This is a genomic window from Actinomycetota bacterium (assembly GCA_023488435.1).
GTDB lineage: Bacteria > Actinomycetota > Coriobacteriia > Anaerosomatales > UBA912 > UBA912.
The window spans coordinates 1-57671 of record JAMDCK010000030.1; the positions used below are offsets into that span (position 1 = coordinate 1).

At 55.1% G+C, this 57671-nt stretch carries 58 protein-coding genes and 2 pseudogenes (1 of these 60 running past the window's edge); all 60 read left to right on the forward strand.

Features of this window, described 5'->3' with window-relative positions; genetic code table 11:
• Positions 1-102 precede the first annotated feature (102 nt).
• Positions 103-510: a 30S ribosomal protein S16 gene (gene rpsP / locus M1617_04440; GenBank protein MCL5887538.1), complete on the forward strand. Its 408-nt coding sequence runs from the start codon at positions 103-105 to the stop codon at positions 508-510.
• Positions 511-520: 10 nt separating this feature from the next.
• Positions 521-775, forward strand: coding sequence for a KH domain-containing protein (locus tag M1617_04445; GenBank protein ID MCL5887539.1), 255 nt, complete (start codon positions 521-523; stop codon positions 773-775).
• Between the two features lie 90 nt (positions 776-865).
• Positions 866-1306: a ribosome maturation factor RimM gene (gene rimM, locus M1617_04450; protein ID MCL5887540.1), complete on the forward strand. Its 441-nt coding sequence runs from the start codon at positions 866-868 to the stop codon at positions 1304-1306.
• Positions 1296-2051, forward strand: a complete 756-nt coding sequence (trmD, locus tag M1617_04455) for a tRNA (guanosine(37)-N1)-methyltransferase TrmD (protein ID MCL5887541.1) — start codon at positions 1296-1298, stop codon at positions 2049-2051. The genes rimM and trmD (M1617_04455) overlap by 11 nt, the downstream gene beginning before the upstream one ends.
• A gap of 121 nt (positions 2052-2172) precedes the next feature.
• A complete protein-coding gene (gene trmD / locus M1617_04460) occupies positions 2173-2769 on the forward strand; it encodes a tRNA (guanosine(37)-N1)-methyltransferase TrmD (protein ID MCL5887542.1) in 597 nt (198 codons plus the stop codon).
• Positions 2766-3380: a signal peptidase I gene (gene lepB, locus M1617_04465; GenBank protein MCL5887543.1), complete on the forward strand. Its 615-nt coding sequence runs from the start codon at positions 2766-2768 to the stop codon at positions 3378-3380. The genes trmD (M1617_04460) and lepB overlap by 4 nt, the downstream gene beginning before the upstream one ends.
• 102 nt (positions 3381-3482) lie before the next feature.
• Positions 3483-3827 carry a 50S ribosomal protein L19 gene (gene rplS, locus M1617_04470; GenBank protein ID MCL5887544.1) on the forward strand — a complete coding sequence of 115 codons (345 nt, stop codon included), beginning with the start codon at positions 3483-3485 and terminating at the stop codon, positions 3825-3827.
• 77 nt (positions 3828-3904) lie between these two features.
• Complete coding sequence (locus M1617_04475) at positions 3905-4546, forward strand: ribonuclease HII (GenBank protein ID MCL5887545.1); 642 nt, start codon at positions 3905-3907, stop codon at positions 4544-4546.
• 76 nt (positions 4547-4622) lie between these two features.
• Positions 4623-4985: a YraN family protein gene (locus M1617_04480; protein MCL5887546.1), complete on the forward strand. Its 363-nt coding sequence runs from the start codon at positions 4623-4625 to the stop codon at positions 4983-4985.
• Positions 4982-6487: a YifB family Mg chelatase-like AAA ATPase gene (locus tag M1617_04485; protein ID MCL5887547.1), complete on the forward strand. Its 1506-nt coding sequence runs from the start codon at positions 4982-4984 to the stop codon at positions 6485-6487. Before M1617_04480 ends, M1617_04485 begins: the two co-directional genes overlap by 4 nt.
• Complete coding sequence (locus M1617_04490) at positions 6484-7335, forward strand: DNA-protecting protein DprA (protein ID MCL5887548.1); 852 nt, start codon at positions 6484-6486, stop codon at positions 7333-7335. Before M1617_04485 ends, M1617_04490 begins: the two co-directional genes overlap by 4 nt.
• A 30-nt stretch (positions 7336-7365) precedes the next feature.
• A complete protein-coding gene (trmFO, locus tag M1617_04495; protein MCL5887549.1) occupies positions 7366-8715 on the forward strand; it encodes a methylenetetrahydrofolate--tRNA-(uracil(54)-C(5))-methyltransferase (FADH(2)-oxidizing) TrmFO in 1350 nt (449 codons plus the stop codon).
• 3 nt (positions 8716-8718) lie between these two features.
• Positions 8719-9624 carry a tyrosine recombinase gene (locus tag M1617_04500; protein MCL5887550.1) on the forward strand — a complete coding sequence of 302 codons (906 nt, stop codon included), beginning with the start codon at positions 8719-8721 and terminating at the stop codon, positions 9622-9624.
• A 26-nt stretch (positions 9625-9650) separates the two neighbouring features.
• Positions 9651-10433 carry an RNA polymerase sigma factor WhiG gene (gene whiG / locus M1617_04505; GenBank protein MCL5887551.1) on the forward strand — a complete coding sequence of 261 codons (783 nt, stop codon included), beginning with the start codon at positions 9651-9653 and terminating at the stop codon, positions 10431-10433.
• A 12-nt stretch (positions 10434-10445) separates the two neighbouring features.
• The gene (locus tag M1617_04510) at positions 10446-11033 is read left to right on the forward strand and encodes a response regulator (protein MCL5887552.1); all 588 of its coding nucleotides are present in this window, start codon (positions 10446-10448) and stop codon (positions 11031-11033) included.
• A 201-nt stretch (positions 11034-11234) separates the two neighbouring features.
• Entirely contained in the window at positions 11235-12029 is a 795-nt protein-coding gene (rpsB, locus tag M1617_04515; GenBank protein ID MCL5887553.1) for a 30S ribosomal protein S2, read from the forward strand.
• Between the two features lie 34 nt (positions 12030-12063).
• Positions 12064-12990, forward strand: coding sequence for a translation elongation factor Ts (gene tsf, locus M1617_04520; protein MCL5887554.1), 927 nt, complete (start codon positions 12064-12066; stop codon positions 12988-12990).
• A 129-nt stretch (positions 12991-13119) separates the two neighbouring features.
• Entirely contained in the window at positions 13120-13845 is a 726-nt protein-coding gene (gene pyrH / locus M1617_04525) for a UMP kinase (GenBank protein ID MCL5887555.1), read from the forward strand.
• A complete protein-coding gene (gene frr, locus M1617_04530) occupies positions 13842-14399 on the forward strand; it encodes a ribosome recycling factor (GenBank protein ID MCL5887556.1) in 558 nt (185 codons plus the stop codon). Before pyrH ends, frr begins: the two co-directional genes overlap by 4 nt.
• A 29-nt stretch (positions 14400-14428) precedes the next feature.
• Positions 14429-15187: an isoprenyl transferase gene (locus tag M1617_04535; GenBank protein ID MCL5887557.1), complete on the forward strand. Its 759-nt coding sequence runs from the start codon at positions 14429-14431 to the stop codon at positions 15185-15187.
• A complete protein-coding gene (locus tag M1617_04540) occupies positions 15184-16029 on the forward strand; it encodes a phosphatidate cytidylyltransferase (protein MCL5887558.1) in 846 nt (281 codons plus the stop codon). The genes M1617_04535 and M1617_04540 overlap by 4 nt, the downstream gene beginning before the upstream one ends.
• 5 nt (positions 16030-16034) lie before the next feature.
• Positions 16035-17192: a 1-deoxy-D-xylulose-5-phosphate reductoisomerase gene (gene dxr, locus M1617_04545; GenBank protein ID MCL5887559.1), complete on the forward strand. Its 1158-nt coding sequence runs from the start codon at positions 16035-16037 to the stop codon at positions 17190-17192.
• A 109-nt stretch (positions 17193-17301) separates the two neighbouring features.
• A complete protein-coding gene (locus M1617_04550; GenBank protein ID MCL5887560.1) occupies positions 17302-18573 on the forward strand; it encodes a site-2 protease family protein in 1272 nt (423 codons plus the stop codon).
• A gap of 17 nt (positions 18574-18590) precedes the next feature.
• Entirely contained in the window at positions 18591-19664 is a 1074-nt protein-coding gene (ispG, locus tag M1617_04555; protein ID MCL5887561.1) for a flavodoxin-dependent (E)-4-hydroxy-3-methylbut-2-enyl-diphosphate synthase, read from the forward strand.
• A 72-nt stretch (positions 19665-19736) separates the two neighbouring features.
• Entirely contained in the window at positions 19737-20126 is a 390-nt protein-coding gene (locus M1617_04560; GenBank protein ID MCL5887562.1) for a Gfo/Idh/MocA family oxidoreductase, read from the forward strand.
• 100 nt (positions 20127-20226) lie between these two features.
• Positions 20227-21027 (forward strand): annotated as a pseudogene (proS, locus tag M1617_04565) (proline--tRNA ligase).
• Positions 21028-21237: 210 nt separating this feature from the next.
• Positions 21238-21627, forward strand: a complete 390-nt coding sequence (locus M1617_04570; protein MCL5887563.1) for a Gfo/Idh/MocA family oxidoreductase — start codon at positions 21238-21240, stop codon at positions 21625-21627.
• 100 nt (positions 21628-21727) lie between these two features.
• Positions 21728-23449, forward strand: coding sequence for a proline--tRNA ligase (locus M1617_04575; protein MCL5887564.1), 1722 nt, complete (start codon positions 21728-21730; stop codon positions 23447-23449).
• 155 nt (positions 23450-23604) lie between these two features.
• Positions 23605-24090 carry a ribosome maturation factor RimP gene (locus M1617_04580; GenBank protein MCL5887565.1) on the forward strand — a complete coding sequence of 162 codons (486 nt, stop codon included), beginning with the start codon at positions 23605-23607 and terminating at the stop codon, positions 24088-24090.
• Complete coding sequence (gene nusA, locus M1617_04585; protein MCL5887566.1) at positions 24087-25226, forward strand: transcription termination factor NusA; 1140 nt, start codon at positions 24087-24089, stop codon at positions 25224-25226. Before M1617_04580 ends, nusA begins: the two co-directional genes overlap by 4 nt.
• Positions 25226-25540, forward strand: coding sequence for a YlxR family protein (locus M1617_04590; GenBank protein MCL5887567.1), 315 nt, complete (start codon positions 25226-25228; stop codon positions 25538-25540). The genes nusA and M1617_04590 overlap by 1 nt, the downstream gene beginning before the upstream one ends.
• Positions 25540-27960: a translation initiation factor IF-2 gene (gene infB, locus M1617_04595; GenBank protein ID MCL5887568.1), complete on the forward strand. Its 2421-nt coding sequence runs from the start codon at positions 25540-25542 to the stop codon at positions 27958-27960. Before M1617_04590 ends, infB begins: the two co-directional genes overlap by 1 nt.
• 13 nt (positions 27961-27973) lie before the next feature.
• On the forward strand, positions 27974-28381 hold the full coding sequence (gene rbfA / locus M1617_04600; GenBank protein MCL5887569.1) for a 30S ribosome-binding factor RbfA: 408 nt from the start codon (positions 27974-27976) through the stop codon (positions 28379-28381).
• 11 nt (positions 28382-28392) lie between these two features.
• Positions 28393-29364 (forward strand): bifunctional oligoribonuclease/PAP phosphatase NrnA, encoded by a 972-nt coding sequence (locus M1617_04605; GenBank protein ID MCL5887570.1) that lies wholly within the window; start codon positions 28393-28395, stop codon positions 29362-29364.
• Complete coding sequence (gene truB, locus M1617_04610; GenBank protein MCL5887571.1) at positions 29364-30302, forward strand: tRNA pseudouridine(55) synthase TruB; 939 nt, start codon at positions 29364-29366, stop codon at positions 30300-30302. The genes M1617_04605 and truB overlap by 1 nt, the downstream gene beginning before the upstream one ends.
• A complete protein-coding gene (gene ribF, locus M1617_04615) occupies positions 30299-31243 on the forward strand; it encodes a riboflavin biosynthesis protein RibF (protein ID MCL5887572.1) in 945 nt (314 codons plus the stop codon). Before truB ends, ribF begins: the two co-directional genes overlap by 4 nt.
• 153 nt (positions 31244-31396) lie before the next feature.
• A complete protein-coding gene (rpsO, locus tag M1617_04620) occupies positions 31397-31666 on the forward strand; it encodes a 30S ribosomal protein S15 (protein MCL5887573.1) in 270 nt (89 codons plus the stop codon).
• A gap of 66 nt (positions 31667-31732) precedes the next feature.
• Complete coding sequence (locus tag M1617_04625; GenBank protein ID MCL5887574.1) at positions 31733-32848, forward strand: hypothetical protein; 1116 nt, start codon at positions 31733-31735, stop codon at positions 32846-32848.
• Positions 32740-34659: pseudogene (locus M1617_04630) on the forward strand (polyribonucleotide nucleotidyltransferase). Before M1617_04625 ends, M1617_04630 begins: the two are co-directional and overlap by 109 nt.
• A 91-nt stretch (positions 34660-34750) precedes the next feature.
• Positions 34751-36001 (forward strand): insulinase family protein, encoded by a 1251-nt coding sequence (locus tag M1617_04635; GenBank protein MCL5887575.1) that lies wholly within the window; start codon positions 34751-34753, stop codon positions 35999-36001.
• An 18-nt stretch (positions 36002-36019) separates the two neighbouring features.
• Positions 36020-36802 (forward strand): 4-hydroxy-tetrahydrodipicolinate reductase, encoded by a 783-nt coding sequence (dapB, locus tag M1617_04640; protein ID MCL5887576.1) that lies wholly within the window; start codon positions 36020-36022, stop codon positions 36800-36802.
• Position 36803: 1 nt separating this feature from the next.
• Positions 36804-38054, forward strand: a complete 1251-nt coding sequence (locus M1617_04645) for an aspartate kinase (protein ID MCL5887577.1) — start codon at positions 36804-36806, stop codon at positions 38052-38054.
• 98 nt (positions 38055-38152) lie between these two features.
• A complete protein-coding gene (gene dapA, locus M1617_04650; protein MCL5887578.1) occupies positions 38153-39043 on the forward strand; it encodes a 4-hydroxy-tetrahydrodipicolinate synthase in 891 nt (296 codons plus the stop codon).
• A gap of 41 nt (positions 39044-39084) precedes the next feature.
• Positions 39085-40755: a ribonuclease J gene (locus M1617_04655; GenBank protein ID MCL5887579.1), complete on the forward strand. Its 1671-nt coding sequence runs from the start codon at positions 39085-39087 to the stop codon at positions 40753-40755.
• A complete protein-coding gene (locus M1617_04660) occupies positions 40755-41555 on the forward strand; it encodes an undecaprenyl-diphosphate phosphatase (protein ID MCL5887580.1) in 801 nt (266 codons plus the stop codon). Before M1617_04655 ends, M1617_04660 begins: the two co-directional genes overlap by 1 nt.
• Before the next feature lie 108 nt (positions 41556-41663).
• A complete protein-coding gene (locus tag M1617_04665; GenBank protein ID MCL5887581.1) occupies positions 41664-43829 on the forward strand; it encodes a DNA translocase FtsK 4TM domain-containing protein in 2166 nt (721 codons plus the stop codon).
• A 9-nt stretch (positions 43830-43838) separates the two neighbouring features.
• Positions 43839-44600, forward strand: a complete 762-nt coding sequence (locus M1617_04670; GenBank protein ID MCL5887582.1) for a DUF4115 domain-containing protein — start codon at positions 43839-43841, stop codon at positions 44598-44600.
• A gap of 64 nt (positions 44601-44664) precedes the next feature.
• Positions 44665-45162, forward strand: coding sequence for a YajQ family cyclic di-GMP-binding protein (locus M1617_04675; GenBank protein ID MCL5887583.1), 498 nt, complete (start codon positions 44665-44667; stop codon positions 45160-45162).
• A gap of 93 nt (positions 45163-45255) precedes the next feature.
• Entirely contained in the window at positions 45256-46512 is a 1257-nt protein-coding gene (gene rimO / locus M1617_04680) for a 30S ribosomal protein S12 methylthiotransferase RimO (protein MCL5887584.1), read from the forward strand.
• Positions 46513-46546: 34 nt separating this feature from the next.
• Complete coding sequence (pgsA, locus tag M1617_04685) at positions 46547-47110, forward strand: CDP-diacylglycerol--glycerol-3-phosphate 3-phosphatidyltransferase (GenBank protein MCL5887585.1); 564 nt, start codon at positions 46547-46549, stop codon at positions 47108-47110.
• Positions 47088-47627 carry a CinA family protein gene (locus tag M1617_04690; protein ID MCL5887586.1) on the forward strand — a complete coding sequence of 180 codons (540 nt, stop codon included), beginning with the start codon at positions 47088-47090 and terminating at the stop codon, positions 47625-47627. Before pgsA ends, M1617_04690 begins: the two co-directional genes overlap by 23 nt.
• 647 nt (positions 47628-48274) lie before the next feature.
• Positions 48275-49309, forward strand: a complete 1035-nt coding sequence (gene recA / locus M1617_04695) for a recombinase RecA (GenBank protein MCL5887587.1) — start codon at positions 48275-48277, stop codon at positions 49307-49309.
• 469 nt (positions 49310-49778) lie between these two features.
• Positions 49779-51311: a ribonuclease Y gene (rny, locus tag M1617_04700; protein MCL5887588.1), complete on the forward strand. Its 1533-nt coding sequence runs from the start codon at positions 49779-49781 to the stop codon at positions 51309-51311.
• A gap of 15 nt (positions 51312-51326) precedes the next feature.
• Positions 51327-52418, forward strand: a complete 1092-nt coding sequence (locus M1617_04705; GenBank protein ID MCL5887589.1) for an ATP-binding protein — start codon at positions 51327-51329, stop codon at positions 52416-52418.
• Positions 52419-52547: 129 nt separating this feature from the next.
• Positions 52548-52820, forward strand: coding sequence for a stage V sporulation protein S (locus M1617_04710; GenBank protein MCL5887590.1), 273 nt, complete (start codon positions 52548-52550; stop codon positions 52818-52820).
• A 30-nt stretch (positions 52821-52850) separates the two neighbouring features.
• Positions 52851-53699 (forward strand): PHP domain-containing protein, encoded by an 849-nt coding sequence (locus M1617_04715; protein ID MCL5887591.1) that lies wholly within the window; start codon positions 52851-52853, stop codon positions 53697-53699.
• A gap of 106 nt (positions 53700-53805) precedes the next feature.
• The gene (gene miaB, locus M1617_04720) at positions 53806-55182 is read left to right on the forward strand and encodes a tRNA (N6-isopentenyl adenosine(37)-C2)-methylthiotransferase MiaB (GenBank protein ID MCL5887592.1); all 1377 of its coding nucleotides are present in this window, start codon (positions 53806-53808) and stop codon (positions 55180-55182) included.
• Positions 55183-55187: 5 nt separating this feature from the next.
• Positions 55188-56132 (forward strand): tRNA (adenosine(37)-N6)-dimethylallyltransferase MiaA, encoded by a 945-nt coding sequence (gene miaA, locus M1617_04725; GenBank protein MCL5887593.1) that lies wholly within the window; start codon positions 55188-55190, stop codon positions 56130-56132.
• 41 nt (positions 56133-56173) lie between these two features.
• A complete protein-coding gene (dapF, locus tag M1617_04730; GenBank protein MCL5887594.1) occupies positions 56174-57022 on the forward strand; it encodes a diaminopimelate epimerase in 849 nt (282 codons plus the stop codon).
• 129 nt (positions 57023-57151) lie between these two features.
• A protein-coding gene (locus M1617_04735; GenBank protein ID MCL5887595.1) for an LL-diaminopimelate aminotransferase crosses the window boundary here: on the forward strand, positions 57152-57671 show its 5' portion. It continues 638 nt past the right edge of the window; the window shows 520 of its 1158 coding nt (coding positions 1-520); the start codon lies at positions 57152-57154; the stop codon falls past the right edge of the window.

The following is a 57671-nucleotide window of genomic DNA, read 5'->3' on the forward strand; positions in this document are numbered from 1 at the left end:
AACAGCAGGGTACTCCTTTACCCCGGAAGTCGTATGTCGTAACATTAGCGTTCGTTTTGTTTGTAGTGTGACCTTCGGGTCACATCGACCGGAGGTGAATAGTTGTCAGTCAGGATCCGTCTAGCCCGTGCTGGCGCCAAGAGAGCGCCGTTCTACCGTGTAGTGATCGCCGATGCGCGCTCCCCCAGGGACGGCCGCTTCATAGAGATCGTCGGCAGATACAATCCACGCACCCAGCCATCCACGATAGCCATCGACATCGAGAAGGTCGACGAGTGGATCGCTAAGGGCGCCCAGATGTCCCCAACAGTAGCGAAGCTTGTCGCCGCATCACGCAACGTGGATGGGCCTGCACCTGAGAAATCCGAGCGTCTCTCGAAGAAAGCCCAGGCAAAGGCTGCCGAACAAGAGGCAGAGGCCGCCAAGGCCGCCGAGGCACCCGCTCCGGAGGAAGCCGCAGAGGATGCAGGCGATACCGTTGCCGAGGCCGACTCAGAGTCTGCACAATGAGCTCGGGGTCATGACAATGACCGATAGCACCAATGTCGAGCGGCTTCTTAAAGTCGTCGTGACTTCCCTGGTGGACGAACCCGACGCTGTCGTCATATCCCGCAGTGACCTTGGAAACAAGGTCAGGTATGCGATCACCGTCGGCCCAGATGACGTGGGCAAGGTCATTGGAAGACAGGGTCGGATTGTCAAAGCGATCAGGACCGTCGCCAGAGCAGCCGCCAGCCTCGATGGAGACCTCATCGAAGTCGACATCGTCGGCTAGCCTGCGCTCATGGAAGAATCTCCTTTCGTACCACTGGCTCGGATCGTTGGAGCTCACGGCCTGAAAGGGGAGGTCAAGGTTGCTGTCTTGGTGCCTGAAGGCACGCTTCTTGATGACCTGTCGGTATGGGTGGTTCCACCCTCGGTAGGCGTCAACGCTGCCCGCATAGAGTCCATCAGAGGCACCTCCCAACGCACGATTCTGAAGCTCTCAGGCGTCGATTCGATCGATGATGCTGCGCGGTTGAGGGGCTGTACCATTATGGCCGCAACCAAAGATGTGCCTAAGATCGCATTGAGTTCGGAGGAGCCGAGCGTCATCGGTATGCAGGTACACGATGACTCACGTGGACATCTGGGAGAGGTGACCGAGGTCATTCACACCGGTGCCAACGACGTCTGGGTCGTCGAGGGCGAGCGATACGGCCAGGTGCTCATACCGGCGATCGATGATGTTATCGTTGCGGTCGACTCGCCAGACGGCTCAATCCGCATCAGGCTGCTCGAGGGACTGATAGACGATGACCGATAAGCCACTACGGATCGACGTTTTGACCGCCTTTCCAGCGGTCCTGACCGCACCCTTGGAGGCCTCGATCCTAGGCATCGCTCTGAAGCGCGGCGTCTACTCGGCGCATGTACACGATCTCAGAGAGTGGGCGAGAGACAAACATCGCTCGATCGACGACTACCCGTACGGCGGTGGACCAGGGATGGTGCTGCGCCCCGAGCCGGTATTCGACGCCGTCCGCGCCATCTCGGCGATGGACAGCAGGTCGCCTCGGATTGTGATCATGAGTCCTCGCGGCACTCGATTCGACCAGAAGACCGCCGAGCGGTATTCTCTGATGGAACGCATCTTGCTCGTGTGCGGTAGGTACGAAGGCTTCGACGAGCGCGTATACTCCTTGGCCGATGAGGTCGTTTCGGTCGGGGACTACGTCCTGACCGGGGGAGAAATCCCTGCGTTGTGTGTCATCGATGCCACTGTGCGACTACTGCCTGGTGCGCTTGGCGACGAGGACTCGGCCGCGCTTGAATCCTTCACGACCGGATTGCTGGAGCATCCGCAGTTCACGCGGCCTTCCGTCTTCGAGGACATGCAGGTCCCAGAGGTTCTGCTCAGCGGCGATCACGCCCGCATCGAGCGATGGAGGCGAGAGCAGGCTGTATTGATGACCGTCCGGCATCGTCCGGACCTGATCGAGACGACTTCGATGTCCGATGCCGACCTTGCCGTGGTCGAGGGCTTCGAGAGAAAGAGAGACGCGAAGTGAGTAATCCCGCAGACGAGGCGCAGCCGAAGACCGATGCCAGACCTGTTGAGTCAGGTCCCATTGTCGAAGACGGACGCACCCGCCGAGTCTCAGAGAGTGGGCGAGAGACAAACATCGCTCGATCGACGACTACCCGTACGGCGGTGGACCAGGGATGGTGCTGCGCCCCGAGCCGGTATTCGACGCCGTCCGCGCCATCTCGGCGATGGACAGCAGGTCGCCTCGGATTGTGATCATGAGTCCTCGCGGCACTCGATTCGACCAGAAGACCGCCGAGCGGTATTCTCTGATGGAACGCATCTTGCTCGTGTGCGGTAGGTACGAAGGCTTCGACGAGCGCGTATACTCCTTGGCCGATGAGGTCGTTTCGGTCGGGGACTACGTCCTGACCGGGGGAGAAATCCCTGCGTTGTGTGTCATCGATGCCACTGTGCGACTACTGCCTGGTGCGCTTGGCGACGAGGACTCGGCCGCGCTTGAATCCTTCACGACCGGATTGCTGGAGCATCCGCAGTTCACGCGGCCTTCCGTCTTCGAGGACATGCAGGTCCCAGAGGTTCTGCTCAGCGGCGATCACGCCCGCATCGAGCGATGGAGGCGAGAGCAGGCTGTATTGATGACCGTCCGGCATCGTCCGGACCTGATCGAGACGACTTCGATGTCCGATGCCGACCTTGCCGTGGTCGAGGGCTTCGAGAGAAAGAGAGACGCGAAGTGAGTAATCCCGCAGACGAGGCGCAGCCGAAGACCGATGCCAGACCTGTTGAGTCAGGTCCCATTGTCGAAGACGGACGCACCCGCCGAGAAGGCCCTGGCCTTGGGCGTTGGATCGTGGAGACCGTTGTCATGGTCGCTCTGGCCTTCGCGCTCGCACAGGGGATCAAGACCTTCGTAGTCCAGCCTTTCGTGATCCCTACCGGGTCCATGGAGCCCACCATCCTTGTCGGTGATCGCGTCCTCGCCGAGAAGATCACTTATCGTTTTTCGCCACCTTCGGCAGGGGATATTGTTGTCTTCGATGATCCGGCCGGTATGTACCCGCAGTTGATCAAAAGGATCGTCGCTGTCGGCGGTCAGACGATCGACATACGGGACGGGGCGGTCTTCATCGATGGAGCGCTCCTGGAAGAGCCCTATACCGCTGCGGCCATGACCGAGCTCGCGGGCCAGTCGCTCCCAATCACCATCCCTGAGGACTATGTCTGGCTAATGGGCGACAATCGTCCCAACAGCTCCGATAGTCGAATATTCGGCCCGCAGCCTGTGGAATCCATCGGAGGACGTGCTGTCGCGATCTACTGGCCCCCAAGTCGAATCGGTGGGCTATAGACGGTTGCGCATCGGCCGGCATATTGGCTATACTTCCCATTTGTGTCCCAGTGTGGATATGATACTTGTACGAATACCAACCTGGATATCGAGGTAAACGAATTGGATATCATCAGAGCCATTGAGCAGCAGCAGATCCGTGACGACCTTCCTGCCTTCGAGGTCGGCGATACGGTCAAGGTCCACTATCGCGTTGTGGAAGGTACCCGCGAGAGGATCCAGGTCTTCCAGGGTGTCGTCATATCGCGACACGGTTCTGGTAACCGTGAGACCTTCGCTGTTCGCAAAGTCTCTTTCGGGATCGGTGTAGAGCGGAAGTTTCCTGTCCACTCTCCGAAGATCCAGAAGATCGAGATCGTCGTCAGGGCCAAGGTTCGCCGCTCCAAGCTGTACTTCCTCCGCGACAAGATCGGTAAAGCTGCTCGCCTCAAAGAGCGCGCATACTAGACCGAAAGCTCGCTTTCCCTGGTGCGGGGCCCAAAAGCCCCGCATCTATGTGAATTGGTGGTTGACGTGATGCTTCGATGATGCCCGATGAGGTCGAGCTTCTCAGGTTGCAGCGACTATCGTCAATGGAGGATTCACTCCGAAGTGCAGGGGCTACCTACATCGCCGGTGTTGATGAGGTAGGCCGAGGGGCCCTCGCTGGCCCGCTCACGGTTTGCGCAGTGATTCTTCCTCCGGGTTGTCTGATCATCGGCCTTGATGATTCCAAGCGACTTTCGCCTACCAAGCGCCGCCGGATAGCCTCCGAGATTGAGCGCTGCGCTGTCGATTACTCAGTGACCCACATTGAGTCTGCTCTCATCGACCGAGACGGACTACCTGCTTCGCTTAAATCCGCAGTGGCGTCGGCGGTTGCCGGCCTGAGGGTTGCGTGTTGCCACGTTCTTCTGGACGGCCCGCCACTACGAGTCCACCCAGCCGAGACCTCAGTGGTTCGCGGTGATTCCCAAGTTGCAGCTATTGCGGCTGCGTCCATAGTGGCTAAAGTCCATCGTGATGCGCTGATGCAAGAGCTGGATACCATTCATCCGGAGTATGGATTCGCTACGAACAAGGGGTACGGAACCGCTCATCATCTGGAAATGATCCGCACGCATGGAGTCACATCCGCGCACCGACGATCTTTCCATCCGTGCGCTGGACTCCAGGAATCCATCTAGTCAGGAATCCGATAGTCTTTGGTTGGGTCAGAGCTATACCCTCGATTAGCCTGTACATTTTCTCGAGGGGGGAACTATGGAACCAAGACGAATCGGTGATCGAGGCGAGGACGCTGCAGTAGCATATCTTGAGCGCTCCGGTATGACGATCATTGAAAGGAACTGGCGATGTGGTCACGGAGAACTGGATATTGTCTGTTTCGATGACGAAGTGCTGGTTCTTGTGGAGGTCAAGACACGGACAACCGCACGTGCTGGAACAGGCGAAGAGGCGGTTTCGACGCAAAAACAGCGAAAACTGGCTCGTCTGGCCAGGGAGTATGTCCACACTAACGGTCTCCACGAAACCCCTATGAGATTCGATGTGATCGCCATCAGGGTCATTGCCAGTGACCGAGCTATGATCAGGCACCACAAAGATGCATTTGCGGTCTCATGAGAACAGGCGGGCAGGCTAGGATTGCAACTGGAACGATTATTGGGACGAGTGCGATTCCAGTGGAGGTGCAGGTGGATGTCAGCCCCGGGCTCCCAGCGTTCCACTTGGTCGGACTTGGTGACACCGCCGTCCAAGAGGCCAGAGAGCGTGTGAGGGCCGCGATCAGGGCTACTGGATTCACTTTTCCCAATGCACGTGTTGTGATTAATCTCGCACCATCACCACTGCGTAAACATGGAACCGGATTCGATCTTCCTATAGCCGCTGGGATCCTGTTGGCAACCGGTCAGGTGAACCCCACGATCATTGATCGATCCTATCTCGTGGGAGAGCTATCTTTGGATGGCAGACTCCGTTCGATCCCTGGAATCTTAGCGCACGTAATAGGAGCCCAGGGGTCCAACAGGGTGCTGATGGCGCCATTGGATGCGGGACGATACTGCTCTGCTTTCAATGCCGAGTTCAGGCCTGTCCCCTCATTGAAGCATCTTGATCCGACGCTACCTGTGAATGGAGATGCGAGGATCGACAGACATTCCATAGTCGAACAGGTTTCTTCATTCGATCTTGTGGACGTTATCGGGCAGGAGCTTGCTGTACGGGCTCTGATGATAGCCGCCGCCGGCGGGCATCACATGATGTTCATCGGTCCGCCAGGGTCAGGTAAAACAATGCTGGCAAGAAGGCTGCCTGGTCTTCTTCAACCTTTGACTGAGAGTGAGGCGCTGGAAACTGCGCTCATCTACTCAATTTCGGGTTTGGATGAGGAGCCATACCTGCGTGGAAACAGGCCCTTTCGTGCGCCCCACCACTCTTGCTCAGTCGCCGGCTTGATAGGTGGGGGCTCCCCGCCCAGACCTGGAGAGATTTCATTAGCGCACAATGGCGTCCTCTTCCTCGATGAGTTGACCCAGTTTCCGCCATCCGCGCTACAGGCGCTGCGTCAACCCATGGAGGACGGGATCGTAACCCTAGTTCGTGCAGAGGGCAGGATTGCCTATCCTGGCAAATTCTCTTTGGTGGCTGCATGCAATCCGTGCCCATGCGGCTTTTCCGGTGACTCTCAGAGAGCCTGCACCTGTACTCCCCAGGCAGTCAATCGATACATGAACCGCATTGGCGGTCCACTTATCGATCGGATGGACATCAATCTACGGGTCGACAGAATCGACCCTGGCCGGCTACTGACCTCTGGTGGAGGCCCCCCAACCTCTGATATAGAACCGGTCGTCAGGCGGGCTCGACAGACAGCAATCGCCAGACAGGGGAAGACAAACTCAATGTTGACGGGGAAGGAGGCGCGTTCGGCATGTCGAATCAAGGGCCGCGCGGAGGAATTACTCGCCGGCTATGCCGCACGACACCATTTCTCTGGTAGGGCCATTACCAAGATCCTACGAGTCTCAAGAACCTGCGCCGACATTGCAGGCTGCCCCGATGTCAAAGTTGAGCACGTACATGAGGCCCTGATGTTTCGAACATATGAAAGCAGTGATCAATGAACAGGTTTGCCGTGGAGTTGGGTAGCGAGTCGTATCCAGAGTCACTACTGCAAAGTGAATCCCCCCCTAAGGTGCTTTACGGGATGGGGGACCGTAGCCTACTTTCCGTCCCTACCATCGGAATAATAGGTGCGAGAAAAGCGACACCATACGGAATCCGTGCGAGTAGGTTGTTCGCCGAATGGATCGCAGCTAGCGGTCTTACCGTGGTTTCCGGGGCGGCCATTGGTTGCGATCAGGCCGCCCAGATGGCTGCTCTGGACGCTGGCGGTAGAACCATTGCCGTTTTGGGCTGCGGGTGTGATGTCGACTATCCATCGGGTTCCTCAGCAATGCTTAAAGTTATCAGAGAGAAGCATCTTGTCGTCTCGGAGCGGGAGTGGGGAGCCAGACCAGCAAGGTGGGCACTACGTGTCCGCAACAGGATAATCGCAGCTCTGTCGCATCATCTCTTGGTTGTGGAAGCCGGTCTGCCGTCGGGCACCTTTTCAACGGTGGATTACAAACTCAATGGAACTGGGATGGTATTCGTAGTTCCCGGATCGATCTTTTCGCCGAGCTCCCGCGGATGTAACCGCCTCATCTCCCAGGGTGCCATTCCGCTATGCGATGTGTCCGATCTAAGTATGCATCTAGGGCTTTCAGGCACCACACAGTTAAAGGATACTGCTCCAAGTATGACTGATCTCTCCCCAGTGCATCGCGCGCTGCTAGCTGAGCCGATGCGGCCAGACGACATCGCCTATGAGCTCGGCCTAGACATTCTCTCAGTAGCTCGGATACTTTCTGAGATGGAATCCGCCGGTACAATATATAGAAATAATGATGGTCGATATGGCCTGCGGTAGTCCCCAAAGATCGAAAGGACATTGGACTGAATGCGCTCATCACTTGAAGGACTTCGCGGAAACTCTGAGGTGGTAGTGATTGGTGCAGGTCTCGCAGGATGTGAGGCGGCACTACAGCTTGCATCCCGTGGAGTCCGGGTCGTGCTTTGGGAAATGCGTCCCTTAGTGAGTTCCCCCGCGCACTCAACCTCTCTGTTCGCTGAGCTTGTCTGCTCCAATTCCTTCAAGAGCCTTGATCCAACCTCAGCGTCGGGGTCTTTGAAGACTGAACTAGGCTTGATGGGATCGTTCTTACTCAGAATTGCTCATGAAGCGTCGATTCCCGCAGGTGGTGCTTTGGCGGTGGACAGAAAAAGATTCGCAGAAATCGTCACCGAGACAATCGAGGGTCATCCTTCAATACATGTTGTTCGTGATGAGTTCCGGGAGATTCCTGGCGGTCGCAGTATCATTGCCACCGGACCACTGACGAGTGAATCCATGGCGAACGCCCTCTTTGAGTTGACGGGCACAAGAGGTCTGTCGTTTTACGATGCTGCTGCGCCGGTCCTTGATTCCTTGACCATCGATACCAATGTTGCCTTTCTTCAGTCCCGATACGACAAGGGAGCTAGTGCAGATTATCTCAACTGTCCGATGGACCAGGAAGAGTACGAACACTTCATCAAGGAACTTGTTGAAGCGAAACGAGTGATTCAAAAGGATTTTGAGAGCAGAGATTTATTCGCAGGGTGTCAGCCCGTTGAAGAGATCGCTCGTAAAGGGTCGGATTCACTTCGATACGGGCCAATGAAACCTGTCGGTCTCACTGATCCGCGCACAGGCACGAGGCCTTGGGCGGTCGTCCAACTTCGCCCCGAGAACTCCGCAAGGACTGCCTTCAACATGGTTGGATTCCAAACCAATCTCACCTTTGCTGAACAAAAGCGTGTCTTTTCACTGATCCCCGGACTGAAAGACGCAGAGTTCCTCAGGTATGGGGTGATGCATCGCAATACATTCATCAATTCTCCCGAGATGCTGGACTCAACTCTCGCACTGCGCTCAATGCCACACCTTAGGATCGCCGGACAGCTCAATGGCACGGAGGGCTACCTTGAATCAATTGCGGGAGGAGTCATCGCCGGGCTTAATTGTTATTGTGATTTAAGAGGACTTCCACCCTTTGTGTTGCCGCCCACGTCTGCGCTGGGCTCCCTCGTGGATTACATTACGAGCCCGCAGACTGTCGATTTCCAACCAATGAATGTCAACTGGGGCCTCGTCCCCGCTCTCGAGGAAAGGGTCCGCTCAAAGCGCTTGCGGTATGAGGCATATGCTGCACGAGCCAAGGACTCAGTCGCAGTCTCCACTAGTCAGCATCCATTGTTCAGGGGATAGACCATGGATTCCATCCAAGAATATTTGGAAGTGTTCGTTTTGGATCTAAGCGAGCACCGCGGGCTCTCGGTCAATACGGTCAAGGCCTACAGCGCTGATGTCGGCCACTTCACAACTTGGGCACTGTCGAACCAAGTCGATCCAATGGCTCCTGATCATAGGCAGATACGACGCTATCTTGCGCTGCTCACAGCGGCACGATATTCCAGAGCGACGATTGCCAGAAGATTCTCCGCCCTGCGATGCTGGTATAAGTTCCTCCAAAAGCGAGGCGTGATCGATTTCGATCCATCGTCCATCACCACGACGCCTAGGATTCATAAGAAACTTCCAACAGTCGTTTCGGAGGGCTTTATCGACGGGATAATCCAGGCTATTCAGGCCACTTCGCCTCTCGGGTTGCGGGATATCGCAATGGTTGAGTTGCTGTATGCGAGTGGGATCAGAGTTTCAGAGCTTGCAGGACTGAGCTTGTCGAATCTGGATTTGAAAGCTGGCACAATTCAGGTGATGGGCAAGGGATCGAAGGAGAGAATCGTGCCAATCCATCCCAACGCCTGTCGCGCGATTGAGGAGTACATGGCCCTAAGCCGCCCTTCACTGTACCGAGAATCAACCTACGGAGAATCGACCGACACCCTATTCTTGACCAAATCCGGAAAACCGATGACATCTGATACGGTTAGAGTCAGACTCAACTTGGCTCTTCGGCGATATGGGAATGTCGCCAAGATATCCCCGCACACTCTAAGGCACACCTTTGCAAGTCATCTGCTTGCTGCGGGAGCCGACTTGCGTACTATCCAGGAACTGCTCGGACACGTTGCGCTGTCTACCACACAGATTTATACTCACGTGGGTAGAAACCAGCTAAAAGACGTTCACGCTAGGGCCCATCCGCGCGCATGAACTTATCCTACTAGGGGCAACATAATATGAATCAGATACCCTCGACGGACATCAATCAGCTTTGGTGTGCGTACAAGGAGCAGGACTGCCCTCAGTGCAGAGAGCAGTTGATCGTCAACTATGCCCCGATCGTCAAGTATGTAGCTGGTCGAGTCTCATCAGGGTTGCCAAACACCGTCGACATCGCGGACCTGATCAGCTACGGACTGTTCGGACTGATCGATGCAATCGAGAAGTTCGATTTAGACCGGGGAATTAAGTTCGAGACATATGCCATAGCTCGTATCAAGGGTGCTATAATCGATGAGCTTCGGGCATTGGACTGGGTTCCAAGATCCGTCAGGTCTAAGGGAAAGGACATTGAGAACGCATATGTCGTTCTTGAAAATCGACTCCTGCGGACCCCAACGGACGCTGAGGTTGCCAAGGAACTCGGTGTCACACTGAAAGAGCTGAATACAACTCTTGCCAAGCTCTCCTATGCCACAGTCGTTTCCTTTGACGAGCTGTGGGCGAAGCGGGAATTCGATGATCGATTCGATCCAGCGAGCAATATTGTAGATGTCACAGCTGAGGACCCAGTTGGTATTTATGAGAATACAGAGGTTAGAGAGATTCTCTCAGGTGCGATTGAGCAACTTCCTGACCGGGAGAGAATCGTAGTCGCACTCTACTATTACGAAGGTCTGACTTTGAAGGAGATTGGCCAGGTACTGGGTGTAACCGAATCGAGAGTGAGTCAGCTTCACACTAAGGCAGTTTTGCGCCTTCGCGCAAAACTTCACAGTCCATCGAAATCCGTCTTCTGAAGTGGAGTGATTATGTCAAGGCGCACCATTCTGATAGTTGAGGACACCGAGCTTATCCGAAAGATATATGCGGACAAGTTGTCGCAAGAGGGCTATCAGGTCCTAGCTGTTGGAAATGGACTTGATGCGCTCAATACCCTAAAAAGCAACGAGGTTCATCTGATTCTGCTCGACTTGATCATGCCGACGATGAGCGGACTCGAGGTGCTTGAAGCAATTAAAGCTGATCCAAGGTTTGTTGCTATTCCGGTCATCGTATTGACTAACCTCGGCCACGAAGCCGACATCGAGGCAGGCATGGAGCTGGGAGCGGATGATTACCTTGTAAAGAATCAGGCGAAGCCTTCGGATGTAGTGGACAAGATTCATCGTCTACTCGATGAGAAGACCTCCGAAGCCCGCGAAGACACATATCGTCTTTTCGTGAAGGATCGCGAAGGAGATGCTGATAGGTTCATCTCTGACATGAGTTTGCGAAGACGCCTCTGGTGCCCTGCTTGCGAGGTTGAACTGCAGCTGGAGTTGATCCCGAAGCCACAGCTACCAGGTTGGTTCGATGCCACCATAGTTTGTCCGACCTGCGGAAAAGGCCAGCAATAGCGCGAACTGCTTCCGCGAGTCTACAAGTATGAACTTTCTCGGTAGATAGTCGCTGGCCCCTGTTCAGCGGGGCATTATGTGGTAGACTGCATAGTCCCATATCACACACGCAAGTTGATCCTGATGCCGAGGTGCTCAAGTTCGCGGACTTGAGTCGGCAGGGAAATGATGCTTGCGGAGGAACCCAACCTGGAGGTAGCTATGCCCGTTTCAATCCGAAGCTTGCTTGAGGCTGGCGTCCATTTCGGACATCAGACACGTCGCTGGAATCCCAAGATGAAGCCTTACATCTTCACGGAGCGCAGCGGAATCTACATTCTCGACCTACAGCGTACCCAAAAAGAACTCGATCACGCCCGCAAGTTTGTTCTAGATCTCGTTGCCGGTGGTGGCAGTATCCTCTTCGTTGGAACCAAAAAACAGGCTCAGGAGCCAATCGCCAACGAAGCCGAGCGTTCAGGGCAGCCATACATCAATCACCGCTGGATGGGTGGCATGCTGACCAACTTCGTCACCATGAGGCAAAGGGTTGCGCGCCTTGTTGAGTTGGAGACCATGGAAACCGACGGTCGGATGGCCAGCCTTCCGAAGAAAGAGCAGCTGCTGCTCCGCAAGGAGTGGGCAAAGCTCGACCAGAACCTTAACGGCGTTCGCGAGATGACTAAACTCCCTGCAGCACTGTTCGTAGTCGACACCAAGCGTGAGGCTATCGCAGTAGCGGAGGCCCGCCGTCTGAGAATTCCCATCATAGGACTTGTAGACACCAACGGCGATCCCGACGAGGTCGACATCGTCATCCCCGGTAACGATGATGCGATCCGGGCTATCGCACTAATGTGCAAGGTAATCGCAGATGCGGCAATCACTGGAACCGCCGTTCTTGAGGGTCCCATTGTGGCTGCTCCTGCAGTGGAAGCAGCCACAGTCGCTGCTCCGAGTGAAGAAGTTCCCGCTCAAGAGGAACCCGTGCCGGTGCCAGAGGCCCCTGCGACCTAGTCATTGCCCATGACCATGACAGCGCGGCCCCGCTATGGTCTCGCTTGACGAATTAACTGGAGGAACAACTGTAATGGAAATCACTGCAAAGATGGTCAAAGACCTGCGTGAGTCTACCGGCGCGGGAATGATGGATTGCAAGTGTGCACTGGTTGACTCATGTGGTGACATGGAAAAGGCAGTGGATATTCTTCGCACTAAAGGCTTGGCGGCTCTTGCCAAGAAGGCTGGTCGCGCAACTGACGAGGGCATCATTAGTGGCTGGACCTCTGATGCTGCTGATGTCGGTGCGATGATCGAGATCAACTGCGAAACCGACTTCGTCGCTCGCAACTCGGACTTCCAGTCTTTCGGTGCGCAGCTTGCTTCTCACGTAGGAATATCGGCCCCCACGGATGTTTCTCAGATGCTGGAACAGCCTTTCCTTGGCGGAGGGGAGACCGTTGAGCGTACACTTGGAGAGATGGTTGGCCGTGTCGGAGAGAACATCACGATTTCTCGGTTTGCAAGGTACGCCCTGAGCTCGAATCATGGTGCCATCTCCGTCTACATACATGGGATTGGAAACATAGGCGTCCTGCTTGAGGTCTCCTGCTCCTCCTCAGAGGCGACAGAGGCCGCATCATTCAAAGAACTTGGACGAAACCTCGCTATGCAAATCGCGGCGACAGCTCCTGTGGCAGTTAGTCGCGACGAGATATCTCAGGAGATCGTTGAGCATGAGCTGACGATCTACAAGGCGCAGGCGGCCGAGTCTGGCAAGCCGGTTGAGATTCAGGAGAAAATGGCGGTCGGCAGAATCGAGAAGTTCTACAAGGAAGTGGCGCTTCTTGAGCAGATTTATGTCAAGGATGACTCCATGACGGTCGAACAGTATGTGAAAAGCGTTGCCAAGGAATTGGGCGCAGAGGCATCCATCGTCCGCTTCGAGAGGTTTGCGCTAGGCGGAGGAAGGAACTAGCCCTCCTGCACACGGATACATATCAGCGTTACACAGCCCTGCATGTGACCTATCGGGGCTGTGTTGCTGTATGCTGTCGCATGGTGCATGGTTATTGACACGATCGTTCGTCCAGTGAATGGAGGCAAAGTGGCCGATTTCAGGTTCAATCGGGTCCTTCTGAAGCTTTCAGGTGAGGCATTGCAGGGCGATGGAGAGTACGGCATCGACCCTTCGGTACTGAAATTCCTGGCCCTTCAGATTAAGCCCGTTGTGTCAGCCGGAGTACAGGTGTCGATCGTAGTTGGAGGAGGCAACATATTCCGTGGATTAGCTGCGGCGTCTCGGGGTATGGATCGCGCCCAGGCCGACTATATGGGCATGCTTGCTACGGTCATGAACTCACTGGCACTTCAAGACGCGCTCGAGAGTCACGGTGTTTTCACACGCGTGATGAGTGCCATAGAGATGCAGGCTGTTTCGGAGCCATACATCAGGCGTAGGGCCATAAGACATATCGAAAAGGGTCGAGTCGTTATCTTTGCTGCGGGAACTGGGAACCCCTACTTCACCACAGATACTACTGCTGCCTTGAGGGCATTGGAGATCAACGCCGACTGCATCATGAAGGCCACCAAAGTAGACGGAGTGTTCGATTCAGACCCTCGGTCGAATCCCGATGCTAAGCGGTTCGATGAACTGACCTACATCGAAGTTCTCAATCGTGGACTTCAGGTCATGGACTCAACGGCCATCTCGCTGTGCATGGACAACGGCTTGCCTATCATCGTTTTCAATATGCAGGTTGAAGGCAACATCCAACGAGCCCTTCTGGGAGAGAAGGTCGGTACAATCGTAAGGGGTGAATCCAGATGATGGATGAAGTGATCAAACACACGATCGACCACATGGAAAAGACCATCACTGTGCTCACAAAGGAGTTCCAGGGCGTAAGGACAGGAAGAGCGACAGCGGTCATCCTTGATAGGGTCTCCGTCGACTACTACGGTGTCCCCACGCCTGTTGCTCAGGTGGCGGCAATCAAATCTCCTGAGCCGCAACTACTCGTCATCGAACCTTGGGATAAGTCGATGATCGGGACCATCGAAAAGGCGATCCTCAGCTCAGATCTCGGCCTGAATCCGTCAAACGACGGAACCCTCATCCGTCTTCCGTTTCCCCCACTCACTGAGGAGCGACGCAAAGAGCTGGTAAAGGTATGCAGGGGATACGCCGAAGATGGCAAAGTCGCCATCCGCAACGTTCGCCGAGAAGCTAACGACAAGCTCAAGCGTATGGAGAAGGAAGGGGACATCAGCCAAGACGACCTCCGGCGGGCCGAGGCTGAGGTCCAAAAGGAGACAGACAAGTTTGTTGCGCGCGTCGATGATCTGTTGAAGCGCAAGGAGCAAGAGATACTGGAGGTCTAGAGTCCGGGATGCCGCCGATAGATCCACAAATGAGCAAGTTCTTTCGAGGTGGTCCTGGGATCGATCTCCTGCCCAGGCTTGTCAGTGACCTTCTTCCGAAGCACGTCGCCATCATCATGGACGGCAACGGACGATGGGCGAAACGTCGCGGCTTGCCCCGCTTGGCTGGCCATCGTGCCGGCGTTAAAGCCGTGCGTGAGGCGATAGCTTGTTGTCTGGAGCTTGGTGTGGGCGTCCTGACTGTCTACTCGTTCTCCTCGGAAAACTGGTCCAGGCCTCTAGACGAGGTATCTGGACTCATGGATCTTTTCGTCGAGGTCCTTCAAAAGGAGCTCGTCAACCTTGAAGAAATGGAAGTGCGAGTTGTTGTGGCTGGAGACATGTCCGCTCTACCGCCTGCGACCCGCAACGCCTTCCAAGAGTGTGTTGCCCGCACGTCTGACTTCGATCGAATGACGCTAGTTGTTGCGATCAATTATGGCGGAAGACAGGAAATCATCTCGGCAGCCAGGCAGATTGCCCAGGATTGCATGGACAGCAAGATCCACCCGGATGACATCGACGAAAAGGTCATCTCCGGTCATCTGTATACCGCGGGTGTCCCAGACCCCGATCTTGTCATCCGTACAAGCGGGGAGCAGAGGTTCTCAAATTTCCTCCTTTGGCAGATCGCCTATGCGGAGTTCTGGATTACAGAGAAGCTTTGGCCTGATTTCGACCGGCATGAGTTGCTCAGGGCGATCATCGATTTCCAACGCCGAGACCGGCGTTACGGGGGAAGCCAGTGACGCTGCGTTCAACGAGTCCGTCCGATCCCAACGGGTTCAAACTCATAGGTAGCTTTCTTATCCGCGCATTGACTGGTGGGCTGATCGCCGTCGTCATGCTCGGAGTGGTCATGTATGCAAGCCCAGTGGGCCTTGGGTTGCTGGTCGCTCTCATTGCGACGATGTCTGCTAGAGAGTTGTTCCGAATTACCTTCGGCAGACGTCCGCGGCTGCCACAGGTTCTTGCCATGGTTGCCTGCGCCGCCATGCCTGTCTCAGCTGCTTACTATGGCTACCTTGGACTCAATTCGATAGTCGTTGCCTTACTGATTGCTCTCCTGACCATCTACTGTTTCATCAAAGAGCTTCGAATGGACGATGTCGCCCGGACTTTCATTGGCGCTCTCTACGTGGGATTCATGCTTTCCCATCTTGTGTTGCTGCACCGTTTTGAGGCCGGCGAGATCTTCGTACTGGCGGTCATCGTAAGCGTTTGGGCTAACGATGTCTTTGCGTATCTGATTGGATCCGCGTTAGGTCGCACTAAAATGGCGCCGCGAATCTCTCCGAACAAGACTTGGGAAGGATTCGCAGGTGGAGCTCTTTTCACTGTGGTCGTTTGGTCCAGCTTGACCCTGGTTCCCCAGAACACGATCCAGCTACCCATTTTGATTCTCATTGGTCTTGTTGTGGCTGTGGCGGGTGCCGTTGGTGACCTACTCGAGTCGCGGATCAAACGCGAGGGCGGAGTCAAGGATTCGGGCACCTTCTTTCCTGGTCACGGCGGAGTCCTTGACCGATTCGATAGCCTAATCGTGGTTTCCGTTGTTTCGTACTATCTGTTCTTGATTTTGGGAGTCTGATTTTCATGCCCTCGCGTCTGGTCATCCTGGGGTCGACAGGTTCTATCGGGACCCAGGCCCTAGACGTCGCTCGGAGTCATTCCGAGCAGATCAGTGTTGTCGGCCTTGCTGCACATTCCGACCTAGAGGGTCTCGTAGCCCAAGCCATCGAGTTCGACGTGCAGCGATTGGCCCTAGGATGCGAGTCACCGAGCGATTCCGAGCACAGAGCGTTGATTGACTTTGACTTTGAGTCAATCCGCCGAGGCACCGAAGGGGTTCTATCGCTCGTCACGGACGATGATGTCGATGTCGTTTTGAACGCAATCGTTGGCTCTGCAGGACTTAGGGCTACCATAGCCGCCTTGCAGGCTGGGAAGCGTCTGGCGCTGGCGAACAAGGAGTCCCTCGTCGTTGGCGGCGAACTTGTAACCAGACACGCAACAACCGATTCGCTAATCCCAGTAGACTCCGAACATTCGGCGATCTTTCAATGTCTCCAAGGCGAGGATAGCAAGCATATCGCGAGACTATGGCTGACGGCTTCAGGTGGCCCGTTCTTCGGGGTTGATCGAACAAGACTCCGATCCGTGACAGCCGAGCAAGCGCTAGCTCACCCTACTTGGAGCATGGGACATAAGATATCAATCGATTCGGCCACTTTGATGAACAAGGGACTTGAGGTCATTGAGGCGCATCACTTGTTCGGCGTACCGTTTGACTCGATATCGGTGGTCATCCATCCCCAGTCTTGTGTGCACTCAATGGTGGAGTTTACTGATGGATCAGTCTTGGCTCATTTGGGCGTGACAGACATGAGAATTCCTATCCAGTACGCGCTTTCGTATCCTCAGCGATGGGTGGCACCCGCGGCTCCTGTCGACTTCACGAAGCTAGGCTCCCTTGAGTTCCTGGAGCCGGATCCAACCACCTTCGGCTGTCTTTCGCTAGCTTATGAAGCGGGTCGCCAAGGCGGAAGTGCGCCAGTCGTCCTGAATGCTGCCAATGAGATTGCTGTTGCGGCATTCCTCGACGGCGAATGCGGCTTTCTAGATATTGAGCGGATTGTAGCTGAGTCGCTTGATCGGCATGAGGTGGAGCCCGTCGAATCTGTAGAACACATCGAGGAGATTGATGTCTCTTCGCGTCTGGTGGCTCGGGAGCTGATTTCTACATTGCGATGACGCTTCGCCACTTACACGCAGCCGGTGCCTGCGCTATGGCTTGCCATTTGCATGAAGTACAGCTACACAATCAGGGATTGAGCACTGTGATTTGGAGGAATGCAATTATATGGCCGGGATATTAGAAACTTTATCCGTCATCTTCTGGGGGATCGTTACATTCTCCATCCTTGTTGTTCTCCATGAAGGAGGGCACTATGCTGTGGCCCGAGCCTTCAAAGTAAGGGTTCACGAGTTCATGGTAGGGCTACCTGGGCCGGCGATACGCTACTTTTCCAAGAGTGGCACTGCCTTCGGAATCACGGCTGTACCGCTTGGGGGATATGTCCGAATAGCGGGCATGGAACCAGGGCCAGAAGATGATCTCCTCGGACCTGCACTCTACCGAGTGGCTTCCGCAGGACCCATCACTATGGAGGCACTCGCGAACGACTTGGGTGTCGACATCGATCGAGCGGCCTCCCTGATTGTGACCTTGGAGGATTGGGCCGCGATACAACCCAGCCAGCAGGCCGATGAGACTTTCTGCACCTCCACGCTCCCGCTGGCCGAAAAAACACCAGAAGAACTGCTTGCGCTCGCTAGGAGCTCGACTTACCGGGGACTCAGTACGCCTAAGCGCATCGCTGTGCTCGCGGCCGGTGTTTTCGTCAACTTGTTCGCTGCAATCGCAGTCTTTACTTTTGTGCTGTCTGTATGGGGCTACTACGAGCATTCCTTAGAAGTAGCGGAGATCGTGCCCGATTCCGCCGCTGCCCAGGCAGCAATCATGCCAGGGGACACAATCCTGGAGCTTGATGGGGTTCCCGTCGAGGCATGGGCCCAACTCAGCACCACCATCGGCGCCATGGAGCCTGGTGAGGAGCTGCAACTGACATACTCCCGCAATGGCGCGGTCAGCCAAACCGAAGTCATTCTAGGCGAATCTGAAGGGGGGAGGGGCTTTCTTGGGATTGCTCCAACGGTTGTTCCCGTAGAGCTTTCGGTGGTCGAGTCTTTCGTTGAGAGCATAAGCTGGGTAGGACTTGTCTTTGTGGCGATTGGGAACTTCTTCAACCCTGAGACCTTTGCTGCCTCCGTGGAAGGGGCTAGAAGTATCGTAGGTATCAGTGTCGAGGTGGAGCGAGCCGTTGAAGCCGGTCCACTGAGCTATGCCTGGATAGTTGCACTTCTGTCATTGTCCCTTGGGGCGATGAACATCCTTCCGATACCCCCTCTGGATGGTGGCAAGATAGTGATGGAGGTAGTTGAGCGTGTGCTAGGAAAACCGCTAGGCAGACGTTTCACTATCGGTGTCAGCCTAGCTGGCTTCGGCTTGCTTCTCAGTTTGATCGGGTATCTGATGTACGCTGACATCATGCGATATTTCGTCAACTCATGATGGATGGATCGGCGCCGATGGCTGAGATACAGCGCCGAGTGACACGTCGACTCAGTGTCGGTGGTGTGCCTGTCGGCGGTGGAGCACCGGTCACCGTCCAGTCGATGACCAACACCGATACAGGCGATTATAACGCCACTCTCGCGCAGATCATCAGGCTCTCCGCGGTGGGCTGCGAGATCATAAGAGTAGCGATACCCCACGCCCGTGACCTGGAGTCCTTCGGTCGAGTGTGTGCGGATTCTCCGATCCCCGTAGTAGCAGACATCCATTTTGACCACACGCTAGCCATCTCGGCGATTCAATCCGGAGCCTCGGCGGTTCGCATCAATCCTGGAAACATCGGATCGATGGCCGGAGTCGATGCCGTAATCGATGCGGCCGGCTGCGCGGGGGTTCCTATACGCATTGGCGTGAACGCAGGATCGCTGGCCAAGCAGTTTCACGACAAGGACTGGCCGTTGCCGCACAAGCTCGTTGCGAGTGCTTTGGATTTTGTGGAGCACTTCGAGTCCCGCGATTTCCGCGACATCGCACTGTCGGCAAAGGCATCATCTGTGCCGGCAACAGTCGCCGCGTATCGTATGCTCTCCCAAGAGACCGACTGTCCACTGCATATCGGCGTTACCGAGGCCGGTACCATTCGCAGCGGTACGGTAAAATCCGCTATCGGCATGGGAATCTTGCTTGCCGAGGGAATAGGGGACACCCTTAGGGTTTCCTTGACAGCCGACCCACTGGAGGAGGTTCTGGTCGGGTGGGATATCCTTGGTGCGCTCAACATCCGGCGTCGGGGAGCCGAGGTCATCAGCTGTCCGACTTGCAGTCGATGTCGTGTCGATCTGATCGGAATCACCCAGGAAGTTGAGCGACGTCTCAGTGAGTCGCCATGCGACCTGACCATTGCGGTCATGGGATGCGTGGTCAACGGTCCCGGTGAGGCCAGCGAGGCTGACATTGGCATAGCGGCAGGCGATGGGGTCGGGGTCATCTTCGTAAAGGGAGCCCCAACAAGAAAGGTGTCGGAGGGCGAGATCGTAGACGCACTTTTCGAAGAACTGAAGATCATGGAATCGTCTGGCTCCGCGTGATGGGAATCGCCTTGTCGGTCAAGATGCGATAAGCTGAAATACGAGATTTCCATCATACCGAAGGAGGTAGTCATGGGTGAGAGGGTTAGTGTAGCCGTGATTGGTGGCGGCCGTATGGGAACGCCGCTTGTCATGGACTTCCTGACGCGTCCCTTCGTTGACTTGGTTGCCGTAGTCGACAAGAATCCGGAGAGCCGCGGGGCCCAGATAGCCAAGCAGCACAACATCTTTTTCTGCACCGATGTGTCTGAGCTTGCCGCAGATGCCGAGAACATAGACATGGTCATAGATGTATCTGGAGATCCTCAGGTCAAGAAGTCGCTGAAGGAGGCTTTTGTAGCTTCAGGCAACAGGACAACCATCATCGTGCATGACATCACTGCACGCCTGATAATGAGCCTTGCTGCTGATTCTTCGGAATTGATCGCGACCGTCCATCCCGAAGATCGAGGGATCGGATAGACGCCTTATTTTGCAGTTCCAAGCGGGCCGCCGTCGGTTCTGGCGCGGCTCGCTTCAGTTTACGGAGGTAAATGACGTGCCGCTTGAACCAACTGCCCTTATGGCCAGCGACGTATATTGTCCTACCCTGAAAGAGGTACCAGCGGAGGCAGAGATTGCTTCACATCGCCTCATGCTCAGAGCGGGCTTGATTAGAAAGACGGCATCAGGGATATATTCGTTTCTGCCTCTCGGATATCGCTCGTTGATGAAGATCGAAGCCATTGTGCGGCAGGAGATGCATGCGGTTGGATCGCAAGAGGTGCTTCTTCCGATAGTCCAACCGTCCGAGCTGTGGCTTGAGTCGGGCCGTTGGTCTGTGTACGGCCCCGAGCTTGCAAGGCTAACCGATCGTTCCGGCCGTGAGTACTGCCTTGGTCCCACACACGAGGAGATAATCACAGCACTGGTTCGCAATGAGATTCGCAGCTATCGTCAACTGCCGGTCTCGCTGTTCCAAATCAACATGAAGTTCCGGGATGAAATCAGGCCCAGATTCGGACTGTTGCGCGGCCGTGAGTTCATAATGAAGGACGCCTACTCCTTCCACGCAACACAGGATTCGCTGCAAGAGCACTACGATGCTCAGAAAATCGCATACGGCCGGATTTGTGACCGCCTATCCTTGAGGTACCGGCCAGTTCAAGCTGAGTCAGGTCAGATCGGCGGCAGCGTGACCACTGAGTTCATGGCTTTGGCCGACTCCGGTGAAGCTGAAATCGTCTATTGCTCCTGCGGTTATGCAGCCAACGTTGATGTAGCTGAAGTCAATATGATGGTCGGTCCTCAAGGGCCGGCGGTTCCTCTCGAGAAGGTTGCAACTCCTGGCCTTAGAACCATCGCTGAACTTGCAGATGCCTTTGACATTGGCATAGCGGCAGGCGATGGGGTCGGGGTCATCTTCGTAAAGGGAGCCCCAACAAGAAAGGTGTCGGAGGGCGAGATCGTAGACGCACTTTTCGAAGAACTGAAGATCATGGAATCGTCTGGCTCCGCGTGATGGGAATCGCCTTGTCGGTCAAGATGCGATAAGCTGAAATACGAGATTTCCATCATACCGAAGGAGGTAGTCATGGGTGAGAGGGTTAGTGTAGCCGTGATTGGTGGCGGCCGTATGGGAACGCCGCTTGTCATGGACTTCCTGACGCGTCCCTTCGTTGACTTGGTTGCCGTAGTCGACAAGAATCCGGAGAGCCGCGGGGCCCAGATAGCCAAGCAGCACAACATCTTTTTCTGCACCGATGTGTCTGAGCTTGCCGCAGATGCCGAGAACATAGACATGGTCATAGATGTATCTGGAGATCCTCAGGTCAAGAAGTCGCTGAAGGAGGCTTTTGTAGCTTCAGGCAACAGGACAACCATCATCGTGCATGACATCACTGCACGCCTGATAATGAGCCTTGCTGCTGATTCTTCGGAATTGATCGCGACCGTCCATCCCGAAGATCGAGGGATCGGATAGACGCCTTATTTTGCAGTTCCAAGCGGGCCGCCGTCGGTTCTGGCGCGGCTCGCTTCAGTTTACGGAGGTAAATGACGTGCCGCTTGAACCAACTGCCCTTATGGCCAGCGACGTATATTGTCCTACCCTGAAAGAGGTACCAGCGGAGGCAGAGATTGCTTCACATCGCCTCATGCTCAGAGCGGGCTTGATTAGAAAGACGGCATCAGGGATATATTCGTTTCTGCCTCTCGGATATCGCTCGTTGATGAAGATCGAAGCCATTGTGCGGCAGGAGATGCATGCGGTTGGATCGCAAGAGGTGCTTCTTCCGATAGTCCAACCGTCCGAGCTGTGGCTTGAGTCGGGCCGTTGGTCTGTGTACGGCCCCGAGCTTGCAAGGCTAACCGATCGTTCCGGCCGTGAGTACTGCCTTGGTCCCACACACGAGGAGATAATCACAGCACTGGTTCGCAATGAGATTCGCAGCTATCGTCAACTGCCGGTCTCGCTGTTCCAAATCAACATGAAGTTCCGGGATGAAATCAGGCCCAGATTCGGACTGTTGCGCGGCCGTGAGTTCATAATGAAGGACGCCTACTCCTTCCACGCAACACAGGATTCGCTGCAAGAGCACTACGATGCTCAGAAAATCGCATACGGCCGGATTTGTGACCGCCTATCCTTGAGGTACCGGCCAGTTCAAGCTGAGTCAGGTCAGATCGGCGGCAGCGTGACCACTGAGTTCATGGCTTTGGCCGACTCCGGTGAAGCTGAAATCGTCTATTGCTCCTGCGGTTATGCAGCCAACGTTGATGTAGCTGAAGTCAATATGATGGTCGGTCCTCAAGGGCCGGCGGTTCCTCTCGAGAAGGTTGCAACTCCTGGCCTTAGAACCATCGCTGAACTTGCAGATGCCTTTGACCTGCTTTCATCGCAGACGGTCAAGACCATGGCTGCCAAGACCGTTGACTCCACACTGGTCTACTTCCTTCTCCCGGGCGACCGCGAGCTCAACCAGGTCAAGGCCCAAGCTGCGGTCCCCGGCGTGACTCTGCTTGACGAGGAGGACTTCAAGGCCTTCGGCATCCCGAAAGGTTCATTGGGCCCCGTGAACGCTCCATCGGGCACACTCCTCGTCGCGGACCGCTCGCTTCTTGAGCTCCTCACCTGGACTGTCGGTGCCAACGAGGACGGCTACCACTACTTCGGCGCTTCCCGTGATCGTGATTTCGAGATCGACCTGTTCGCCGACCTCTTGATCGCTTCGGCTGGCGATCGCTGCCCAGTCTGCAAATCCCAGTCGCTTGAGGTGGCTCGCGGTATCGAGGTCTCACAGGTCTTTCAGCTTGGGACCAAGTACTCGGAGGCGATGGGGGCAACCTTCATGTCCGAGGAGGGCAGGGAGGAGCCTCTCCTCATGGGCTGCTACGGCGTCGGCATCACACGTTGTCTTGCTGCGGTCATCGAACAACATCACGATGAAAAGGGTATTGCCTGGCCAATGGCGCTGGCACCAGTACACGTTGTGGTGCTACCCCTCATATCGGATCCTGCCGTCGCCGAGATGGCCTCCGACACATGGAAGGCGCTTGCTGAAAGCGGAGTCGAGACAATTCTGGATGATCGTGATGAAAGGGCTGGCGTCAAGTTCGCAGATGCCGACCTCATCGGCTATCCGATGCAGATAGTATTCGGAAAGAAGACGCTGACAGAAGGACTGGTTGAGCTCAGGGACCGCAAGACTGGAGAATCGAGGGACATTCCCGCCGACGAAATCTGTCAGCTGGTCACCGAAATCGTCAGAAAGGCCATCCGGGACTCAAGCTCGGTACCCGGGTAGCCCGACGCCTCACCACAAGGTCGACCAGGTCGAATCTTTGAGCATACGCCTGAGCTGACCTTGTGGTATCATAAGGTCGTCAGAAAATATCGTCGGGTGATGAGAAGTGGGCGAACCGTCCGCTTCTTTTGTTCTTGAGGAATGAGTGAAGCGAGTTGTCTAAGCGTTTGCAATCCACAATAGAGGCCCTTCTAACCCCGGCTGCGAATCGCGAGGGGTTTGAACTGGTTGCTGTCGAGGTAGTCGGAGTACACAGATCTCCGGTCATTCGCATCTTCTTGGATCATCCAGCGGGCATCGATGTCGAGCGTCTCGCTAGTGCAAACAAGTGGATCTCCGACATCCTTGACGCCGAGGATCCGGTTAGCGGTTCGTACACCCTGGAAGTAAGTTCTCCGGGGGTCGACAGGCCGTTGTCGAAGAAGTCAGACTTCGTGCGATTCTTGGGCGAGACGGCCTCAATCAAGACGGATCCGATAGATGGTAGATCCTCCTTCACGGGAGCGATCTCCGACGTAACAGATGAAGATATCGTGCTAAGTTCAGAAGTGGGTGTCTTCAGAGTACCCTTCACCCAGATCAAGAAGGCCCGATTGAAGGGCAAGATCGATTTCAGCCAGAAAGGAGAGCACCCTAAATGAGCTCAGATCTGATGGATGCCCTGAAAACACTCGCTCGTGAGAAGAATATCGATGAGTTCGACATGATCGACAAGCTCCAGCAGCAGCTGGCGGCTACCTACAGACGCATCATGGAGCTCGACAATGACACCCGAGTGGTTCTGGACAAAGAAACGGGCAGAATCTATGTATACGAACTCGTCCCCGTAGGCGGGACGGAGGAAGAGCCTATCCTTGAGGAGCACGATATCACCCCCAAGGATGTGTCCAGAATTGCTGCCCAGGCTGCAAAAGGTGTCATAACGCAGATGATTCGTGATGTTGAAAAAGATCGCATCTACGATGAGTATTCCGATCGGATCGGCGAGAGTGTTACAGGCATCGTGCAGCAGTCTGATTCGCGCTACACCCTGATCAAGCTGAGGGAGGGCGTCGAGGCTCTTCTGCCCCCGAGCGAACAGCCTCCTAACGAGAGGTACGATCACAATCAGCGAATCAAAGCCTACATCATAGAGGTCCGCAAGACATCCAGTGAACCTTCGGTGGTCGTCTCCAGGACACACCCTGGATTGATTCGCAGGTTGTTCGAGCTGGAGGTTCCCGAGATATACGACGGGATCGTCGAGATCAAGAGCGTGGCTAGGGAGCCAGGCATGCGCAGCAAGATCGCAGTCTCCAGTCGTGAGCCAAGCCTCGATCCCGTGGGCGCTTGTGTCGGCCCCAAAGGATCTCGCGTGCGGATGATTGTGGGAGAGCTACGTGGCGAGCGCATTGACGTGGTTCCTTGGTCCGAAAACAATGCGGAGTATGTTGCGAACGCGTTGTCACCTGCGAAGGTGGCAAAGGTCCAGGTCGATGTTGACACACATACTGCGACTGTCATGGTCCCCGATGACCAGCTCTCGCTGGCCATCGGCAAAGAAGGCCAGAATGCTCGTCTGGCCGCCAAGCTCACTGGCTGGAGAATCGACATCAAGAGTCTGGCCCAAGCGGGTACTTCCGGGCATGGTACTTCAGCCTCAGGGGAACTCGATGCCGTTCCCGCAGACGAAGATGGCCGATGTGTATCGGTGACCTCCACAGGACTACGCTGTCGCAACCGCTCCAACAAGGGATCGCGGTACTGCCGGATACACGAAGGAGATTCTGACGCTTAGTGAGCACTCAGGCAAAATCTCCCATCAGAACCTGCGTCGGCTGCCGAAAGTCCCAAGAGAAGGGTACTTTGATTCGGATAGTTCGTTCTCCAGACTCCGGTATTTCCGTCGATTCGAGCGGCCGATTGCCTGGCAGGGGCGCATATATCCATGCTAATGAAGAGTGTTTCGACTTAGCGGTCAAGCGCAAACGCTTCGAACCTGCGTTGCGAGTAAAATTGTACGAAGATGACACTTCGCGCTTACGGACGGAACTCCGTAGCTGTATTGATGATGTTCGTTTCCATGCACGCAAGGATGGTGAAAGCTGCTGATGCCCAGTATGCGAGTACATGAGCTGGCCAAAGAATTCGGGATGAACTCCCAAGAGCTGCTGGGACACCTTCAGCGTTTGAAGATCCCCGCGAAGGGACATTCCTCCTCATTGGTCGAGGCTTACGTTGACAAGATTCGAAAAGACCTAGGGCCCGTTATCGCCGAAAAGCAGGCCGAATTAGAAGCCATCCGCTTGCAGCAGCTCGAAGAAGAGAGACGCCTCGCCGAAGAGCTTGAAGCCAAAGCGCAGGCAGAGGCTGTAGAGCGCGCTAATCGTGAGGCAGCTGCAAGAGCTGAGCGCGAAGCAGCCGAAGCTTCGCTCAAGGCTGAGCGTGAAGCGGAGGAAGCAAACGCTAGGGCCGCAGCTGAGGCATTCCAGGCTGAGCAAGAAGCAGCAGCTAATGAGCGTGCTGAACAAGAGAAGCGCGATGCCGAGGAAGCGGCGAGGCTCGATCGCGAAGAGGCAGAGCGCTACCGTGCGATGGCGGAGCAGGCCCAGGCCCAGACAGCGATCAAGACGGCTCATGACAGGGTGATTCAAGAGGCGAAAGATGCTGTAGCGGCTGCTGCTCGCGACGGGAAGAAGAAGAAGAAAAAGCAGAAGAGACATGAGGTAACCGCTACGGCCACGGAGGACTCGACTCCCGTCGAGGTCGTCTCGGCAGGCAAGGCTGATGGTGCCCTTACCGTCACAGAAGGTGCCACCGTCGGCGAGCTGGCTGCCTTGCTCGACACATCCACCAGCGAGATCATCAAGCGACTGATGCTGCTTGGAACCATGCTGACGGTCAATCAGCCGATGCCTCGTGACGTTATGGAGTTGGTGGCCGAGGATCTTGGCAGGACACTCAACATCGTCCGCCTGGAGGAAGAGACGGTCTTGACCTTCACTGATGCCCCCGAGGACCTTATACCTCGCCCTCCGGTTGTCACCGTCATGGGTCATGTCGACCATGGAAAGACATCGCTGCTCGACGCGATCCGTGAGACTGGAGTTGCCCAAACCGAGGCAGGTGGCATCACTCAGCATATCGGTGCTTCAGTGGTCACTCACAAGGATCAGCGGATCACATTCATCGATACGCCGGGACACGAGGCATTCACAGCGATGCGCGCCCGTGGAGCCAAGGTGACTGACATCGCGATTCTTGTTGTAGCCGCAGACGACGGGGTCATGCCGCAAACAGTAGAGGCCATCCATCACGCTAAGGCTGCAAAGGTGCCGATAATCATCGCTGTCAACAAGATTGACAAAGATGGAGCTAATCCTGACCAGGTGCGCCAGATATTGACCGAGCACGAGATCGTCCCCGAAGAGTGGGGCGGAAACAACATCTTCGTCGATGTTTCGGCTAAGAAACGTATCAATATCGATGAGCTTCTAGAGACGATTTTGCTCGTCGCCGAAGTCGAAGAGCTTCGAGCCAACCCCGAAGCTCCGGCAAGCGGAGTTGTCATCGAGGCCAAGCTCGACAAGGGTCGCGGGCCTGTTGCAACCGTGCTGGTCCAAAGAGGGACCCTCAGGGTCGGTGATTCTCTGGTCGCAGGCTCCACCTACGGCCGCGTAAGAGCCCTGGTCGATCCCAAAGGCGCCACCATCTCCTCGGCGGGCCCTGCTGACCCTGTTGAGGTACTCGGCCTCGGAAGCGTGCCTTCTGCCGGAGACGAATTCCGAGTCTTCGCCGATGAGCGCGATTCGAAGAATCTCGCTGAGGAACGTGCCTTGAAGCTAAGACTGTTGGCCCAGGACAAGAAGGTCCATGTCTCGCTGGATGACTTGTTCGCTCGCATTCAGGAAGGCAATCTTCGCGAGTTGAACTTGGTGGTCAAGGCCGATGTTCATGGCTCGATCGAAGCCCTCAAGGACGCGCTGGACAAGATGGACCAGAGCGAGGTGAAGATCTCTGTCATCCACTCAGCAGTCGGAGGTATCACCGAGACCGATGTCATGCTAGCCGACGCATCCGATGCCATCATCATCGGATTCAATGTGCGACCCGAACCCAAAGCCAAAGCCCTGGCGGAGAAGGAGAGCGTTGACCTGAGGATGTATCGGGTCATCTACCAGGCTATCGAGGACATCAACGCGGCGCGAGTCGGAATGTTGGCTCCCGACGTCGTCGAGACCGACACGGCGCAAGTGGAGGTCCGCGAGTTGTTCAGGGTGCCAAAGATCGGCGTCATTGCCGGATGCTACGTTCTTGATGGCGAGATCAGCCGAGACGATCGAATTCGAATTGTGCGTGAAGGCCTGATCGTATACGAAGGCAAGGTCGGATCGCTTCGTCGGTTCAAAGAAGATGTCAAGTCCGTTCGTGGAGGATATGAGTGTGGTATCTCCATCGATGGATACCAAGATCTCAAGCAAGGCGACCTGATCGAAGGATTCAAAATCTCCGAAGTCGCCCGCACAGAATGATCGAGGTGAAGCGATGAAGGAGACTTCCAGAACTCGCAAGATGAACGAGAGCCTCAGGGAGGCCATCGCTCTGATATTGCTGGACGCCATATCCGACCCTCGCCTGCACTTCGTTACCGTCACTGGGGTCAGAGTGTCCCCAGACATGGCGGTGGCCAACGTTTACGTCACCGCTCACGGTGATGCAGATCGCTACCAAGAGGTTCTAGCCGGATTGGATTCCGCCAAAGGGCGCATCAGGGGCATACTCGGTGGGAAGATCACCACCCGAGTGACTCCGGAGCTGAGGTTCTTCATCGACGAGAGCGTGGATGCAGGCATGCGGATAGCCGAGGCACTGAAGTCACCGCCCGCATCCATGTCCGCTGATCGTCGGTCTTCGGCTGATGGCGAACCAACCGAATCCGGCACTTCTGGGTGAGGTGGCTTCCAATGCAATCCGAGGTCCAAAAGGCGGTTTCTCGCCTGCAGAAGGCGGATTTCGTCGTTGTAGGTTCCCACACCCAACCTGACGGAGACGCCATTGGATCGACGCTGGCTCTCACCCTGGCTCTGCGTTCGATTGGCATTGAAGCCGTTCCGACCCTTGCAGACGGTTGCGATGTACCGTCGACGTACACGTTCTTGCCGGGGATCGCCCTGATCGTCCCATTCTCGGAGTTAGAGGATGTTGATGTCTTTGTCGCCCTTGACACCGCGTCGTTTTCGCGGCTCGGTGGCTCATCGATACTTGCTGAATCCGCCGCTAGCGTGATAGTCGTGGATCATCATGCAGACAACCCCGGTTTCGGGTCCATCAATGTCATCGACCCGTCCAAGGCCGCTACCGCCCACTTGGTATGGGAACTACTCGGTCCCCTAGGCGTCCAGCCAACTCCCGAGATTGCGCTGTGCTGCTACACCGGCCTCGTCACGGACACCGGTCGATTCTCATATTCCAATACCACTGCTGAGGCCCTAAGGTGCGCCGCCGAGATGATTGAGAGTGGTGTCGACCCTGCAGAGACGGCCCGACTCGTATACCAAGAGCTCTCACCAGCTTATCTCGCGCTTGAGGCCAGAGTCTTGGCGAGGCTCACTCTCGCCAATTCCGGAAGGGTCGCCTGGTCTTGGTGCACCGAGCGGGATTTCACCGAGACTGGCGCAACACTCTCCGAGATCGAGGGATTACCCGATGCAGTCAGGCGAATACAAGGCGTCGATGTTGTTCTCATGCTACGGGTTCTCGAAGGCGAGATCCGAGGCAACCTCAGGTCCAAGACCGGTTTCGATGTTTCTTCGGTGGCTAGGGTATTCGGTGGGGGAGGGCATGTGCCCGCTGCGGGCTTCACATACAACGGATCGATGCAGACACTGCTTGACCGATTGATGCCTATGTTGCCCGGCGGCGATTCGGCTTCGTGATGGCACGCCGCAACACCACCGATTTGTGCGGCATTCTGCCTTTCGACAAATCTAGCGGACCTTCGAGTCACGACATCATCAACATTGTTCGAAGGATAAGCGGAGAAGGCAGAGTTGGACATGCCGGGACATTGGACCCTATGGCCACCGGGTTGCTCGTGGTGCTACTTGGTCCGGCGACGCGCCTCGCTCGATTCCTCACCGCAGAGTCGAAGACGTATCGAGCCAAGATAACCTTCGGATCCGCCACGGACACGGACGACGCCGATGGAGAGATCATTTCCACACTCCCAGTCCCGTCACAAGTATCTGAAGTCGGGTTCGTCGAAGCTTGTATCGAAGGGCTTATCGGCCAGAGGGATCAGCTTCCGCCGGCATATTCGGCCATAAAACTCGGCGGGACCAAAGCCTATACGGTTGCTCGTCGTGGTGAGACGCCGGAGTTGCAGCCTAGAACGGTTCGGATAGATGACGCCCGCCTGATAACCCTCGATGGGGGCCCACCGCCCACCTGGGATGTTGAGCTCTCGGTATCAAAGGGCACCTACATCCGCTCAATAGCCCGCGATCTCGGGTCAGCTCTCGGCACGGCGGCGCATCTGAGCGAACTCAGACGGTCCCGCTCCGGAACCGTGGATGTGGGGCAGGCTATAACTGCCGACATCATCAAGGGCCACAGTGGGTCAGTCTCCGAGTTCTTCATCGATCCTGTCGAGACTCTTGGATTCCCTGTGATCCAAATCGGTGACGATCAGGCCGCTGCGGCATCCAACGGCTGTCGATTGTCGATCGATCCGCTCGACTCCGAGCCAGCAATAGATACTCCGCTGACGGTGGTGGATCGTTCAAGGATCATAGGGATATTCTCATCCGATGGCGCTCGCTTGATCCCGATGCTGATTCTCCCAGGTGATGCTCCACTATTGAGGCACCCATGAGTACGGTGATGACATGGAGCCCAGAGATCGAGCATCTCGGTGACTGCGTACTCACTATCGGGGTTTTCGATGGCGTGCATCTTGGACACGTCAACCTGATTTCGGAGACAGTGCGTAGGGCTACGCTATCCGGGGTTCCCTCAGTCCTCATCACATTCGATCGAGACCCGGACACCGTTGTAAATCCTGGCGTCGACACCGTTCAGCTTCTGTCCCTAGCCGAGAAGATCGACCGCTTGTCCCATACCGGAATCGAGCGGATCATCATCTTGCCCTTTGACGATCGTATGGCCGCCTACTCACCGAAGGACTTCTTGAGTCTGGTGGTACTTCAAGCGATGACCCCCCGGCACATCATCGTGGGGGAGGATTTCCGCTTCGGAAACAAGGCAACTGGCGACATCCGTCTTCTGACGGCGCTTGCGGCAAAATCGGGCATCGATGTTTTGGGGATACCTCTACTGGAGCTTGACGGCGCCCCGGTCAAGTCTACCCGAATCAAGCGTCATCTCGTCGATGGGGATGTGGAGCGCGCCAAGCGCCTCCTTGGACATCCGCATTCGCTATCCGGAACCGTAATCCACGGTGCGGGTCGCGGAAGCCGATTGCTCTCAATCCCAACGATCAACATCAGCACCCAGGGTGCTAGCCTTCTGCCTGCTGCTGGCGTGTACTCTGGGAAAGCTCACCTCGTCGACGGTGGTCATCCCGCGGCAATCTTCGTCGGTAGCTCACCATCATTCGCCGATTCAAGGTTCGGAGTCGAAGCTCACCTTCTCGGCTTTGCGAATGATGTCTATGCCCAAAAGGTCACGCTGACGTTCGAAACACGCATCCGTGATCTTCAGGAATTCGCCACTCCTGACGCACTTGCATCGGCGATCATAGCCGATGTCGACATCGTCCGACGTCTGTCAGGAATGGAGCCGGAATCACCATGATGGAATCTCCGGTCGTGTCTAGCTACGATGAGTCGTCAGCCCCTGATTGTGGTATTATGTTTAGGTTGTATGGATACCCTGTCCTTCGATCATCGAATCACCAACGATTTTCATCGGAGAGGGCGAACCCCGTTAGAAAGGTGAAGATGTAACATGGCTTTGGATAAGGAAATCAAGTCGCAGATCGTGTCAGAGTACGCTAGGGGCGAAGCAGACACCGGGTCCCCAGAGGTTCAGGTCGCTTTGCTGACCAAGCGTATTCGTGATTTGACCGAGCACCTCAAGATCCACAAGACTGATCACCACACCCGCCGAGGGCTTCTGCGACTCGTCGGACAGAGGCGTAACCTGCTCGCATACCTGAAGAAATCCGATATTGAGCGTTACCGGGACCTTATTGCACGTCTAGGAATCCGCGGTTAGTGGATTTCGAACGCACGAGTGTAGCCGCAACCAAAGTGTGCGGCACGGAACAGGAAGTGGAAATTGATGAGTAAGGTTGTCGAGACTTTTGAGCTGTTTGGCAAGGAGTATACGTTCGAGACAGGCGAGCTGGCCAAGCAGGCTGGCGGAGCGGTGGTTGTGCGCCAGGGAGACACTATGGTCTTGGTGGCTGCCACAGCGTCGGCCCAAGCCAAGGATTTCGACTTCTTCCCACTGACGGTGGACTTTGAAGAGCGGATGTACGCTGCCGGGAAGTTGCCCGGCGGTTTCATCAAGCGTGAGGCCAGGCCTAGCGAAAAGGCGATTCTGACTGCACGGATGATCGACCGTCCTCTGCGTTCAGCTTTCGCAGAAGGCTTCCGTAACGAGGTCCAGATCATTGCGACCGTGCTCTCGGCTGATCAGGTCCATCAGCCCGATGTGATTTGCATCATGGGAGCGTCGGCGGCTTTGATGGTTGCTGGGATCCCCTTCGACGGTCCGCTGTCCGGTGTCCGGGTCGCTAGGGTCGACGGCGAGCTGCTTGTCAACCCCACCTTCGAAGAGCTTGATCGCTCCGACCTCGACCTTGTGGTTGCCGGTTCCGCCGATGCAATCTACATGATCGAAGCCGGAGCCAATGAGGTTACTGAGGACGACATGTTAGAAGCGTTGCGGTTCGCGCAGAACGCGATTGCGCAATTCTGTGAAGTCCAGAAAGATTTCGCTAGCCGCGTTGCATCCACCAAGATGGAAGTTGCTATCTACGAGATCGACGAAGCGCTCAGAAGTAGGGTCTTCTCCCTCGGCTATGACAAGATGAGCGAGGCGCTGCGTAACCCCGATAAGCATTCCAGAATGTCGGATGTGGCAACCGTCAAAGAGTTCGTCATCACTCAGTTCTCCGACGATGAGATGGCCGCCTCGGGTAAAGACATCAAAGCTCTTCTCAAAGAACTCGAGAAGACGGCCATGAGGCGCATGGTCCTCGATGAGGGCGAGCGAGTTGACGGTCGTCGATCCGATGAGGTTCGTGAGATTTCGAGTGTAGCCGGCTACCTCCCTCGCGCCCACGGATCGACGACCGTCCTCTGCGTTCAGCTTTCGCAGAAGGCTTCCGTAACGAGGTCCAGATCATTGCGACCGTGCTCTCGGCTGATCAGGTCCATCAGCCCGATGTGATTTGCATCATGGGAGCGTCGGCGGCTTTGATGGTTGCTGGGATCCCCTTCGACGGTCCGCTGTCCGGTGTCCGGGTCGCTAGGGTCGACGGCGAGCTGCTTGTCAACCCCACCTTCGAAGAGCTTGATCGCTCCGACCTCGACCTTGTGGTTGCCGGTTCCGCCGATGCAATCTACATGATCGAAGCCGGAGCCAATGAGGTTACTGAGGACGACATGTTAGAAGCGTTGCGGTTCGCGCAGAACGCGATTGCGCAATTCTGTGAAGTCCAGAAAGATTTCGCTAGCCGCGTTGCATCCACCAAGATGGAAGTTGCTATCTACGAGATCGACGAAGCGCTCAGAAGTAGGGTCTTCTCCCTCGGCTATGACAAGATGAGCGAGGCGCTGCGTAACCCCGATAAGCATTCCAGAATGTCGGATGTGGCAACCGTCAAAGAGTTCGTCATCACTCAGTTCTCCGACGATGAGATGGCCGCCTCGGGTAAAGACATCAAAGCTCTTCTCAAAGAACTCGAGAAGACGGCCATGAGGCGCATGGTCCTCGATGAGGGCGAGCGAGTTGACGGTCGTCGATCCGATGAGGTTCGTGAGATTTCGAGTGTAGCCGGCTACCTCCCTCGCGCCCACGGATCGGGTCTCTTCACCCGCGGTCAGACTCAGGTACTTTCGGTTTTGACGCTCGGCATGCTGTCCGAATGGCAGCGCATCGACACCATCGATGTCACCGATGGCAAGCGCTACCTGCATCACTACAACTTCCCGCCGTTCTGTACTGGGGAAACCGGATTCATGCGCGGACCCAAGCGCCGAGAGATTGGGCACGGAGCGCTCGCGGAGAGGGCCCTCGTCCCCGTCCTTCCTGAAGAGGATGAGTTTCCCTACACGATTCGTATAGTCTCCGAAGTCTTGGAGTCCAACGGTTCGAGCTCCATGGGTTCGGTTTGTGGTTCGACACTAAGCCTCATGGATGCCGGCGTGCCTATCACTGCACCTGTCTCAGGAATTGCGATGGGGCTGATCAAAGAGGGCGACGAGGTTGCTGTACTTTCAGACATTCAGGGACTCGAGGACTTCCTCGGCGACATGGACTTCAAAGTAGCGGGTACCGAGAATGGGATCACCGCCCTCCAGATGGATAACAAGGCCAAAGGCTTGAGCCATGAGATCTTGGAGCAGGCCCTGCGTCAGGCAAAGACCGGTCGCGAGCATATCCTCTCCGAGATGATGAAGGTCATCGACACCCCCCGCGAAGAACTCAAGGAGAACGCCCCGCGCATTATCACAGTCCGCATTCCTGTGGATCGTATTCGTGAGGTCATCGGGTCCGGAGGAAAAGTCGTTCGTTCAATCCAGGAAGAAACTGGTGCCCAGATCGACATCCAGGAGGACGGCACCATCTTCATTGCATCGAGGGATCAAGGTGGGGAAGAGGCTCGTCGCCGTATCGAGATGATTGTCAAGCAACCTGAGATCGGCGAAAAGTACACCGGACGAGTCGTCTCCATCCAGGCATTCGGCGCCTTTGTGGAGCTTATGCCTGGCAAAGATGGACTCCTTCACATCTCGAAGGTTGCCAAGGGTCGGGTCGAGAAGGTCGAGGACGTCCTCAGCGTTGGGGATGAGGTCGAGGTCGAGATCACCGACATCGACGATCGTGGCAAGGTATCCTTGGATCGTCTGGACAAGCCTGAGGCTCCAGCCGGCGCTCAGGGCGCTCCGCGCTCTTCCGAGCGGGATCCTCGCCCTCACGGTCGTGGTAGCGATGACCGCTCGTCAACGGATTCCAAGAGGCCTCGCAGAAGGCACTAACCATAATCGTATACTTCACCCACGCCGACCAAATCCTCGCTAGCGATGAAGGGCTGGCGTGGGTGAATACATTTAGCGAAGGATCGTGAATATGTTCTACCAGCAAACTGTGCTGGACAACGGATTGACTGTAGTCACCGAGCGTATCGATACGGTGCGGTCGGTTGCTCTTGGTGTATGGTTCCGGGTAGGTAGCAGGGATGAAACCAGTGCCGAAGCCGGAATGTCACACTTTATTGAACACATGATGTTCAAGGGGACGCCCACTCGCAGTGCTGCGGACATCTCGCAGGCATTCGACCGCATCGGGGCCGATCTCAATGCATTCACCGCGAAGGAATACACCTGCTACTACTCCAGATTCGTCAGCGACAACCTGCCCGTTGTCATCGATCTCTTCTCCGACATGCTCTGCAACTCTTCGCTGGCCGAAGACGCTTGCTTTCGCGAGCGCGAGGTCGTCCTCGAGGAGATCGCCCGCACCGAAGATGCGCCTGACGATCAGATCCACGAGATCTTCGCTTCGGGTTTGTACGCTGGCCACCCTTTGGGCTCGTCGATCCTAGGCACGCGTGCCAGCGTTGCTGGTTTCGATCATGCCGCCACGGCAGCGTTCAGGCAAAAACATTACTCGCCAGGCAACTGCATAGTCGCTGCTGCTGGTTTGATCGATCACGATGAACTTGTGGCCCTGGTATCCTCGCTCCTTGTGCTACCGGGCTCAACCATCAACACACGCACGCTTTCGACTCCGACGTCACCTAAATCACTGGTGTCAATCAACAAGGAGACCGAACAGTCCCATATCTGCTACGGGATGACTGCATTGAAGTGGGACCACCCTGATCGTTATGCACTTTCGATTGCAGACGCGGTTCTCGGAGGCGGAATGTCCAGTAGGTTGTTCCAAGAGATTCGTGAGAGCAAAGGTCTTGCGTATGCCGTCTACAGTTTCATGACGCTCTTTCAAGAGACCGGACAGTTCGCAGTCTACGCTGGCACTCGTCCTGCGAATACCGCCGAGGTCGTCCGCATCATCCGCCAACAAATTGAGCTCATGGCCTCCGATGGCATCTCGGCAGCGGAACTTGACAGGGCGCGTAACTCCTTCAAGGGGCACTTGGTGCTGGGCCTCGAGGATACAAGGGCCAGGATGTCGCGTTTGGGCAAGAGTTTCGTTGTTCAATCAGAGCTTCTGTCGATAGATGAGCTCATCGGGCGAATCGAGGCGGTTACCGTGGACGATGTCGCTCGCGTGGTCTCATCCGTATTCGCTGCCAAGGGCTCACTCGCGTTCATCGGGCCACTCACTTCCGAGGAAGTTGATCGACTGTCCCAGTAAGGTTACGGGAGGTTCGTTATGGTGAAGGTTCTTGTCTGCGGTGCTTTGGGAAAGATGGGTTCGGCTGCTGTCGAGGCTGTCATGGCTACCGATGACCTGCACTTGGTGGCTGTCGTGGACACTGGGATAAGTCTCCAGTCCGAGCCCGAAAACATCGAATCACCCCGAGAATTCCGAGATCTCGCTCAGGCGATAGCGGCCACCGAACCCGATGTGATGGTCGACTTCACTCATCCTCAATCAGTTGAGGACAACCTAGCCATCGCACTGCGATCCGGTGTCGATTGCGTGGTGGGGACCACGGGGCTGTCGCCGGATGTCCTTTCCTCGCTTGCAGAAAATGCACCTAACGGGACATGCCTGTTCTTCGCCCCGAACTTTGCAGTTGGGGCGGTGCTGATGATGAGATTTGCAGCCGAAGCAGCCAGATTCATGCCGCACGTCGAGATAATCGAGTTGCATCACGACCAAAAAGCCGATGCTCCCAGTGGAACCGCACTAAGAACCGCCTCTCTGATCGCGGAGCATCGGTCACTCGTTCCAGGTGAAGCGGCAGTGGAGTCGCAGGTCCTCGCGGGGGCGACCGGTGCACAAGTTGACGGCATCCCAGTCCACTCCATCAGGCTTCCGGGCCTAGTAGCACATCAAGAGGTTATCTTCGGAGCTAGCGGTCAAACGTTGACCATCCGCCACGATTCTCTCGATCGCACTTCTTTCATGCCCGGAGTTCTGCTGGCTGTCCGCAAGGTTGGGGGTCTCTCGGGTTTGATTGTTGGCCTAGAAACGCTTATGGGTGATTAGCTTGGCTTCAGACACCATCGGAAATTCGGGTTCCATTGTCGTCATGAAGTTCGGCGGTACATCGACTGCTGACCACCAGAGTCGAAAAGCAGTGGTTGGGAAGATACTCAACGCCATCAAGTCAGGGCTCAGTCCGGTGGTAGTTGTCAGCGCAATGGGCAGGCAAGGCTCCCCGTACGCAACCGACACCCTTTTGGCGCTACTCGATGAGGGTGCAACCGACCCGCAAGACACAGACCTACTCTTGTCGACAGGTGAGATCATTTCAGCAGTGGTTGTTGCTCAGGAGTTGAGGGCCGCAGGCATTTTAGCCAAGGCTATATCAGGTGGCGATGCTGGGTTGATCACCGAAGAAAACCATGGCGACGCACGAATAGTAGCCATCTATCCGGATCGAATTATCGAGCTGATACAAGGTGGTTGCGTTCCCGTAGTTGCCGGCTTCCAGGGAGTCTCGGTCGGCGGATCGACAACCACCCTTGGCCGGGGTGGTAGCGACACAACTGCTTGTGCGCTTGGTGTAGCTCTCGATGCTGCGGCCGTTGAGATCTATTCGGATGTCGAAGGAGTTGCAACGGCCGATCCGCGGGCCTGTGACGGAACCAGGATCCTCGAGGTCATCGGGGCAGACGAGTTGTTCCAGCTTGCTAGGCATGGCGCGCGAGTAGTGCATGCGCCGGCAGCAGATCTTGCTCTTCGCAACAGCCTCCGCCTCAGGATTCGAGGCACGTTTTCTGCCGATGAGGGAACCATGGTATTACCCGATGACCGTTACTCTCCAACAGGGGTTGCAACTGCACTTTCGCACACAACCGACATAGTGCGCGTACGGGTCGACCTTAGTCATGATGAGGGCTCTCCCGACCACATGAAAGCTCAGTCCGAGGTCTATTCGGCGATGGCGCTTCGTGGGATATCGCTCGACATGTTCACCCCCGCTGGCCGCCATCTGATCTTCACTACCTCGTTTGATTGCACTGAGGGATTGAAGGCAGCCTTGGATGCTCTCTCGCTCCCATACGACCTTCAGACTGATTTGTCTAAAATCACCCTTGTTGGGGCTGGAATGCACGGTGTACCCGGCGTAATCGCCAAGATGTCTGAGTGCCTGAACACCGCAGGCGTGCCAGTTCTCCAGAGCTCCGACAGCCACACCACAATCTCGGTAATCGTGAATTCAAGGTTGCTTAGGGTTGCCCTTGAAGCGCTAAGTAAGGACTTCGATCTTGGAAATGGGAATTGTTCGTGCTGAGCGAAGAACTTGGCGCTCTGCCACGATTGGACGTAATGTGTCGTTGAAGTGCTTTAGAATGGCTAGAGTCGAAAAGAATCACATGAGGAGAGCGAATTATGACCACCCCTAGATTCGGACGCTTGATTACTGCGATGGTGACTCCGTTCACTGCCGACGGCTCCCTCGATCTACCCAGGGCTGGAGCGCTCGCAGAGAGGTTGATCTCACAGGGATCCGACGCACTCTTGGTGTGCGGGACCACCGGTGAGTCCCCTACAGTGTTCTACGATCAAAAGCTGGATCTCTTCCGAAGTGTCCTCGAAGCGAACCAAGGTAGAGTCCCGGTGATCGCCAACGTTGGTGACAACTGCACCGATGATTCCATCCACTTCGCCCGCAAGGTTGAGGGGCTTGGCGTCGATGCCTTGATGGCCGTGGTTCCGTACTACAACAAGCCGCCGCAAGAGGGGCTGTATCGACATTTCCGTGCCATAGCTCAAGCAGTCGAACTGCCTGTCATCCTCTACAACATCCCGGCGCGTTGCGTGATCAACATGGAGCCAAGTACAATCGTTCGGCTTGCCGCCGACTGCCCAAATATCGTTGCAGTCAAGCAGGCCAACTCGGACCTTTCACAAGCCGCCGAAATCATCGCCAGTGCCCCAGCTGGATTCGAGGTCCTCGCAGGTGACGATGAGCTCACGCTACCGATGATGGCTATCGGCGGCACTGGTGTAATATCTGTACTGTCAAACATTGCGGGACCGCAGTTCAAAGAGATGATCGAGGCCCAAGTCGCCGGCGATCATACACGCGCACTCAGACTTCACCTTGAGCTGCTCCCTTTGATAAAGACACTGTTCATCACGGCAAACCCAATAATGGTGAAGAAAGCGTTCGAATTGATGGGATATCCTGTCGGAGGGGTCAGACTTCCGCTCATCGAAGCCAATCAGGCTCAAGAAGCGGAACTGTCTGCTGTCCTTAGGCACCTGGATCTCATCTGAGTCTGTCCGCAGCATAGAGAACTGGAGCAACAACACATCTTATGACACACAAGAAGAACCGACTTCGGGTCATCCCTTTGGGGGGACTCGAGGAAATCGGAAAGAACATGACCGTGTTCGAGTACGGCAACGACATGGTTGTAATTGACGCTGGCATCATGTTTCCAGATGACGCTCATCCCGGTGTGGACCTCATACTCCCAGATTACTCCTACATCCTAAAAAGAGTCGACAAACTTCGCGGCATCATCATCACTCATGGGCACGAAGACCACACAGGAGCGTTGCCATACCTCCTCAAGGATCTGGGTGAGTCCGTCCCCGTCTTGGGAACCCGACTGACGTTGGGTCTGATCAAGGGCAAACTTGAGGAGCACGGTATCAGCAAGCCCAAGCTTCGCGAGATTCGAGCCGGTATGCACGTCAATCTGGGAGGCTTCGGCTTCGACTTCATAGCAGTTAACCACTCAATACCCGATAGTGTGGCGGTCGTAATCAGGACCTCTTTTGGAAACATCCTTCATACTGGGGATTTCAAATTCGATCAAACTCCTGTCGATGGACGCCAGACGGATTATCAGGAGTTGGCTAAGCTCGGGAAGCAGGGGCTCCTCATGCTTCTCAGTGATTCGACCAACGCCGAAACGCCAGGCACTACAAAGTCTGAGTCCGTTGTCGGACCGACGCTCCATTCGATCATGTCCGAAGCTGATCAACGTGTTATCGTTGCGTCATTCGCCAGTCACATCCATCGCCTGCAGCAAGTCTGCGATGCTGCCATTGCGTGTGGCCGAAAAGTCGTGGTCACTGGGCGGTCGATGATCAACAATGTTAAGATCGCCAGGACTTTGGGATATCTGAACATTGACGACGCCAATATAGTCGACGCGTACACCGCCGGCGAAATCCCAGCTGATAAGGTGTGCGTACTGTCCACGGGCAGCCAAGGGGAGCCTCTGTCCGCCTTGTCCCGCATGGCTAGTGGTGAACACAGGGCCGTACAGATCCAGAGCGGGGACACCGTGATCATCTCGGCAAGTCCGGTTCCCGGGAACGAGAAGGCTGTCGGGAAGGTCATCAACAGGCTCGTCAAGCTCGGAGCGGATGTATTCCACAAGTCCTTTGCTCCGGTTCACGTCTCGGGGCATGCGGCGTCGGAGGAACTCAAGCTCATGCTCAACCTCGTCAATCCCGAGTACTTCGTTCCGGTCCATGGCGAATCAAGGCACCTTCATGCTCATGCAAAATGCGCTGTGTCTGTTGGTGTTGCTGCCGAGAAGATTTTCATCATGGAGAACGGCGAGTGTCTTGAGATATCGGATCGAGGGGTGAGGATCTCGGAGAAGGTTCAGTCCGGGGTGGTCTACGTCGATGGAATCGGCGTTGGTGATGTGGGCAAACATGTCCTCAAGGATCGACACCTTCTGGCTAAGGACGGCATTGTCACCATCGTCCTCGCATTCGATCCACGCACAAAGAAGATCGCTTCAGAGATCGAGTTGATCATGCGCGGGGTCACCCTTGCAGATGACGATGCCCTTCACTCGGATACAAGGGATCGGATACGCAAAACACTGGACCGGGTCGTGCGCGATAGCAGTGTTTCCACAGAGGACATCCAACGTGCAGTCAGGGATTCAGTAGCTAATATGTTGTGGGACAGAATCAGACGTCGTCCGATGGTCGTACCTGTGGTCATGGAGGTCAGTTGATGGAGATTTTTTGGGCGCTCGTACTCGGTATTGTTCAGGGCTTCGCTGAGTTTCTGCCGATCTCTTCCTCTGGTCACCTTCGTCTCATCCAAGATATGTTCTTGCTACCGGAAACCTTTGGGCTAGCTTTCGATGTCTTGTTGCATATTGGAACCCTATTGGCCGTCGTGGTGTATTTTCGGGGCGACTTGGCCCATATGGCCTCTGCTGTTCTCACCAATGCCCCTGAGCGACAGGATGATAGGCGACTTCTGTTTCTGATCGTGGTCGCCACAGTTCCTACCGGGCTAATCGGATTATTCGGCGCAGATTGGTTCGAGAATGTTCCTACTCTCTTCATCGGAATCGGTCTCGTCGTCACTGCACTTCTCTTGAAGGCGGCAGATCGTTTGTCTAGACGCTCCATACATTCTGCCGGCAGACTGGGCTACGTACCTGCACTGCTCATCGGTGTTGCGCAGGGCCTCGCAATCATGCCGGGCATCTCAAGATCCGGTGCTACCATGGCGGCCGGGCTTGGACTGGGTCTAGATCGCGAGCAGGCAGCGAGGTTTTCCTTCCTCTTGTCAATCCCAGTGATTTTGCTGGCATCAATGAAGGAGGGGTATGAGGTGGTGGTCCTGAACGAGCCCATCCCGGGAACTGCGGCAATCTTGGTGGGATTGCTCGCGTCTACGATAACAGGGTATATCGCGATCGCTGGCCTCATGCGCTTCATCAAGAGCAATTCTTTCACCGTGTTCTCAATCTACACGGCTATACTTGGTGTTGCCGTGATAATCTGGCAAACGGTAGGGTAGGAAGGGGCGTCGCACGGGATCGAGATGACCTCAAACAACAAGAAACGTTCTCGAACTGCTAGCGCCGCAAAGCGTACCGCGGGGCGCAGGGTTGATCCAGCCAGCCCAATGCTTGACCAGAGCTCCCGCTACGACATCATCGGGATCAGTCTGTGTGCACTCGCGATTGCGATGGGTATTGCACTCTTTGCGGAGGGCACTGGCATCGCCGGGGAGTACTTTTCCCAGATAGTAGCGCTGGCGTTTGGAGACGGTGGCTACGTTCTCCCAGTTATCATAATGGTTTTTGGGGTAACCTTTTTTCTCCGGCTGAACACACTTACTGAGGCTAGAGTCGGTATGGGCCTGCTGCTGATGTTCACAGCCCTGGTGTCGATGTTTTCCGTTGGCGCACCCCTCGAAAACTTTTGGACCCCCGAGAGCGTTGCCGCACGAGGGGGCTATTATGGAGCGGCGATTGCTTGGGTACTGGTCAGCATGGTTGGGGATACCATCGCGTATGTCTTCCTTGTTGCACTGATGCTTATCGGCCTCGTGCTGAGTGGAGCCTCAATTTCGTCGGCAATCTCCTGGATCCGCAACTCATATTCAGCGACTGGCGGTGAAGATAATGAGGTCAGATCCAAGAAGCGCTCTCAGCCTCGTGCCAAGGATGTTTCCCCTATGCCGGATCCTGTCGGGAGGGTTAACCCTGAGACTTATGCTGAGACGGTACGGCCACCACGGCCTTCGGCTCAAGAAGATCCAGCCAGACATCGCAAGACAACGCCTTCACCCCATTTCGCTGCACCGAGAGCAATGGAAGGTTTCGAGCTTCCGGCCCCAACACTCCTGGAGAGGACCAGCTCCCGCACAGCTAGTGTGAACAACGACCGCGAATTGGCTCTCACAGCTCGTCTGATTGAGGACACGCTGGCTACGTTCGATATACCGGCTAAGGTTTTGCGATGGGTGCCTGGGCCTACGGTGACGATGTTCGAACTCGATCTAACCCGAGGAATCAAAGTAAGCAGAGTTACCACTTTGGCCGACGACCTCGCCCTGTCTTTAGCGGCGCCAACCGTTCGTATCTTGGCCCCAATTCCGGGAAAGTCGCTTGTTGGAATCGAAGTTCCCAACGACCGACGACAGACCGTGACCTTGGGTGATGTGTTGGGAGCCGACTCGAAGATGCATACTTCGGCTGGCCCTTTGTTGCTGGGAGTTGGGAAGGATGTTGGCGGGGAGTCGGTACTGGCAGATTTGGCGACAATGCCTCATTTGTTGATAGCCGGATCGACGGGTACCGGAAAATCGGTCTGCATCAACGCATTGCTTTCGAGCATTCTAATGCGGGCTACCCCAAGTGAGGTCCGACTGATTCTCATCGACCCCAAGAGGATCGAATTGTCCCTGTACAACGGGATTCCTCACCTGTACGTTCCTGTGGTCACCGAGGCCAAGCAGGCCGCCAGCGCACTCGCGTGGTCGGTATCGGAGATGGAAAGGCGACTGAAGTTGCTCCAATCCGCTGGCGCCAGGAACATTGGGATGTACAACGGTCTCTTGCACGCCGGCAAACTTCCTGAAGATGCCCAAGAACTACCCTATCTTGTTATTGTGATCGACGAACTTGCGGACCTAATGATGGTTGTTGCCAAAGAGGTCGAGGACTCGATCTGCCGGCTGGCTCAGATGGCTAGAGCCGCGGGAATCCACCTGATAGTGGCCACTCAGCGGCCTAGTACCGACATCATTACCGGCCTGATAAAGACCAATATCACCAATAGGATTGCCTTTGCCGTGGGCAGCAGTATCGACAGCCGAGTCATCCTGGATCAACCCGGTGCCGAGAAGTTGGTTGGCTTGGGCGACATGCTCTTTTCGATGCCTGCTTGGCCGAAACCCAAGAGGATTCAAGGGGCATATATCTCAGAGGCTGAGATCGCCAAGATCATGGAGCACGTCAAATCACAGGCCAATCCCGACTATCATGAAGAGATCCTGACTTTGAAAGTGGCTCAGTCAGGCGGGGGTGTTGACACGGGGGGAGATGAAGATCCCCTATTGTGGGAGGCAGCCGACATCGTGGTTACCAGTGGCATCGGATCAACATCACTTTTGCAACGCCGGCTAAAGGTCGGGTATGCTCGTGCTGGCAGGATTATGGACATGCTGGAAACTCGCGGTATCGTCGGACTGCCTGATGGTAGCCGTCCCCGTGAAGTCTTGATCGACATTCAGGATCTTGAGGCGATGATGGCCCTCGACGCCCGGGATATAACCGGAGATTGAGAATCAGCTATGGCCGACACAGTTGGGCGACAACTCTCAAGAGCCAGACGTGCGCTTGGAATCACTCTCAAAGAAGCTGAGTCAGCCACCAAAATTCGATCCAAGAACCTCCAATCGATAGAGGACGGGCACTACGACGCCATCCCTGAACCGGTCTATCTTCGCGGTTATGTGATCGCGTACGCAAAGTATCTAGATCTTGATCCGGTACCGTTGCTTGAAACACTTCAACTGGAGATAGGCGCGATTACGGAGCCCCCGCGAATAAGACCGCGAGAATCTCGACCCTTACGGGCAACTGAAACTGGACCAGCATTAAAGACAGGAGTTACAGTCCTAATCGCTTTGGTCGTCTTAGCAGGTCTTGTCTTCGGCGCAATTCGGCTGACCGGAACCCGCGACCCACTTCCGCCGATTCCACCGATAGACGAGTCCACTCCAAGTGTTGAGGCGGTCCGCGATCAGACTCCATCGGCTTCCGCCGTAGGAACACCACCAACACAGAGTATCGTTGACCCGCAGTCCATAGTCGATGACTTCACGTTGAGGATTAGTGTCAGGCCAGAAACCTCTTCCTGGCTCAGGGTGTCGGTTGATGGGCGGGTTGCTTATGAGGGCGTCTTAATCGGCGACCAGTCTCGTGAGTGGCTTGTGACTGACAGTGCTACCATTAGGGTTGGAAGACCATCAGCGGTAGAGATCACTAAGAATGGCCAGCAAGTAGCAATTCCTCCAGGTTCGTCAACACCGGAAATCACACTGGAGCCTTGATATCCACCGAAGGGTCTTATATCAATAGATGTTGATACAAGATTCGCGCTGAAAGGTTCAATGGATGGCAAAAGATCAAAGTTTCGATATCGTCAGCCAGGTCGATGTCCATGAAGTCGACAACGCTGTCCGCCAGGCACAAAAGGAGATCATTCAACGCTATGATCTTAAGGACAGTGGATCATCGGTCGATCTGGACAAGTCCGCTCCCTCAGTTACTGTGGTCGCACCGAGTGATTTCATAGCTAAGCAGGTTCGTGATGTCCTTGAGTCCAAGCTTGTCAAACGAGCCGTTGATCTTGCCTCGCTCTCATGGGCGGCTCCTCAGCCCATCTCGGGCGGGAAGGTCAAGGTCAGTGCTACGATTATCAACGGAATAGACCCTGACATCTCAAAGAGGGTCAACAAAGACATTCGAGACCAGAAATTCAAGGTCAAGGTCCAGATTGAAGGGGACAAGCTCCGCGTTTCGGGGCCCAAACGCGATGACCTACAGGCGGTCATCGCTTTCCTGAAAGAGCAAGACTACGGCATTCCCCTCCAGTATACGAATTATCGCTAGATGAGTTACCGGCACACAGGAAGTCCTGCCCACCGACCTTCCGTTCACTTTGTCACTCTGGGCTGCCCAAAGAACGAGGTTGACTCAGACGAGATGGCTACGGACGTGGTCGCTTCGGGATATGAGGTGACGGCCGATCTAGGTGAAGCACAAGTCGTTGTTTTGAATACTTGTGGTTTCATCCGTGATGCTGTTGAAGAATCAGTGGCAGAAGCGTTGGAGCTCGCTGAGTGGCGATCCCTCGAGGAAGGGCGCCGCCTGATCGTTGCTGGTTGTATGGTCTCTCGATACGGGAACGAATTCGTGGAGTCTTTTCCCGAGGCAGACGCAGTGATATCTCTTGCGGATAGGCATTCCCTCGCCTCGGTCATTTCGACATTGGTTGGTCCTCCAAAAACCGACGAATCGTCCCGGCGTGCCGCCCGTCAAAGTGCTTCGGTGCCTACGCCTCACGCCTACCTCATGATAAGCGATGGCTGTGATCGCGTTTGTTCGTACTGCACAATACCCTCTATTCGAGGAAGATATCGAAGCAAGGCATTCGAAAAGGTCCTCAATGAAGCCGATGCGATGGTTAGGTCAGGAGCCAGAGAGATTATCTTCATTGGGCAGGACATCACTTCGTGGGGCAAGGACTTACCCGACGACCCGAGAACCCTTGTAGACCTGGTTGATTCGGTTTCAGAGACATCGGGTCTGAACTGGTTACGGTTAATGTACTGTCAGCCCAACGGTCTGACCGATGAGCTGCTTGAGCTGATGGCACGTAAACGAAACATCTGCAACTATCTCGACATCCCCCTTCAGCACGTCTCAGAAGACATCCTACGGTCAATGCGACGCAGTGGCTCTCCAGATGAGCTCCGTGCGTTGATCGCAAATATTCGGACCCGGGTGCCAGATATCATCTTACGCACTACATTCATCGCCGGCTTTCCCGGCGAGACCCGCTATCACAGCTCGGAGCTCATGAAGTTCGTTGAGGAGACAGGTTTCGATTATGTCGGAGTATTTCCCTTCTCCCCCGAGCACGGAACCGCAGCCTACGATCTACCGGATCAAATTTCGTCGAGAACTAGGGTCGCCCGCGCCCAAAAAATCCGCGATTTGGCGGACTCGGTTGCTTTTGAGAAGAATGCCGGACACGTTGGCAGACAAATGTCGGTTCTTTCTGTCGGTGTTGACGAGGAAGGCATGAACATCGGCCGATGGGCAGGCCAGGCTCCCGACATAGACGGAGTTGTCATTCTCGACAGAGTAGTTCCGGTGGGGCAGTTCGTACAAGCAATTATCGTCGACTCTCTCGGATATGACTTGGTTGGGGAGGTGTGCTCTGATCAGACTTTCTGACATCGGGTGGGCGAACAGAATCACTATCGCTCGAATGGTGTTCATTCCCGTAGTAGTCGTCGTCTTACTTGCCCGGCTGCCCGATTGGGGACCATGGTGGGCCGCGGCGCTTTTCGCCTTCCTTGCTGCCACAGATGCGGTCGATGGCTACGTCGCTAGAACTAGGAATCAGATCACTACTTTTGGGAAGCTCATCGATCCACTCGCCGATAAACTCCTAGTCACTGCAGCCCTCATTTCGCTAGTCGAGCTTGGTGCGGTGCCAGCGTGGGTTGCCCTAGTAATCATTTCGCGTGAGTTCATCGTCACGGGTCTGCGAATGGTGGCGGTCGCTGAAGGACGCACAATCGCAGCGGGAAACTTCGGAAAGGCCAAGACAGTTCTCCAAGTTATTGCGATAGTTGCTTTCATACTCAAGGACACCGATCCGATCGTTGCGCTGGGACACCAAGCGGTGGTCTTCGCCAACGTGTTCGCCTGGGGGCTCATGGGTGCAGCCCTGATACTGACTGTTACTTCTATGATCGATTACTTTTACCATGCCCGTGATGTCATCAAGATCGAAGATGGACCTAATGGGAACAAAGATTCCAGCTAGCGCCGACTCAGACCCCTCGGCGCAACAGGCAGTCGAAACCCTTCTTCGAACTGCTCGCTCATCCGGGGTCACCCTGTGCGTAGCTGAGTCCTGTACCGGCGGCCTTTTGGCTGCCCTAGTCACTGAGGCCCCTGGTGCATCACAGGTCTTTCAGGGTGGTGTAGTGGCATACTCCAACCGACTCAAGATTGATGTCCTCGGCGTGGATCAGACACTACTGTCTACACATGGATCCGTCAGCCCAGAAGTCGCAAAAGCTATGGCCCTTGGTTCATTGTGTTTATGTACAGCCGATGTCGCACTCTCTATCACTGGTATTGCGGGACCCACAGGTGGCTTGCCCGACAAGCCGGTGGGCCTTGTTTGGTACGGTATCGCGATCCGAACGTCTGACGCGATCGACACCTTCACCGAGTCTCGCCATTTTGATGGCGATAGAGTTTCGGTCCGCCATGCCGCTGCGCTGCATGGTTTGCGCCTCTTGCAAGATGCTGTTGCCCCATGTGAGGGCACCTGATGCGCGCCTTCGCTGCCGTAGAGCCCTCCGACCAACTTCGGGATTACCTTCAGCAGCTGTGTCGGAGAATCCGAAACGCCGATAACATTTGGGCCACTCAAAGATGGACTAGTCCTGAAAACTATCACATCACGCTAAAGTTCTTCGGCTCCATTCCGACTCCGGTTTGCCTGGCCCTTGTACGAGATTTGCAGGCATGTCTCTCAAGCCACCGAAAGTTCAAGTTGCCGATCTCTGAAATAGTCACGGATTTTCCTCGGGGACAAGGCGTCAAGTTGTTGATGACTGCTTTCTCCGATCCGGTTGGCGATTTTGCTCGACTTAGGAGGGTGTTGGATGGTGTAGGCACAGCCTATGGAGTTCCCTCGGATCACCGAGAAGCCCTGCCTCATATAACCCTTGCGCGTGCCTCTCGGATCGGCCTCCAAATCCCATCCATAGAATCATATGGATCCGGCCCCCGCGATCTTGTAGATGAGTGTATCAATGTAGATGCGGTGTCCATCTTTTCAAGCGAGCTTACAAGAGAGGGGCCTCGCTACAACCTCCAAGTAAAGATTCAGCTTATGGATTGACAGCGAACATTTGTTCGATATACACTTCGCGTAAGTGATGCGACGGCCTTCGATTATTGGGAGTGGAAGAACATGGATTCAGAGAAAACTAAGATTCTCGACGTTACCAAGGATCAAATCGACCGAAAGTTCGGCAAGGGCTCCCTTATGAAGTTGGGTGAACACGCTGCGGTTATGAAGGTCGCCGCAATACCCACAGGGTCCTTGGCGCTTGATGCAGCACTTGGAATCGGGGGAGTGCCACGTGGAAGGATCGTAGAGATCTACGGACCCGAATCGAGCGGAAAAACGACCCTGGCTCTACAGATATTAGCCGAAGCGCAGGCTCAAGGCGGCATCGTTGCATTCATCGATGCAGAGCATGCCCTTGACCCAACCTACGCCTCAGCTCTTGGTGTAGACGTTGATGAGCTACTAATCTCTCAGCCCGACACGGGGGAGCAGGCTCTCGAGATCGCAGACATGCTCGTTCGTAGCGGCGCAATCGATGCAGTGGTCATAGACTCGGTCGCAGCGCTGGTCCCCAGAGCTGAGCTTGAGGGTGAGATGGGGGACGTGACAGTTGGCTTGCAGGCGCGACTCATGAGTCAAGCACTCAGAAAACTTGCGGGCTCGTTGAATAAATCCGCAACCACATGCATATTCATCAATCAGCTGCGTGAGAAGATCGGAGTGATGTTCGGTAGTCCCGAAACCACCTCCGGTGGCCGTGCACTTAAGTTCTACTCAACTATACGGATAGATGTTAGAAGGATCGACTCCATAAAGCAGGGAACCGACATCGTTGGCAACCGTGTTCGCGCTAAAGTGGTAAAGAATAAGGTAGCCGCACCATTTCGTCAGGCGGAGTTCGATCTTATGTATGGACAGGGAATCAGCAAAGAGGGAAATCTTCTGGATTTGGGTGTTGAAGAGGGTGTGATATCAAAATCAGGTTCCTGGTATACGTACAACGAAGAACGCCTGGGGCAAGGACGTGAAGCTGCCAAAGATTTCCTTAGGGAGCATATTGACTGTCGTAATGAAATCGAATCAACAATTCGAGCCCGCCTGGGGCTTCCAGTGGTCGGCTCGCAAACGGCTATGGAGGTTCCACTGCCGGAGTAGTCACACCTGCCGGATGAGCGGCTTGCAGTACTCCTAAGATCTAGGGATAGCGGGCTATCCGAGAACAGCTATCCCTAGATAGCCATATCGAGAACACAGGTTCGGCCTTCACCCATCATTCCGTCTGGGTATTTTCGTGTGCAAATGGCGCCTTTCTTGATTTATCTGCATCCGAGACTTACTATTGAGCAGGTGTTATTGGATTTCACGCCGTGTGCCGCACATCAGGTGCGCCTTAGGCTTTTTGATTGGTGTACTTGCTGTTGACCTGACGGGCTCGGGATTCCGGGCCTGAATCACTGTTTACTGCGGTTACCCACGGTTGCGATCCTACAATCGTTCCTTAGCTGTTCACTTTTAGTCGACACACCGGATCGAGTGTACACACTGCACTAAGCGCGTGCTGTACTAGACCGTACATCACCGAGCCATTTAGACGAACAACTAAACAGTTGGGAGGAGCGCAACGATGAACGACATGCTACTCATCGTCATCGCACTAATCATCGGCGCCGTTGTCGGATACCTTGCTAATCGATTTATTCTGAAAGGTCGAATTGAGCGATCCGGCGAAGAGGCCGAACGATTGATTGCAGATGCCACCAGGCAAGCCGAGACACTACGCAAAGAAGCTGTGATTGAGGCCAAGGATCAAGCCTTCGCCCTCAAGCAAGAGACCGATCTTGAAATCAAAGAGCGCAGAAAAGAACTCTCCGCCATGGAGGGTCGTCTCACCCATCGCGAAGAGAATCTTGACAGACGAATCGAGTCCCTGGACAAAAAAGAGCATCAGCTTTCTTCACTCCAAGGTCAAATCGCCAAGAAGGAGAAGGATCTCGACGAACTCATCGACGCTCACAACGAGCGCCTGCAGTCCATCGCAGGAATAACGCGCGATGAAGCAAAGACTCAACTGTTCAGCCAGATCGAGTCGGAGGTCAAGCAGGACGCTGCGGCCATGATCAGGGAAGCCGAGGCGCTTGCACGTGAGGAGGCCGACAAGAAGGCTCGCAACATAGTTGGGGTTGCGATTCAACGTGTCGCTGCTGATCATTCGGCCGAGTCTACCGTTTCCGTTGTGCACATTCCCAGTGATGATATGAAGGGTCGTATAATCGGCAGAGAGGGTCGCAATATCAGGGCCTTTGAGCAGATGACAGGCATCAATTTGATAATTGATGACACCCCTGAAGCTGTGGTTCTTTCGAGCTTCGATCCTGTTCGCAGGGAAGTCGGGCGTGTCACCCTAGAGTCTCTGATTGCTGACGGGCGTATCCATCCTGCACGTATTGAGGAGCTATTCAATAAGGCCGAACTCCAGGTCAATCAAATCATCCAGGAAGCAGGCGAACAGGCTGCCTTCGACGCTACGATACACGGACTACATGGCGAGCTCATTCGAACCATCGGTAGGCTGAAGTTCCGTACATCCTATGGCCAAAATGTCCTGAAGCATTCCCTGGAGGTTGCCCACCTAGCCGGCGTCATGGCCGCTGAACTGGGGGTTGATGTAGAACTTGCGAAGAGGGCTGGCTTATTGCATGACATCGGAAAGGCCATAGACCACGATATAGAAGGTCCTCATGCGGTCATTGGTGCCGATTTGGCCCGCCGGATGAACGAGCCGAAGTCGGTCTTACACTGCATTGAAGCGCATCATGGTGACGTGGAACCAACGACTGTAGAAGCCGTTCTCGTACAAGCCGCAGATGCTATTTCTGCTGCCCGTCCTGGTGCCAGGAGAGAGACGCTTGAAAGCTACATCAAGCGACTGGAGAAGCTTGAGGCGGTCGCACAGTCCCATCCGGGTGTTGAAAAGAGCTACGCCATGCAAGCCGGCCGTGAAATTCGGGTCATGGTCAAGCCGGACAAGATCAGCGACTCCGATTCGGTTGTCCTAGCCAGGGACATCGCTAAGCAAATTGAGGCTGAACTCGAGTATCCTGGACAGATCAAGGTGATTGTAATTCGCGAACGCAGAGTCGTGGAGTATGCCAAGTAGTCTGACGACCCTGAGATGGATGACATGAGTGAAGAGAATCGCGCCCTTCTCGATTTGGTCACAAGTGTTTCGGGGACCTCCTATCGCAAGGTCGAGGAAGCGTTTGGAGATGGCTTCGTCAGACTGCACACATCTGAAGCCGAGAGGCGACAGGCGAAGCACGATATTCGCAGTGTCGAAGACGTCGTTATAGAGCTGCTTCGAAACTCACGCGATGCTGGAGCGAGTCGAATTTTCATCGCCTCCAGTCGCTCGGGAGACATCCGCTCCATTGCAGTCATTGATGACGGTATAGGAGTCCCGCTTTCTATGCACCAGCGAATCTTTGAACCACGTGTCACATCGAAACTTGATTCGATGGTTATCGACTCCTGGGGGGTGCATGGACGGGGTATGGCGTTATACAGCATCAAGGCCAATGCGCCTGATGTTCGAGTTGCCGCATCTGCCACCGGGCTTGGTTCCGCAATCGTCTTTTCGAATAACTGTCAGACGCTACCTGAACGGTCCGACCAGTCCACTTGGCCCATCGTTGATCTATCTGAGCAGGGGTCACCCGTCGTTACTAGGGGGCCGCACAATATCCTTAGGTCTGTGGTCGAGTTTGCATGCCAGCATCCTGAGATCCAAGTCTACATTGGGTCTCACGCTGAAGTAGCCGCCACTATGTTCGTTTTGGCTGTGAGCGGGGCTGAGTCCTCGGGGGTTCTTCTCGTCGATGATGTCGAGGGATTGAATGTATGGCAACGCTTGGCTGCGTCAATGGATGCGGCAGAGTTGGTTGTCGTTGCGTCCTCGATAGGTCTAGAGATTTCGGAGCGTACAGCCCACCGTGTTCTCTCGGGCGAGGGCAAGGCACTCCCCCCGATACTGGAGATATGCAACGCTATCGAGCAAGATACCACTGTTGATCAACCACCTGATATCTATAAGAACCGAAAAGGACTTAAGATCCACTCGGATGACCTCATTGAGTTTCGTCGCGGAATTACCGCTGCTTTCGATGGGCTTGCCGAGAGATACTTCATCTACATGAAGGAAGAGCCTCGAATACGCGTGACACGAGACGCTATCCATGTCCGATTCGAAATCGACAAAGAGGACTGATTTTCCTGATAGGATTGGATATGATTAAGCTTAGTTCAATGAACCTAATATGAACCACTAGGATCAAAAGACTATATGCAGCCGGCAAACCAATTGCCTGTCTAAGTAGATTTCGAACAAGGAGAAACAGTGGAAGTCCTAAAGGTCTCTACAAAGTCCAACCCGAACTCGGTTGCAGGTGCACTCGCTGGAACACTGCGTGAACACGGTGCAGTTGAGATGCAGACGGTGGGGGCCGGTGCCCTCAATCAGGCAATCAAGGCCATTGCGATCGCTCGCGGATTCTTGGCACCCTCAGGCATGGATCTCAGCTGCGTGCCTGCGTTCGCTGATATCGAGATCAACGGCGAGGAACGAACAGCGATACGCCTACTCGTTGAACTACACAACATGAGTGGATAGTTTCGTCGACTCGATTGTGGTGTATCGATAGTGTTTGATTTTCATGTTCACAGCAACCAGTCCGATGGTCACCTGACCCCCAGGCAATTAGTCGAAAAAGCCGATCACGAGGGGCTCCTGGCCCTCTCTCTTACGGATCATGATTCTATAGGGGGAATAGAGGCCGCTGCGCAGACGGCCGACGAACTCGATCTCATCTTTGTTCCAGGGGTTGAATTCTCTGCCATTCTTGCCGAGACAGAACTCCATATTCTGACATATTTCATAGATCATACCGACCCAATATTGATCGAACAGTTGGACTTCTTGCGTCATGCCAGAGTTTGTCGCGCCAGACGAACCGTCGATCTCTTTCGCAAGTTCGGAGTACCACTTGACTTCGACGAGGTGGTGCATGAGTCAGGGGATGGCGTCATCGGGCGCGTACACCTGGCCAAGGCGCTTGTCTCCAGCAACGTTGCTACTGATGTCTCCGATGCATTTTCCCGGTTCCTCGGCCAGGGGAGGCCATTCTATCTTCCAAAGGAATCTGCGGATCCTATCGCTTTGCTTTCAATGGTCTCGCGCATAGGTGGCTGCGCTGTACTGGCTCATCCGGGTATCAACGGCGTGGATAGGTTTCTCCCAATCCTAGTTGAGGCCGGCCTAGCGGGGATTGAAGTCTATCATCCTCTGCACACTCCCGAGCAGGTCGAACACTATCGTTTTCTTGCCGCAAAGTTCGACCTGATTATTACCGGAGGATCCGACTTTCACGGCATCGACTCGCTAGCGAGTCGCTTTGGAGTCTCTGAAATTCCTGTATCGGACGTTGCTCGCTTTCTGGCAGCGTCCGATGACCCGAGTCTGCTGGATCGTCTGACTGCGATGATCGAATGATTCTATGACATGATATTGATTGATTTTCACCTCCTACCATGTCGCCTCACCCGTGATAGACTCTAGCGTCATGAACACTTACTTCATACGCACATTTGGCTGTCAGATGAATAAGCACGATGCCGAGAGAGTCGCAGGGCTGCTTGAGGCTGAGGGCATGGACTCCGCAGATGATCCAGAAGCTGCTGACGCAATCGTCTTTATGACCTGCTGCGTTCGTGACAACGCAGATAACAGATTCTTTGGCCAACTCTCCAGCTTGCGTGAGCTCAAGACCCGAAAACCCGAGGTCCTAATTGCTGTAGGTGGATGCATAGGGCAACGGGATGGACTTTCGATTGTCGATCGTTTCGAGCATGTTGATGTTGTCTTTGGAACACATAATGTGGGACGACTGCCACACCTTCTCGATATGGCATCCTTCTCGGTGAACCCAGTTGTTGAAGTCCTCCAATCATCTGACGACTTTGCTTCGGATCTTCCCGCCCGAAGGGAGCATTCGTATCACGCATGGGTTCCAATTGCGACAGGCTGCGACAACCATTGTGCTTACTGTATCGTTCCCGCAGTTCGCGGTAACGAGAAGTCACGTACTGAAGCATCGATCCTGAGGGAGATTGAACGCCTCCTTCAAGACGGCGTGATGGAGGTCACCCTATTAGGTCAGAACGTGAACTCATGGGGGCGGGACCTTTACGGTGCACCGCGATTCCACGTACTTCTCGACAAGATCTCCCAGATGGGAGTTCCGCGAGTTCGATTCACCACAAGCCACCCTAAAGATCTTTCGAACAACACCATTGAGGCTATGGCGTCTACCGACGCCATCTGTAACGCCCTGCACTTGCCCGTACAGTCCGGTTCCAATCAGGTACTTGGAGCAATGAACCGCGGCTACACGTCGGAGCAGTATCTGGATGTAGTCCATCGACTGTACGAGCGCATTCCTGGGCTTGCCCTTTCCACGGATGTCATTGTTGGCTTCCCTGGTGAGACTGATTCAGACTTTCAGGCCACATTGGATCTTGTAGAAACGTGTCGTTTTGATCAGGCGTTCTCCTTCATGTATTCGCCTCGAGAGGGTACACCGGCTTACGGCATAGATAACCAAATTCCCCGTGAAGTGATGCAAGAACGATTCGACGCACTCATTCCGGTTATCCACTCATCCGCTTTGACAAAGAACAAAGAGCTGATAGAAACCAATCAACTCGTCTTAGTCGAAGGTCGATCCCGCCGAGACCCGCTAATGCTTTCGGGAAGGACGGAGGGCAACAAGGTCGTTCACGCTCCGCTCAGCGACACGCTGTCCATCGAGGACATGGTTGGCAAGCTTGCGGAAGTATTGATTTCTGACGCGCGCACTTGGCATCTGACGGGAAGGATCATCTCGACAGAGCCTGTGAGCACTAGCTCTGTGGACTCTAGTATCAATGCATCGGCTGCGGATCGTACTCTCGATTCGCCGTTCAATCGAAGTTGATCATTGTGCTTGACCCCGACCCTCCTATTGTCGTGGCCATTATGGGTCCGACCGCTGTGGGTAAATCGGCGGTAGCCCATCGTGTGGCAACGCTTCTTGACGGCGAGATCGTCAGCGCGGACTCGATGCAGGTGTACCGCGGGATGGACATTGGGACCGCCAAACCCATGCTTGATGGTACAATCCGTCACCATTGCATCGATCTGGTCGATCCCGGAAAGCCATTTTCTGCGGCCATGTACCAACAGGAGGCCAGACAGGCCATCCAGGATATTTGCAACCGCGGCCGAATCCCAATCCTAGTTGGGGGGACTGGACTCTATGTGCGAGCCGCTCTTGAGGATTTCCGATTTCCGACAGGGAGTATCGACTCACCTAGCAGAGTTGCTCTTGAGGCGGATGCTCGTCGGCTAGGCTCCCTAGCGCTTCATGAACGCCTGCGCAGACTGGATCCGGATTCTGCTGAGTGTATCCATCCAAATAATGTACGACGCGTCATCCGCGCGCTGGAGATGGCTGCTCAAGGACTGAGCTATTCGGAGCGTCATGCGGAATTCGTTACCCCTAAAGACATCTATCGCGCATTGCGATTCGGGCTCTCAATGGATCGCAAAATATTGTACGCGGCCATCGATGCACGGGTGCAGTCGATGCTTTCGAATGGCTTACTGGACGAGGTCAAGGCTCTCGTTGACGCTGGCTATGCAGAGGCTCTCACCTCTATTCAAGCAATCGGTTATAAGGAGTTCCTTCCGGTTCTCGAGGGCACCGTTGACTTGGAGGCTGCTTCGGCTGCGGTCGCGCAGGCAACGCGGAGGTATGCTAAACGCCAGCTTTCATGGCTGCGAGGCGACAGGCGCATCCAATGGATCGAGATGACCGATATTGACGTGGACGCGTGTGCACACCGGATAGTCACCGCTGTTGCCGCCGCACGTGCTGTACTGTAATCTGCTCCAAATAGACTTCGTTGGACTTCAAGGGGATTGAGATGCTGTTAGAATTCACGAAGATGCATGGCCTCGGAAATGATTTCATCATCGTCAACGATCTGGACGCCGTACTCGACCTTCCTGCAAACAAGATCGCGCAGCTTTGCGATAGGCACTTCGGCGTTGGCGCCGATGGGATGATCTTCGTTCGCCCCGCCACCGAATCTGGCGCACACGCCTACATGCACTACTACAACGCCGATGGATCCCAGGCAGAGATGTGCGGCAACGGCATCCGTTGTTTCGCCAAGTATCTGATAGACAAAGAGTTGGTTCCCCCTGGGACACCCAAGCTGTATGTCCAGACCTTGGGTGGAGTTCGTTCAATAGACGTCCAAATTGATGAGTGCGGAACAATGTCATCGGCTACCGTGGACATGGGTGAGCCAAAGCTAGCACCAAGTGATATTCCCTCTACTTTTGAGGGAGACATAGTCTTTCAGCGGTCAGTCGAGACTTCTGAGGGCTCTTTCGATGTCACCGCAGTCTCGATGGGAAATCCGCACGCGGTAATCTGGGTCGACGACCTCGATGCTGCTCCAGTGCTGACAGTTGGTCCACTGATTGAATCCCACGACAGCTTTCCTGCCAAGACAAATGTTGAGTTTGCTCAGATCCTTGACCCCACACGTATTCGCTTGCGAGTATGGGAGCGGGGAGTTGGCGAGACCCAGGCTTGCGGAACAGGTGCATGTGCGACTGTAGTCGCTGCTGTCCTTGCTTCCGCAACTGATGAACGTGTGGTAGTAGAGCTGCCTGGGGGAGAGCTTCTCATCGAGTGGCAACAGGGTGGAGCTGTCTTCATGACTGGTCCCGCCACCCATGTTTTCGAGGGACGAGTGAGATAGTCGGTTGAGCTAGATTGCTCTTTTCACTCGGTTGCGCTGGAGTCCCCCTCCTCGGCTGTAAGTTACCCTACCAATGAGCTATTGTTAAGCACGGTCATATTGGAACAAGAGAAACAGGAACGAAGAACAGTGAGAACAGCCAACCGCATCGCCAACCTGCCTCCATATCTTTTCGCTGAGATCGATCGAAAGAAGGAAGAGAAAATCGCTCAAGGCATCGATGTCATCTCACTGGGAATAGGCGACCCTGACCTGCCCACACCAGAAAACATCATCGCAGCGATGGCCGAGGCGATCCAAGACCCGTCGAACCATCAGTACCCCAGCTACTTCGGCGCCAAGCGCTATCGCGAAGCTTGCGCCGAATGGATGAATCGCAGATTCGGAGTCTCGCTAGACCCCGATACCGAAGTCCTAGCGCTAATCGGCTCCAAGGAGGGCATCGCCCACGTGTTCATCGCTTATGTCGACCCGGGGGATGTCACATTGGTACCCGGATCGGGTTATCCGGTATACCACACCGGAGGCATCCTCGTTGGCGGCGAGAGCTGGTTCATGCCCATGACCGAGGAGAACGACTTTCTCGCTGACTTCGAGAGTTGTCCACCCGAAGTCCTCAAGCGCGCTAAGATGATGTTCATCTCTTACC

What these genes read in the sequence shown, in the direction of transcription:
- M1617_04445 (MCL5887539.1), top strand. Translation starts at nt 521, where the DNA reads ATGACAATGACCGATAGCACCAATGTCGAGCGGCTTCTTAAAGTCGTC.
- trmD (MCL5887541.1), top strand. Translation starts at nt 1,296, where the DNA reads ATGACCGATAAGCCACTACGGATCGACGTTTTGACCGCCTTTCCAGCG.
- M1617_04475 (MCL5887545.1), top strand. Translation starts at nt 3,905, where the DNA reads ATGATGCCCGATGAGGTCGAGCTTCTCAGGTTGCAGCGACTATCGTCA.
- M1617_04480 (MCL5887546.1), top strand. Translation starts at nt 4,623, where the DNA reads ATGGAACCAAGACGAATCGGTGATCGAGGCGAGGACGCTGCAGTAGCA.
- M1617_04485 (MCL5887547.1), top strand. Translation starts at nt 4,982, where the DNA reads ATGAGAACAGGCGGGCAGGCTAGGATTGCAACTGGAACGATTATTGGG.
- M1617_04490 (MCL5887548.1), top strand. Translation starts at nt 6,484, where the DNA reads ATGAACAGGTTTGCCGTGGAGTTGGGTAGCGAGTCGTATCCAGAGTCA.
- trmFO (MCL5887549.1), top strand. Translation starts at nt 7,366, where the DNA reads ATGCGCTCATCACTTGAAGGACTTCGCGGAAACTCTGAGGTGGTAGTG.
- M1617_04500 (MCL5887550.1), top strand. Translation starts at nt 8,719, where the DNA reads ATGGATTCCATCCAAGAATATTTGGAAGTGTTCGTTTTGGATCTAAGC.
- whiG (MCL5887551.1), top strand. Translation starts at nt 9,651, where the DNA reads ATGAATCAGATACCCTCGACGGACATCAATCAGCTTTGGTGTGCGTAC.
- M1617_04510 (MCL5887552.1), top strand. Translation starts at nt 10,446, where the DNA reads ATGTCAAGGCGCACCATTCTGATAGTTGAGGACACCGAGCTTATCCGA.
- rpsB (MCL5887553.1), top strand. Translation starts at nt 11,235, where the DNA reads ATGCCCGTTTCAATCCGAAGCTTGCTTGAGGCTGGCGTCCATTTCGGA.
- tsf (MCL5887554.1), top strand. Translation starts at nt 12,064, where the DNA reads ATGGTCTCGCTTGACGAATTAACTGGAGGAACAACTGTAATGGAAATC.
- frr (MCL5887556.1), top strand. Translation starts at nt 13,842, where the DNA reads ATGATGGATGAAGTGATCAAACACACGATCGACCACATGGAAAAGACC.
- M1617_04535 (MCL5887557.1), top strand. Translation starts at nt 14,429, where the DNA reads ATGAGCAAGTTCTTTCGAGGTGGTCCTGGGATCGATCTCCTGCCCAGG.
- dxr (MCL5887559.1), top strand. Translation starts at nt 16,035, where the DNA reads ATGCCCTCGCGTCTGGTCATCCTGGGGTCGACAGGTTCTATCGGGACC.
- M1617_04550 (MCL5887560.1), top strand. Translation starts at nt 17,302, where the DNA reads ATGGCCGGGATATTAGAAACTTTATCCGTCATCTTCTGGGGGATCGTT.
- ispG (MCL5887561.1), top strand. Translation starts at nt 18,591, where the DNA reads ATGGCTGAGATACAGCGCCGAGTGACACGTCGACTCAGTGTCGGTGGT.
- M1617_04560 (MCL5887562.1), top strand. Translation starts at nt 19,737, where the DNA reads ATGGGTGAGAGGGTTAGTGTAGCCGTGATTGGTGGCGGCCGTATGGGA.
- M1617_04570 (MCL5887563.1), top strand. Translation starts at nt 21,238, where the DNA reads ATGGGTGAGAGGGTTAGTGTAGCCGTGATTGGTGGCGGCCGTATGGGA.
- M1617_04575 (MCL5887564.1), top strand. Translation starts at nt 21,728, where the DNA reads ATGGCCAGCGACGTATATTGTCCTACCCTGAAAGAGGTACCAGCGGAG.
- nusA (MCL5887566.1), top strand. Translation starts at nt 24,087, where the DNA reads ATGAGCTCAGATCTGATGGATGCCCTGAAAACACTCGCTCGTGAGAAG.
- infB (MCL5887568.1), top strand. Translation starts at nt 25,540, where the DNA reads ATGCCCAGTATGCGAGTACATGAGCTGGCCAAAGAATTCGGGATGAAC.
- rbfA (MCL5887569.1), top strand. Translation starts at nt 27,974, where the DNA reads ATGAAGGAGACTTCCAGAACTCGCAAGATGAACGAGAGCCTCAGGGAG.
- M1617_04605 (MCL5887570.1), top strand. Translation starts at nt 28,393, where the DNA reads ATGCAATCCGAGGTCCAAAAGGCGGTTTCTCGCCTGCAGAAGGCGGAT.
- truB (MCL5887571.1), top strand. Translation starts at nt 29,364, where the DNA reads ATGGCACGCCGCAACACCACCGATTTGTGCGGCATTCTGCCTTTCGAC.
- ribF (MCL5887572.1), top strand. Translation starts at nt 30,299, where the DNA reads ATGAGTACGGTGATGACATGGAGCCCAGAGATCGAGCATCTCGGTGAC.
- rpsO (MCL5887573.1), top strand. Translation starts at nt 31,397, where the DNA reads ATGGCTTTGGATAAGGAAATCAAGTCGCAGATCGTGTCAGAGTACGCT.
- M1617_04625 (MCL5887574.1), top strand. Translation starts at nt 31,733, where the DNA reads ATGAGTAAGGTTGTCGAGACTTTTGAGCTGTTTGGCAAGGAGTATACG.
- M1617_04635 (MCL5887575.1), top strand. Translation starts at nt 34,751, where the DNA reads ATGTTCTACCAGCAAACTGTGCTGGACAACGGATTGACTGTAGTCACC.
- dapB (MCL5887576.1), top strand. Translation starts at nt 36,020, where the DNA reads ATGGTGAAGGTTCTTGTCTGCGGTGCTTTGGGAAAGATGGGTTCGGCT.
- dapA (MCL5887578.1), top strand. Translation starts at nt 38,153, where the DNA reads ATGACCACCCCTAGATTCGGACGCTTGATTACTGCGATGGTGACTCCG.
- M1617_04655 (MCL5887579.1), top strand. Translation starts at nt 39,085, where the DNA reads ATGACACACAAGAAGAACCGACTTCGGGTCATCCCTTTGGGGGGACTC.
- M1617_04660 (MCL5887580.1), top strand. Translation starts at nt 40,755, where the DNA reads ATGGAGATTTTTTGGGCGCTCGTACTCGGTATTGTTCAGGGCTTCGCT.
- M1617_04665 (MCL5887581.1), top strand. Translation starts at nt 41,664, where the DNA reads ATGCTTGACCAGAGCTCCCGCTACGACATCATCGGGATCAGTCTGTGT.
- M1617_04670 (MCL5887582.1), top strand. Translation starts at nt 43,839, where the DNA reads ATGGCCGACACAGTTGGGCGACAACTCTCAAGAGCCAGACGTGCGCTT.
- M1617_04675 (MCL5887583.1), top strand. Translation starts at nt 44,665, where the DNA reads ATGGCAAAAGATCAAAGTTTCGATATCGTCAGCCAGGTCGATGTCCAT.
- rimO (MCL5887584.1), top strand. Translation starts at nt 45,256, where the DNA reads ATGGCTACGGACGTGGTCGCTTCGGGATATGAGGTGACGGCCGATCTA.
- pgsA (MCL5887585.1), top strand. Translation starts at nt 46,547, where the DNA reads ATGGTGTTCATTCCCGTAGTAGTCGTCGTCTTACTTGCCCGGCTGCCC.
- M1617_04690 (MCL5887586.1), top strand. Translation starts at nt 47,088, where the DNA reads ATGGGAACAAAGATTCCAGCTAGCGCCGACTCAGACCCCTCGGCGCAA.
- recA (MCL5887587.1), top strand. Translation starts at nt 48,275, where the DNA reads ATGGATTCAGAGAAAACTAAGATTCTCGACGTTACCAAGGATCAAATC.
- rny (MCL5887588.1), top strand. Translation starts at nt 49,779, where the DNA reads ATGAACGACATGCTACTCATCGTCATCGCACTAATCATCGGCGCCGTT.
- M1617_04705 (MCL5887589.1), top strand. Translation starts at nt 51,327, where the DNA reads ATGGATGACATGAGTGAAGAGAATCGCGCCCTTCTCGATTTGGTCACA.
- miaB (MCL5887592.1), top strand. Translation starts at nt 53,806, where the DNA reads ATGAATAAGCACGATGCCGAGAGAGTCGCAGGGCTGCTTGAGGCTGAG.
- dapF (MCL5887594.1), top strand. Translation starts at nt 56,174, where the DNA reads ATGCTGTTAGAATTCACGAAGATGCATGGCCTCGGAAATGATTTCATC.